Here is a 57671-nt window from a genome sequence, read left to right as displayed (position 1 = left end):
AGGCCACCATGCGCCGCGGTGCGGTCAGCGCGAACGCCCGCTGGGGCAACAGCGTCGCGATCCTCGCCGGCGACTTCCTGTTCGCGCGCGCATCGCGTCTGGTGTCGATGCTGGGGCCGGACTCGGTGCTGATCATCGCCGACACGTTCGCCGAACTCGTCACCGGTCAGATGCGCGAGACCATCGGCAGCACGCCCGACAAGAGCGCCGTCGACCACTACCTCACCGTCGTGTGGGAGAAGACGGCCGTCCTCATCTCCGCCGCCGGACGGTTCGGTGCCATGACATCGGGTGCCGACGACGACACCGTCGAACGGTTGGCGCGCCTCGGCGGGATCGTCGGGACGGCGTTCCAGGTGTCCGACGACATCATCGACATCAGCTCCGCGTCGGGGGAGTCGGGCAAGACCCCCGGCACCGATCTGCGCGAGGGCGTGCACACGCTGCCCGTGCTCTATGCGCTCGACGAGCCGGGAGCCGAGGGCACGCGACTGCGGGAACTGCTGCTGACGCCGACGGGGGAGCGCCGGGCGCTCACCGACGACGCGGAGGTCGACGAGGCCTTGTCTTTGCTGACGTCGTCGACGGGGATGGGCCGCGCCCACGCGACCCTCGCCGACTACGCCGAGCGGGCACGTACCGAACTCGACGCGCTGCCCGACAACGACGCGAAGGGCGCGTTCAGTTCGCTGGTGCGCTACACCGTCGAACGCGTCGGCTGACCCGCGGGAACCGGCGACAGCGGCGATCCGTTGACCGGGTGACCGGAGACCCCGGCCCCGTTCGATCCCAGGAGTCCACGCCATGCACGGCCACGCCAACGGACTGAAGACCGTTCTGCTGCTCGGCGTCATGTCGGCGATCATCGTCGCCATCGGTGCCGCCTTCCGGAGCCCCGCGATCCTGTTCATCGCGGTGCTCTTCGCGGTCGGCATGAACGCCTACGTCTACTTCAACAGCGCCAAGATGGCGCTGCGGGCGATGCACGCGCAGCCGGTCACCGAGGTGCAGGCGCCGGTGATGTACCGGATCGTCCGGGAACTCGCGACCACCGCACGCCAGCCGATGCCGGCGCTGTACATCAGCCCCACCGACGCGCCGAACGCGTTCGCCACCGGTCGCAACCCGAAGAACGCGGCGGTCTGCTGCACGCAGGGGATCCTGGGCCTGCTCGACGAGCGGGAGCTGCGGGCGGTGCTGGGCCACGAGCTGAGCCACGTCTACAACCGCGACATCCTCATCTCGTCGATCGCCGGTGCACTCGCCGCCGTCGTCTCCGGCCTCGCCAACTTCGCGATGTTCGCCGGGATGTTCGGCGGCAACCGCGAGGGCGGGACGAACCCGTTCGCGTTGATCCTCATCGCGCTGCTCGGGCCGATCGCCGCGACCGTCGTGAAGCTCGCGGTGTCGCGGTCGCGGGAGTACCAGGCCGACGCCTCCGGCGCGGAGCTGACCGGCGACCCGCTGGCGCTCGCGTCGGCGCTGCGCAAGATCTCCGGCGGGGTGCAGGCCGCCCCGCTGCCGCCCCAGCCCGATCTGGCCGCGCAGAGCCACCTGATGATCGCCAACCCGTTCCGCAACGGCGAGCGCATCGGTCAGTTGTTCTCGACGCACCCGCCGATGGAGCAGCGCATCGCGCGCCTGGAGGAGATGGCGCGCGGCGGCTACCGGTAGTTCACGAACTGCAGGGCGATCTCGAAGTCCTTGCCCTTCAGCAGTGAGATGACGGCCTGCAGGTCGTCGCGCTTCTTGCTCGACACCCGCAGCTCGTCGCCCTGGACCTGCGCCTTCACGCCCTTCGGGCCCTCGTCGCGGATGGCCTTGGTGATCTTCTTGGCCTTCTCGGTGTCGATGCCCTGCTTGATGGTGCCGGTGATCTTGAAGCCCTTGCCCGACGACTGCGGGTCACCGGCCTCGAACGCCTTGAGGGAGATGTCGCGGCGGATCAACTTCTCCCGGAACACCTCGAGCCCGGCCTGCGTGCGCTCCTCGGAGTCGGAGGAGATGACGATGCTCTCCTCCCCGGACCACTCGATCCCGGTGTTGGTCCCGCGGAAGTCGTACCGCTGCGAGAGCTCCTTCGCCGCCTGGTTCAGGGCGTTGTCGACCTCCTGACGATCGACCTTGCTCACCACGTCGAACGATGAATCAGCCATTGCGCCACCCTATCGACGTCCCACCCCGGGTCTCGACGCAGTTCGCATCGGGCAACCCCGTTTCGCCCGCGTTCTGTCCGCTTCGCCTCGCGCTGCAGGGTTCGCCCGACCGATTCCGCGGGCGAGCCGGGGTCGCGCGGGCGAACCGGGTTGTCCCCAGATGTCGCTCAGACGCCTCACCTGTGCACAACCCGGGAGGATCCGTTCCGGCCGGTCGGTCCGGTCGGTGATGGTTCGAGCGTGAGCATCGATCTCGTCGCCCTCCCCACTGCCGTCCGTCGTGCGCGGCTCCTCGAACTCGGGTCGAGTCCGGCCGACATCGCAGCCGCCGTCGCGCAGCGGCAGCTGGCAGCTCTCGGCGGCGGGTACTACGCACCACGTCGACTGCTGAACGGGTTCCCCGAGGAGCGCCACCTCGTCCTCGCTCGCGCGGTGGCCCGCGATGCGGTGGTCGGGGTCGGCCTGGCGAACGTCACCGCGGCCGCGCACCACGGCCTGCCGATACCCGACGCGGACCTCTCGCGGGTCCATCTGGGGCGGCCTGGCGTCGGCGCGTCGGGCACCCGCGCAAGCGGGGTGCAGATCCTGCACCGCAATGTCGACGCCGACGACCTCGTCTTCGCCGACGGAGTGCTCGTGACCTCCGTCGCACGCACGATCGCCGACCTCGCGCGCACAGCGCCGATCCTCACCGCGGTCGCGGCGGGCGACGCGGCCCTGAAGCGCGGCTTGTGCACGGCCGACGACATCGGCGACCAACTGCGTCGTGGGAGGCACGGCTCGCGCCGAGGGTCGATTCTCCTGGCTCGGATGGATCCCGCGTGCGAGAGTCCGGCCGAGACGAGGAGCCGACTCCTCGTGGTCGACGCCGGCCTTCCCGTGCCGCTGACGCAGCAGGACATCTGCGACCGCGCCGGCGTCTTCCTCGGTCGGTGTGACTTCCTGTTCGGCGACGATCTGATCGGGGAGTGCGACGGGGAGGGGAAGTACTTCGGCCGATACTCCGACCGCACCGTCGAGGAGGTGCTCGAGGACGAGAAGTACCGACAGCAGCGTTTCCTGGACGAGGGGCTCCGGCTCGTCCGATGGAGCGCACGGGAGGCACGTGACCGCCCCCGCACCGTGGTCGAGCGGATCGCTCGGGCGATGGGGTGGTGAGGTCTCGCCACCGGGCGCGCGTCTCGCCCGCCGAATTCGGCGGGCGAATCGCACCGTGGGTGGCGAACCGACGACGTCGCGGGCGAGCCGCACGATCCCCGGGCGAAACCGGAGGGTGCGACCGACACCTGGGGCCGACGTGCGGTTTTCGCGACGCCGGGGTCGACGTTGTACTGTTTCTCCTCGTCGCGCGGAGAGTGTCGCGCGGCGCACGGCACGTTGCCCGAGCGGCCAAAGGGAGCGGACTGTAAATCCGTCGCGCAAGCTACGAAGGTTCGAATCCTTCACGTGCCACAGCCGAGGTCACAGCGATTTGGTCACCCATCGCAGCGGTGTGTAACCTCGACACGGCTCTCAGGGCGGTTCGCTGCCCGGAGAACCGGCCCCCTTAGCTCAGTCGGTAGAGCGTTTCCATGGTAAGGAAAAGGTCAACGGTTCGATTCCGTTAGGGGGCTCGCTGGACTCCCGGGACCAACCCCCCGGGGTGCCATGGCGGTGTAGCTCAGTTGGTTAGAGCGAACGACTCATAATCGTTAGGTCGCCGGTTCGAGTCCGGCCATCGCTACCCCCGAGACATTCACCCGAAAGGCGAGAGACTATGGCCTCCTCGACCGATGTGCGGCCGAAGATCACCTTGGCCTGCGAGGTGTGCAAGCACCGCAACTACATCACCAAGAAGAACCGTCGCAACGATCCCGATCGACTCGAGATCAAGAAGTTCTGCCCCAACTGCGGCAAGCACCAGGGGCACAAGGAATCGCGCTGACGCTTCCCTCCACGTGACCATCGCCGTACGCGGCGGTGGTCACTTCGGGTAGAAGGAGTCGGCGAGAGACAGGGATTCGGGTGACCAACGTGAGCGATACGTCCATCAACTCCGTCGAGGACCGGCTGGCCATCATGGCCAACCAGACGAGTCTGTCGCCGGCGGAGATCGCGGAGCGGACCGCCGCCCAGGTCGGTTTCCACTACACGGTCGAGGACTACTACGAGGTCGGCCGCGAGAAGGTCCGCGAGTACGCCCGCGCCGTGCAGGACGGCAACCCCGTCCACTGGAACGAGGCCGCGGCCAACGCGAACGGCCACCCCACCCTGATCGCCCCGCTGTCGTTCGTCGCCATCCCGGGCATGATCGCCCAGCGCCGTCTCTTCGAGGAGATGGTGGAGGGCTGGGACCTGTGGAAGATGATGCAGACCGATCAGCGTCTGGTCTTCCACAAGCCCGTCGAGGTCGGCGATCGTCTCATCTGCGTCGTGTCGCTCGACTCGTACCGCCAGATGGGCGGCGCGGACATCATGGTGACGAAGAACCAGATCCACAACCAGCACGACGTCCCGGTCATGACGACCTGGACCACGCTGGTCGCCCGCGCCGGTGAGGCCCCCGACCCGTCGTTCATGAAGACCGTCTCGAACACCATGCTGGTGGAGGGCGCCTTCTACGACCACGGACGCACGGTCCCCGACCACAGCGGCTTCTTCACCGAGCCCGACCCCGTGGTCGACCCCAAGCCGTACGGCGCGATCAGCTTCGACGACGTCCACGTCGGCCAGGAGCTCGAACCGCGGACCGTGAAGCTCACCCGCGGCAACCTCATCAACTACGCCGGTGTCGCCGGGGACCCCAACCCCATCCACTTCAGTGACGAGATCGCCCACATCGTCGGGCTCGACACCGCCGTCGCGCACGGCATGCAGACGATGGGCATCGGCGCCGGCTACCTGACGGCGTTCGTCGGCGATCCGGGTGCGGTCTACGAGTACAACGTGCGGTTCACCAGTCCGGTCTACGTCCCGGCCGACGGGCAGGGCCAGATGGACCTCACGGCGAAGATCAAGTCGCTCGATCCCGAGACCCGTCGCGGACAGATCGCGATGGTCGCCAAGTCGAACGGCAAGAAGATCTTCGGTCGCGCGTTCGCCAACGTGCAGTTCGGCTGATCGGGACCGATCGGCCGACGGGCCCCGACAGACCCCGTCCACCCCTGCTGACATGGGCGGATTGGAGTTGGACGGAGCGCGTGTCGTACACTGCAGTGTCTGTGGTCCTCACGCTGCGCGCTGCCATCGAGGCGGCGCGTTGATCGTGTCGGGGCACGATAGAGGGGCGTAGCTCAACTGGCAGAGCAGCGGTCTCCAAAACCGCAGGTTGCAGGTTCAAGTCCTGTCGCCCCTGCATCCGGTCGGCGAAGGTCCGGCCGTCACGCCAGACGACGGAGAGGATCACGGTGAGCAAGCGCGATAGAGCTGCCCGCGCCAAGGGGGCCGCCGATGCCGACGCCACCGACGTCGACGCTCCCGAGGCCGGCACCGACGCCGCCGACGACGCAGGCGAACTGCGTCCGTCGGGCAAGCGGTCGTCCACCCCGCGCGGCAAGCGTGGGGCGGCGACGGCCGTGGCAGACACCTCCGACGACACCGTCGGCGGGGGAGTCGCCCTCAAGGAACGTCCCGGCGACGCCCCCGAGAAGGAGCGTCGTCGCAACCCGTTCGCGCGACTGTGGGTGTTCCTCACCCAGGTGGTCGCCGAGATGCGGAAGGTCATCTGGCCGTCGCGTCAGGAGATGATCAACTACACGATCATCGTGCTGATCTTCGTGATCGTCATGACCGCGTTCATCTCGGGGATCGACATCGGGTTCGCCCGGCTCGTCCTGTGGTTGTTCGGCTGACCGCGCACGGCGCCGAGACCGGAACGACACGCGAGCACGACAGAAACGAAAGGGAGCGTGGGCTGCAGTGAGCACCCCCGAGAACGACACCGCCGGTGAGGTCGAGACCGTCACGGACACCGAGGCGATCCAGGACGCCGACCGCGAGATCGTCGAGTCCGGCGAGGACGTCACCGACGCCCCGGTCGACGCCGAGGCGACCGCCGAGCTGACCGACGCCGTCGCCGGGTCCATCACCGAGCCCGTCGAGTCCGACGAGACCGGGACCGACGAGTCCGGCGCGACCGGGGACGACGAGCCGGCCGAGGAGGTCGACCCCGTCGAGGAGCTCAAGAAGGAACTCCGCCGCGCACCCGGCGACTGGTACGTCATCCACTCCTACGCGGGGTACGAGAACAAGGTGAAGGCCAACCTCGAGACCCGCGTGCAGAACCTCGACGTCGGCGACTACATCTTCCAGGTCGAGGTCCCGACCGAAGAGGTCACCGAGATCAAGAACGGCCAGCAGAAGAAGGTCAACCGCAAGGTGCTGCCGGGCTACATCCTGGTGCGCATGGAGCTCAACGACGAGTCGTGGGGCGCCGTGCGGAACACCCCGGGTGTCACCGGGTTCGTCAGCCAGGTCGGCAACAAGCCGTCGCCGCTGTCGCTCAAGGAGGTCCTGAAGTTCCTCCTGCCGCGCGTCGAGGCGAAGAAGTCGACCGCGGGCAAGTCGGGCGCCGGTGCCGACGGTGTCGAGGCCGCCGCGGCCGCGTCGACCATCGAGGTCGACTTCCAGGTCGGCGAGAGCGTCACCGTCATGGACGGGCCCTTCGCCACGCTCCCGGCGTCGATCAGCGAGGTCAACGCCGAGCAGCGCAAGGTGAAGGTGCTGGTCTCGATCTTCGGTCGCGAGACGCCCGTCGAACTCGGCTTCGGTCAGGTCGAGAAGATCTGACCAGGCCTCCCACACTTCGCGTCTCCAGCGGACGCGGACGTCCGTGCGTCACCCGGTGCGATCGGGTGGGTGACACGGGCACACACGAGGACAACCAAAGGTAAGAGAGATGCCCCCCAAGAAGAAGAAGCTCGCCGGGATCATCAAGCTCCAGATCCAGGCCGGCGCGGCGAACCCCGCCCCGCCGGTGGGTCCGGCGCTGGGTCAGCACGGCGTGAACATCATGGAGTTCTGCAAGGCCTACAACGCCGCGACCGAGTCGCAGCGCGGGTCGGTCATCCCGGTCGAGATCTCCGTCTACGAGGACCGGTCGTTCGACTTCAAGCTGAAGACGCCGCCCGCGTCGAAGCTGCTGCTGAAGGCCGCCGGCCTGCAGAAGGGTTCGGGAGAGCCGCACAGCACGAAGGTCGGGAAGGTCACCATGGACCAGATCCGCGAGATCGCCCAGACCAAGCAGGAAGACCTCAACGCCAACGACGTCGAGCAGGCCGCGAAGATCATCGCCGGCACCGCCCGGTCGATGGGCATCACGGTCGACGGCTGACACCGTCGGCGAGTCCGTCGACACCAAGACATCCCGTGGGAGGGCCGGCTCGGCCCGTCAACCACCGATCCGCGTGAGCTGCGGAGAAGGACATGAGCACATGAGCAAGAAGAGCAAGGCATACCAGGCGGCCGCCGAGAAGGTGGATCGCGACAAGCTGTACAGCCCGCTGGAGGCTGCAGCGCTGGCGAAGGAGACGGCGTCGGCGAACTACGACGCCACCGTCGAGGTCGCGGTCCGTCTCGGTGTGGACCCCCGCAAGGCCGACCAGATGGTCCGCGGCACGGTGAACCTGCCGCACGGCACGGGCAAGACCGCCCGCGTCATCGTGTTCGCCGTCGGTGACAAGGCCGCCGAGGCCACCGCCGCCGGCGCCGACGAGGTCGGTGCCGAGGACCTGATCGAGAAGATCCAGGGCGGCTGGCTCGAGTTCGACGCGGCGATCGCCACGCCGGACCAGATGGCCAAGGTCGGACGCATCGCACGCGTCCTGGGCCCGCGTGGTCTGATGCCGAACCCGAAGACCGGCACGGTCACCCCGGACGTCACCAAGGCTGTCAACGACATCAAGGGCGGAAAGATCAACTTCCGCGTCGACAAGGCCGCCAACCTGCACTTCGTCATCGGCAAGGCCTCGTTCGACCAGACCAAGCTGGCCGAGAACTACGGCGCCGCGCTCGACGAGATCCTGCGCGCGAAGCCGTCGGCGGCGAAGGGCCGGTACCTGAAGAAGGTCACCGTCTCGACGACGTCCGGCCCGGGCATCCCGGTCGACCCGTCGATCAACCGCAACTACGCGGTGCCCGCGGAGGCCTGAGACACCCGGGGCCACGGGCCCCGCGTCACGACACGCGACAGCCGCGCCGGATCGGATGATCCGACGCGGCTGTCGTCGTCTGCGCGACGATGGAACCGATGGGCGTCTGCGAGAGTCGAATGAACATGCGAGACGACAAGAACCTCACCCGCATCGCGAACCTGCTGCGGCAGGCCGAGGGCACCGACAACGAACACGAGGCCGCGACCTTCCTGCAGGCCGCACAGCGGCTCGCGACCGCCGCCTCCATCGACATCGCGGTGGCCCGCGCGCACGACCCGTCGGCCGCGCGCTCGGCGCCGACGGTCCGCCAGATCGCGATCGGTACCGCCGGGAAACGCGGACTGCGGACCTACGTCGCCCTGTTCGTGGCGATCGGTCATGCCAACGACCTCAAGGTCGACGTGGCACACAACTCGACGTTCGTGATGGCCTACGGGTTCTCCGGTGACATCGATGCGACGGAGACGCTCTACAGCTCGCTGGTGGTGCAGATGGTCGCCGCGAGCGACGCCTATCTGAAATCCGGTGCCTACAAGGAGGAGACGGCGGCGCGGGTCGTCACCGACCGCGACGGGTGGCGGACCCGTCGCCGGGTGCAGTACACCCCGTTGTCGCCGATCACCGCCCGCCTGAACTTCCAGTCCGCCTTCGCCGAACGCATCGGCACCCGGCTGCGCGAGGCGCGCGACCAGGCCCGCGCCGAAGCCGAATCCGCCGACGTCGGTGGGTCGCACTCCACCCAGATCGCGCTGCGAGACAAGGAGATCGAGGTGGTCGACTACCACCGTGCCGAGTCCACCGCGCGCGGCACCTGGCGGGGGTCGAGCGCGTCGGCAGGCTACTCCGAGGGTGCACGTCGCGCCGGTGACCGGGCGGGTCGTCGCGCCCGTATCGGCGAGCAGGAGCGTCTCGGCGGGTCGCGGGCCGCGCTGGAGGAGGGCTGATGTCGCGGTGACCGGCGGCGATCGGGACTCGGGACGGTCAGCGCTCTACGCCGCGGAACGCATGGCGCACCTCGTGTTCGAGGCGGCGGGCGGCACCGCGCAGGTCGGCGGCGTAACCGTCACCGTCCCGCCCGAGGCGCGGTTCGCCTCCGTGGCCTCGGTGGCCGACCACGTCGAGCGGGTCCTCGCGCGGCCGTCGGTACGGGAACGGTTCCCCCGTGCGACGGAGCCGGTCGCGGTGCGGGTGCGCCGGGGCCCGGTCAGCGCCCACTACGAGGCGGGGCCGCCCGCGGTGATCGCGGTACCGGAGGACGGCGACGGCAGGTGGGCGCTGCGCGAACTCGTCGTGCTCCACGAAGTGGCACATCACCTCGACGACAGCGGGGGAGCAGCGCACGGTTCGGGTTTCGCGGCGACGCTGATCGACCTCGTCACCGACGTCGTCGGTCCGGAGGCGGGCTGGATCTACCGGATCCTGTTCACCGAGAGCGACGTGCCCATCGGGTAGTGCCCGCTCACCGAGCGCTTTCGGCACGGTCGGCGGAGGGTTGTGGCACGGTCGGCGGAGGGTTGTGGCCCGGTCGGCGGGGTGGCGCGAGTGTCACCCCGCGCCTGTCACCAGCCGGGTGCGCCGATCGCCAGGAACGACAGGTAGCTCGGGTGCTTGGCGTCGAGGACCAGCGACTGGCGCCGGCCGCGGGCGCGGATCAGGTCCGGCACCACGGTCAGGTACCGCGGGAAGCTCGACGCGTAGACGTCGACGCGCATACGGTGACCGATCTCGAGCACCGCATCGGTCGGGACCAGGTCGATGTCGATCGGGACGGGCACGTCCGCGGGTACCGGCAGCTTCCGCCGATGGCTGAGGTAGTGGTACGGCGACAACAGGGTGCCGTCGGCGGCGTACTCCGACCGCTCCTTGTCGTAGGCGCGGTTCGACACCGTCAGCGCACCGTTGGTGAGCACGGTCGACGTCCCGTCGGGTGCGACGTCGTTGACGGTCACCGCCCAGGTCCCCTCGTTGCCCGAGGTCGACACGTAGAGGTGGAGGTTCATCGAACCGGAGATCTGGGTGCGTTCCGCGACCGGCCCGGTGGTGAACGTGAGGCCGCCGGCCTCCTGCTCGCGTGCGTCGACGGTGTAGTCGCGGCCGAGCATCGCGGTGATGCCGGCTGTCACCTGCGTCATGTCCCGCGACCGCAGCCCGCGGGCGTCCGGCCGCACGCCGATCGCGCGGCGACCGCGCGGCCGATCGGTGCCGAGGGCGCCGTCGAACACGGCGTGGTCGGCGGTGGACGAGCACGCGTCGGTGAGGTCGAGGCGACGAAGCGTGGCCTCGGGCCGCGGGAAACTCGCACCGGCCGTCCACGACCCACCCTGCTGCTGCAGGGTGACCGGTCCGTAGTGCTCGACGCCGTTGTCGATGTCCTTGAGCCAGCGGTCGAACCAGGCGCGCTCGAGGACGTCGACCCGCGGCGGGTTCCCCGCGCCGCCGAATCCCGCGCCGGCGTCGATGTGATACCCGTCGGCGACGACGAGCTGCTTGCGGCCGGGGGCCATCCGGAGATGGGAGTAGACCGACGTCGCGCTGCGGCCGAAGAGGTCGTGCCAGGCGCCGAACAGGAAGGTGGGCACGTCGATCCGCTCCACCTCGGGGTCCCGCTCGTCGAAGTAGGGGTCGTCGTACATGCGGTCGTCGCGGCCGGTGAGGAAACCCCATGCGAGGGAACCGACCTCGGTGGCCGGGGAGGCCAGTCGGTGCCGCAGCCACCGCAGCGTGTTGCCGTCGACGAGATCCTTGGCCGCGGTCGCCGGGTTCGGCATCCACTTGAGGGCGTTGACGACCCCGAGCCAGATCGGGATGAACAGCGACGGCATGCCGCCGGTGATGTAGATGTCGCGGACGATGTCCTCGCAGCCCTCGACCGCGAACACGGCCTTGAGGCCGGCGGGCCGCTTGTCGGCGGCCTGCAGCGAGTTGATCGCGGAGTAGGACCAGCCGGCGAGGCCGAATGTGCCGTCGCACCAGGGCTGATCGGCGACCCACTCGCAGATCTCCACCGAGTCCTGCTGCTCCCGGGCGCCGAGGATCTGCCACTTGCCGTGTGAGGACCCGGTGCCGCGCACGTCGACGATGACCTGGGTGTAGCCGCTGCGGACAAGGCTGCGGTTGATGCCGAACACCTCGAGTGCGCCGCCCGACAGGGTCTGGGTGACCCCGGTGACCCCGGCGAACGGTGTCCCGGCCAGATCCACAGCGCCCGCGAGTCCCCGCAGTCCGCGGCCGAACACCGGGTTGTGCAGCGCGGTGTCGATCGCGTCGAGGACCGCACGGTTGTAGGGGTTGATGCTGATGACGGCGGGGTGGGTCGTCGTGACCGCGCGGCGCATCGCATCGGCGGGGCGGATCACCGTGGCGCGCAGCACGATCCCGTCGGACATACGGATCTCGACGTCGCGGTCGATCAGCACGTCGGGGTATCGCTGCGGGCCGTCGACCAGCTGCTTCCAGCGGAGTGCGTCCGCGCCGCCGGTGGGGTCGCCGAGGGGGAGGGTCGGGATCGGGGCGGTGGCCCGGCGCGGCGTGTGGATCGGACGTGGCGCGGCAGGGGACGCCGGCCGGATGGCCGGCATGTCGCCGCGGTCTGCAGACACTGTCATCGCACACACCTTCGCTGTGGCGGGCCGAGCACGTGTCTGCGTCACCGGACCGCGTCGTGCGCGATGCTGGTCGCAGCGGACACGTCCTCGGGTCCACTCCGTGGTCGGTCGGCCTGCTCCCCAGTGAATGTGGCGCAGGTCACGACCCCTTCATCCCGAATGTAACCCAACCTATTGCCGGGCGACGAGGGGGTCGCACGCTTCGTGACAACAGTGCGACCGCGTGCGGCGTCCGTTATGGAATCGTCACCGTTCGTACGCCGAGACAAGCACCCCCGGTCCGGCCGACGGCCACGATTTGGAGCGGTGCCGCACGACCCGTACGCTGGGAGACCAGTGCGTTCGTCGCCTCGGCGACGCGTTCTGACCGTTCAACCAGAGACCGTCGGTCGATCTCCCGTCACGGGGGTTCCGAAGGCCCGGTGTTCCACGCCGGCGACCCACGCAGGTGGACGAGGTGTGACCGTGCTAGCCGACGATGTCGGCCTGCCTCTCTCGCGCCCCGGACTCCCGCGTCCGGGGCGTTCGTCGTCTCCGGGCTCGACGACCCGCCACACCGGGCTCGTCCGGCACGACACGTAGGAGAGGAGGCGAGACATGGCCAAGTCCGAGAAGGTCGCCGCAGTCGCGGAGATCGCAGAGCAGTTCCGGGGTTCCACGGCGACCGTGATCACGGAGTACCGCGGTCTGTCGGTCAAGCAGATCACCGATCTGCGTCGTTCCCTCGGCGAGGGCGCGACCTACTCCGTCGCCAAGAACACGCTCGTCAAGCGTGCCGCTTCGGAGGCGGGTGTGGAGGGTCTCGACGATCTGTTCGTCGGTCCCACCGCCATCGCCTTCATCGAGGGTGAGCCCGTCGTCGCGGCGAAGGCGATCAAGAACTTCGCCAAGGACAACAAGTCGCTCGTCGTCAAGGGCGGCTACATGGACGGCCGCGCGCTGTCCGTGGCCGAGATCGAGCAGATCGCCGATCTGGAGACCCGTGAGGTCCTGCTGGCCAAGCTGGCCGGCGCCATGAAGGGCAACCTCAGCAAGGCCGCCGGGCTGTTCACCCAGCCCGCATCGCAGGTCGCGCGGCTCGCCGCAGCCCTGCAGGAGAAGCAGTCGGGAGCCGCGGAGTAGTTCTCCGCGACACCCACCCACCCGGCGGCACCCGCCGCCACCACAGAAAACGTCCCCGCGGGGATCGACACCCCACCGGGGTCTGACAGGAAGGACGCCATCATGGCGAAGCTCAGCGCCGACGAGCTCATCGATCAGTTCAAGGAACTGACCCTGCTGGAGCTCAGCGATTTCGTGAAGAAGTTCGAAGAGGTCTTCGAGGTCACCGCAGCGGCTCCGGTCGCCGTCGCGGCCGCGGGTGCGCCCGCCGCCGGCGGTGCCGCCGAGGCCGCCGCCGAGCAGGACGAGTTCGACGTCGTCCTCGAGGGCGCCGGCGACAAGAAGATCCAGGTCATCAAGGTCGTCCGCGAGGTCGTCTCGGGCCTGGGCCTCAAGGAGGCCAAGGACCTCGTCGAGTCCGCCCCCAAGGCGATCCTCGAGAAGGTCGACAAGGAGGCCGCCGACGCGGCCAAGGCCAAGCTCGAAGAGGCCGGCGCGTCCGTCTCGGTCAAGTGACACCTGCGTAGCCGGGCTACGCAGAACAGGCGAGGCCACCCCGCTCCGGCGGGGTGGCCTCGTCGTCGTCTCCACGTCCGGACGTGTCATTTCCCCAGTTCAGGCCCCTATTCCCGTCAAGGGTCACGAAATGGGGCGTTGATGTTCGGCGATCACGAACAGTGGGTTACAGTGACTCGAACCACAAGCGGGCGGGGACAGCAGAGGAGTTCGAACGTGGGTGTCGAGGTCAGTGTCGAAGGGCTCACGAAGTCCTTCGGTTCGCAGAACATCTGGCGTGACGTCACCCTGACGCTCCCCGAGGGAGAGGTCAGCGCGCTGCTGGGGCCGTCGGGTACCGGCAAGTCGGTGTTCCTCAAGGCGCTCATCGGTCTGCTCCACCCCGAACAGGGCTCGGTCATCGTCGACGGCACCGACATCACCAAGTGCTCCTCGCGTGAGCTCTACGAGATCCGCAAGCTCTTCGGCGTGCTGTTCCAGGACGGTGCGCTGTTCGGCTCGATGAGCCTCTTCGACAACACCGCCTTCCCGTTGCGCGAGCACACCAAGAAGGGCGAGAGCGAGATCCGCGACATCGTCATGGAGAAGCTCGACCTCGTCGGTCTGGCCGACGCGGGGGAGAAGCTTCCCGGCGAGATCTCGGGCGGTATGCGCAAGCGCGCCGGACTGGCCCGCGCGCTGGTTCTCGACCCGCAGATCATCCTGTGCGACGAGCCCGACTCCGGTCTGGACCCGGTCCGCACCGCCTACATCTCGCAGCTGCTGATCGACATCAACTCCCAGATCGACGCGACGATCCTGATCGTCACGCACAACATCAACATCGCGCGGACCATCCCCGACAACATCGGCATGCTGTTCCGCAAGGAACTCGTCATGTTCGGGCCCCGCGAGGTGCTGCTCACCTCCGACGAGCCCGCGGTCAAGCAGTTCCTCTCCGGTGACCGATTCGGTCCCATCGGCATGTCCGAGGAGAAGGACGACGCGACCGCCGCTCAGGAGGCGCAGCTGGCCGAGGCCGGCGTCTCCGGTGGCGGCACGAAAGACGACTTCTCCGAGATCATCCCGCAGGTGCAGCCGAATCCCGGTATGCCCGAGCGGAAGGCGGCCACCCGACACCGCCAGCGTGTGGAGGACATGCTGCACACCCTCCCGGAGAACGCCCAGCAGGCGATCCGCGAGAGCATGCAGGCCGAGGACGAGATCCGCGAGGAACGCCGCCGGGTCGACGCCGACAACGGGAACGGCAACGGCTCCCGTTCGGGCGATCGCGACGAGCAGTTCGCGGGTTCCGAGGCCAACACCGAGCAGTTCCCGGCCTACCGGGCCGGCAACGCGTGATCGCCGCGCAGACCGCGGCGACGACCTCTGACAGCACGACGACAAGGGCATCTCGATGAGCTCAGCCACCACGCGTGGCGTCGAACGGGTGAACCAGGCCGGAAGTGCGGCGCTGACGCAGACGGGCAACATCGTCCAGCTCTTCGCCGACGTCATCCGGAACATCTTCGTCCGTCCGTTCCAGCTGCGTGAGTTCGTCGAGCAGGCGTGGTTCATCGCCAGCGTGACGATCCTGCCGACGGCGTTGATCGCCATCCCGTTCGGCGCGGTCGTCTCCCTGCAGACGAGTTCACTGATCCGTCAGCTCGGCGCCGAGTCGTTCACCGGTGCCACCAGCGTGCTGGTGGTGGTGCAGCAGGCTGCGCCGGTCATCACCACGCTCCTCGTGGCGGGCGCCGCCGGGTCGGCCGTCGCCGCCGACCTCGGTTCGCGCACCATCCGCGAGGAGATCGACGCCATGCGGGTGCTGGGCATCAACCCGGTGCAGCGCCTCGTCGTGCCGCGTGTCATCGGCATGGTGCTCGTCGCCATCCTGCTCAACGGCCTCGTGTGCGTCGTCGGCATCGGCGGTGGCTACTTCTTCAACGTGATCGTCCAGGGCGGTACGCCCGGCGCCTATCTGGCGTCGTTCTCCACGCTCGCCCAACTCCCGGACCTCTACATCGCCGAGGTGAAGGCGGCCATCTTCGGTCTCCTCGCCGGCGTGGTCGCGGCCTACAAGGGTCTGAACCCGAAGTCCGGTCCGAAGGGTGTCGGTGAGGCGGTCAACCAGAGCGTCGTCATCACCTTCCTGCTGCTGTTCTTCGCGAACCTGATCCTCACCGCCGTGTACCTGCAGATCGTCCCTCCTCGGGGCTCATAGGGGGTATCGACGATGACAGTTGCCAAGAGCAGGGCAGACCAGCTCAACTACCGACTCCGCCAGGGCGTCAACGCACCGCTGAAGGTGCTCGACGGCGCGGGCGAACAGATGTCCTTCTACGGCCGCGCCGTCGGCTGGGCACCCCGGACCGTCACCCACTACCCGAAGGAGATGCTGCGGCTGCTCGCCGAGGTCGCCTTCGGTGCGGGTGGTCTCGCCGTGATCGGCGGCACCGTCGGCGTGATGGTGCTGCTCACGGGTTTCACCGGCGTCGTCGTCGGCCTGCAGGGGTACGCCGCACTCGACCAGCTGGGATCGCAGGCCCTCACCGGCTTCCTCTCGGCCTACGTCAACACCCGTGAGGTCGCGCCGCTCGTCGCCGGTCTCGCGCTGTCGGCGACGGTCGGGTGTGGGTTCACCGCCCAGCTCGGTGCCATGCGCATCTCCGAGGAGATCGACGCCCTCGAGGTCATGGCGGTCCCGTCGGTGCCGTTCCTGGTGACCACACGTGTGGTCGCCGGCTTCATCGCCGTCATCCCGCTGTACGTGCTGGGCCTGTTGGCGTCGTATCTGGCCACGCGCACGGTGACGACGGTGTTCAACGGTCAGTCGACCGGCTCGTACGACCACTACTTCAACCTGTTCCTGCCACCGGTGGACGTGTTGTGGTCGTTCGGCAAGGTGTTGATATTCGCCTTCGTGATCATCCTCGTGCACTGCTACTACGGCTACTACGCCTCCGGCGGTCCGGCCGGCGTGGGTGTGGCGGTCGGACGTGCCGTTCGTGCGGCGCTCGTCCTGCTGGCCGTGCTCGACTTCTTCCTGGGACTCGCGATCTGGGGAACCAGCACGTCGGTCAGGGTGGCGGGCTGACATGGGCAAGACGCGTATCCGGCTCCTGGGTCTGGTGTTCTTCGTGGTGGTCGCGCTGTTCGTCGGCGGGACGATCCTGAAGTTCAACCAGGCGTTCACCACCTTCACCGACGTCGATCTCGCCACCGACTCGGCGGGCAACAACCTCCCGCCGAACGCCGACGTGAAGGTCCGCGGACTCATCATCGGTGAGGTCCGCGACGTCAAGGCCGCCGACAACGGTCGTGTCACCGTCACCCTCGGGCTCCAGCCCGACAAGGCGAAGATGCTGCCGGCGAACGTGACCGCGCGGATCCTGCCGAAGACCCTGTTCGGCGAGCGGTACGTCGCCCTGCAGATCCCGCAGAACGCCGAGGACAAGACGCTCGAGAACGGCGACACCATCGCCACCGACAAGAGCGGCAACGCACTCGAACTGCAGACCCTGTTCGACAAGCTGCTCCCCGTGCTCGACGCGATCCCCCCGCAGGACCTCTCGGTCACGCTCGGCTCGCTGTCGAAGGCGTTGCAGGGCAACGGCGATCGGCTCGGCACCTCGTTCGAGGAGCTGAACAACATCTTCAGCCAGGTCAACGCGAACATGCCGCAGCTGCAGGGGACCCTGCGCGGGTTGGCGACGTTCTCGCAGACCTACTCGCAGGCACTGCCCGACGTGATCGATGCGCTCGACACGCTGCGCACCACCTCGAACACCCTGGTGGAGAAGCAGGGCGACCTGCGGGCCTTCATCTCGACGGTGCAGAAGGCGACGGTGGAGACCACCGACTTCCTGTCCACCAACCGTCGGGACCTGTTGGACCTGTCCATCGAGTCCGAGCCGCTGCTGACCGCACTGGCCACCCAGTCCCCGGCCTTCGGGTGCACGTTCAAGAACTTCGCCGGTCTCATCCCGGAGGTGAACAACATCGTCGGCAAGGGCACCAAGAACCCCGGCGTGCGCGTCACCCTGACCTTCTCGAACCCGAGAGGTCGGTACCTGCCGAACCAGGACGAGCCGCGCCTGCTCGACGACCGCGGACCCCGGTGCTACCCGAAGCACTACCAGGAGGGTCGACCCTTCCCGCAGTACCCGGGTGGCTCCATCAACGACGGCTCGTACCAGCCGCCGTCGCGTAACCCCGGTCCGCGGAACGTGACGCAGCTGCCGATCCCCGACTTCTCGACCACCCCCGTCGGGACCATCCAGCCGAGCGTCTACAACGACCCCCAGAACAAGATGGCCCTCAAGGCGATCATGGCGGCCGAGGCCGGCACCGATCCCTCCGACGTCCCCGGATGGATCGCGCAGATCGTCGCCCCGGGGCTGCAGGGAGCGCAGGTGACGATCAAGTGAGGAACGGCTTCCTGGGGCCGCTGATCCGGCTCGTGATCTTCGCTGTGGTCACCGTGCTCGCGACCGGCGCGCTCGGTCTGATCATCGCGAACTCCGGTACCTCCGGCGACAACAAGTTCTCGGCGATCTTCACCGATGCGTCGTTGCTCAACCCGGGCGACGACGTCCGCATCGCGGGTGTCCGTGTCGGACAGGTGCAGTCGGTCGAGGTGCACGACCACAACCTCGCCAAGGTCGACTTCTCGATCAACCGGGGACAGCTGCCGGAGGGCGTGCAGGCCTACATCCGGTTCCGCACCCTCACCGGCATCCGCTACCTCGCGCTGGAGAAGGGCCCCGGCGACCAGGGGCAGACCATCGGCGCCGGCACGACGATCGGGCAGGCGAACACCCACCCGGCGGTCAACCTCACCGACCTGTTCAACGGCTTCCGCCCGCTCTTCCAGGAGCTCACCGCGGACGACGTGAACAAGCTGTCGAACGAGATCATCCGCGTGTTCCAGGGCGAGGGCGGCACCATCACCGACCTCGTCGCCGACACCGCGGACCTGACCAACACCATCGCCGACAAGGACCAGGTCATCGGTGACCTCATCACCAACCTCACCAAGGTCCTCGACACGGTCAACCGCAACGACGACCAGCTGACCGACCTGCTGACCACGACCGAGAAGTTCGTGACCGGCCTGGCGGCACAGCGCGACTCGGTGGGCTCGGCCATCACCTCGGTGTCGAACCTGACCGCGGTGACGAGTTCGATCCTGACGCCGACACGGCCGTCGATCCAGGGCAGCATCGCGTCGATCAACGACCTGTCGAAGGTGATCACCGACCGTCGCGCCGAGGTCGAGAAGACGCTCGAGACGCTGCCGATCAAGGCGCAGAAGATCGGCCGGGCCGCGACGTTCGGGTCCTGGTTCCAGTTCTATCTGTGCGGCATCGACATCGTCGCCGGCAACGGCAAGAGCACGCTGCTCAGTCAGCCGCTCATCCCGCTGCCCGACATCAACCACGTCCTGTACACCAACGCCGCCACGCGGTGCTGGACCGACGACAAGCCGCCGAGCTAGGGAAGGAGGCAGACATGGCACCCAAGAACGAGAACCGTCGTCCCGACGCCCCTCGTCGCAGTCCGATCACCGTCGGTGGTCTGGGATTGTTGTTGCTCATCATGGTGACGCTGTCGGCGTTCTTCCTGGGCAGCCTGCCGTTGGTCGGTGCGGGCACGGTCTACAAGGCCGACTTCACCGAGGGGGCGGGCATCAAGGCCAACGCCGAGGTGCGGGTGGCCGGCGTGAAGGTCGGTCAGGTCCAGTCGGTGAAGATCCACGGTGACCGCGTCCGGATCGCATTCCAGGTGAACAACACCTGGGTCGGTGACCAGACGACGGCGTCGATCCAGATCAAGACGATCCTGGGTCAGAAGTTCCTGCAGATCGATCCGCGCGGGGACAAGCTGGCCGACCCGGACAAGGTGATCACCCAGACGACGTCGCCGTACGACGTGATCGAGGCCTTCCAGGACGCGTCGCGGCAGATCCAGAACGTCGACACCGATCAGTTGGCGACGAGCTTCCGGACCCTGTCGGCGGCGTTCGCGGGCACCCCGAGCGAGATCGGCAACTCCCTCGACGGGTTGAGCCGGTTGTCGCAGACGATCGCCAGCCGCGATCAGGAGGTCCGCCGGTTGCTCGAGGCGACCAAGGGGACCAGCCAGATCCTGGCCGACCGCAACCGTGAGTTCACGCGGTTGATCGCCGGGGCGGGTGACCTGCTCGACGAGTTGAACAACCGTCAGCGCGACATCACCCGTCTGTTGCAGTCGACGACGACCTTGTCGGTGACGTTGACCGGCATCGTGCGGGACAACGAGAAGCAGATCGGCCCGGCGCTCGAACAGCTCAAGGGTGTCACCGACATCCTGCAGCGTCAGGACAAGAACCTGCGTGACTCGATCACCTATCTCGCGCCGTTCTACCGGCTCTACGCCAACGTGCTCGGCAACGGCCGCTGGTTCGACTTGGTGATCACGAACATCCTGCCGCCCGGCCTGCCGGCGCAGAACACGACACGCCCGCCGAACAAGTACCGGCAGCTCAACAACGGTGGATCGGAGGCGACCGGATGATGTCCGACAATTCCGCCCGGCACGACCTCCAGGACACCTCCGGTCCCGGTCGGTGGTTCACGCCGCGGCACATCGCGATCCTCGTGACCACGGTCATCGTCGCGTTGATCGCGGCGGGTGTCCTGTGGTGGGTGTTCACGTCCATCTCGAAGACACACGTCACCGCGTATTTCAAGAGCAGCGTCGGCATCTACGAGGGGTCCGACGTCCGCATCATGGGTGTCAAGGCCGGCTCGGTGGACTCCGTGGAGCCGCAGGGCGACAAGGTGAAGATCGAGTTCAGCGTCGACTCCGGGTACAACCTGCCCGCCGACGTCCGCGCCGTGCAGATCACGCCGTCGGTCGTCGCCGACCGGTACATCCAGCTGACGCCCGTCTACCACAAGGGTGATCGCAAGGCGGGCAAGGACATCACGCTCAGCCTGCAGGAGACGATGGTCCCGGTGGAGGTCGACGCCCTCTACGCCAGCGTCGAGAAGCTGTCGAAGTCGCTCGGTCCGCAGGGCGCCAACCGCAACGGCGCACTGAGCCAGGTGATCACCACCGGCGCGGAGAACCTGCGCGGCAACGGCGAGAAGCTGGGGGAGACCATCCAGCGGCTGTCTGCGGCGACGCAGACCCTCTCGAACTCCCGGGGGAACCTCGTCGACACGGTCAAGAACCTCGACGTCTTCGTCGGCGCACTGGCCGACAACGACACCCAGGTGCGGCAGTTCAACACCCAGTTGTCGTCGTTCTCCCAGTACCTCGCCGGGGAACGGCAGCAGCTCGGGCAGGCCCTGAACAAGCTGTCGCTCGCCCTCGGTGACGTGGCGACGTTCGTCCAGGACAACCGCGACGCGATCGGTGACCGGGTGCGCGAGCTCCTGCCCACCACCCGCACCCTCGCGGACACGACGAACTTCCAGAAGGAGATCCTCACCGTTCTCCCCGTCACGCTGAGCAACCTGGTGAACGCCTACAACGCCGAGTCGGGCACGCTCGACCTGCGCGTGGTGATCCCCGAGCTGCAGAGCCTGGCCGGGACGAGCTGCAAGCTGCTCGACCTCGGTTCGCTCAAGCCCGGCGACCCCACCTTCGTCCAGTTCAGCAAGACGCTCCGGCCGATCCTCGACCAGTGCAAGAACATCACCGACCAGATCGACCAGGGCATCAAGACGCCGACGCTGAACCTGCCGTTCGGCATCCTGAGCACCGACAACCAGCAGCGCCGCGGCGCGGTGCCGGGCACCGTCCCGGGCACGCCGTCGCCGCAACTCTCGGGAGGTCCGCGATGAGCCGCCGACTGCTGCGGGGTCGCATCGGGGCCGTCGCCATGGGCGCGGCGGGTCTCGTCGCCGCGCTGGTCATGACCGGGTGCTCCGGTGGCATCTACTCGGTGCCGCTGCCCGGTGGTGCGGACACGGGTGACAACCCGCGGACGTACAAGATCCAGTTCGCCGACGTGCTCGACCTCGTCCCGCAGTCGGCGGTCAAGCTCGACGGCGTGACGGTCGGCAAGGTGACGAAGATCGAGATCGCACCCGACCAGTGGTCGGCGCAGGTCGTGGTCCAGGTCAAGAACAAGATCGACCTGTCCGACAAGGCGCAGGCGAACGTGGCGCAGACGAACCTGCTCGGTGAGAAGTTCGTGTCGCTGATCGATCCCGCCTCGAACGCCGGCGCACCGCGCCAGCCCGAGAACGTGGCGATCCCGACCGATCGGACGCGGACCGCCACCGACATCGAACAGGTCCTCGGTGCGCTGTCGCTGCTGCTGAACGGCGGCGGCATCGCGCAGATCAAGCCGATCGTCGACGAGCTGAACAAGGCGTTGGGCGGTCGCGAGGGGACGGTCAAGTCGCTGCTCAACCAGACGCAGCGCCTGATCCGCTCGCTCGACCAGCAGAAGAACGACATCACCACCGCCATCGACGGTCTGGCCACCCTGTCCGACCGGACGGCGCAGCAGACGCAGCAGATCGACCGCATCCTCAAGCAGCTGCCCGCAGGTGTGAAGGTGCTCGAGGACCAGCGTCCGCAGTTCGTGACCCTGCTGCAGAAGCTCGACGGGCTCGGACAGGTCGGCGTCGACATCCTCGGCCGCGCACGCGAGGAGATCATCACCGATCTGCGTGCGCTGCGGCCGACGCTGTCGGCGCTGGCGGGAGCTGCTCCCGACCTGATCACGGCCGCTCCGCTGCTGTTCACCTACCCGTTCCCCGACGACCTGCTGCCGGGTGTCCGCGGCGACTCGACCAACCTGTTCCTCTCGGTCGACCTGCGGCTGCTCAACAGCCTCGAGGCGCTCGGTGTCGGTCAGGGTGAGCCGCGGTATCAGCCGGTCGGCAGTGGTCCGCCGCCGAAGATCGACCCGCGCAACCCGTACTACAACGGCAACGGCCCGCGTCTGGGGTACCCGACCATCACGCTGCTGCCGCTGTTGAACGCCCGGCCGGGTCCCAACACCCCGCCGTCGGGTGGGCAGTACAGCCTGTTGCCCGCGCCGCGACAGGGACAGACCGCGCTGACCGCGCCGACCGCGATGCTGGCACCCGGCGCGACAGGGGGCGGCAAGTGATCCCGAAGCTCGCGAAGTGGCAGCTCATCGTGTTCGCGGTGATAGCCATCGTGGCCGTCGCCTATGTCGGTGCCACCTATGCCCGTCTCGACAAGCTGTTCGGGATCGGGATCTACACGGTGCACGCCGACTTCCCGGACTCGGGCGGCATCTTCACCAACGCCGAGGTGACCTATCTCGGCACCCCGATCGGGCGCGTCGGCTCGCTGCAGCTGCGCCCCGACGGTGTGCGGGTGAACCTGGAGATGAACTCGGGCGACGTCAAGGTGCCCGCGTCGGCGCAGGCGGTGGTGGCGAACCGGTCGGCGATCGGTGAGCAGTACGTGGACCTGCGTCCGTCGACGATGGGTGGGCCGTACCTGAAGGACGGGTCGGTCATCACCAACACCTCGATCCCGGTGCCGGTCCAGGACGTGATCTCCTCAGCGGTCGACTTCACCCAGTCGGTGCCGCTGGACGATCTGCACACGGTCGTCACCGAGCTCGGCAAGGCGTTCGACAACAACGGCGAGAACCTGCGGACGTTGATCGACTCGCTGGCGAACCTGTCGAAGTCGGGCAACGACAACCTGCCGCAGACGATCTCGCTGATCCGCAACTCCGACACCGTGCTGACCACGCAGGCCGCCCAGTCCGACGAGATCCTGAACTGGTCGAAGAACCTGGGTCTCATCACCGCGCAGCTCGCGTCGAGTGACCCGGACATCCGTCGGTTGCTGACGACAGGTCAGACCTCGGCGACTCAGCTGTCGGCGCTGCTCGAACGCAGCGGTGGTGACATCACGACCGCACTGCACGATCTGGCGACGGATGTGCGGAACGTGAAGGGCACCTACGCGGGTGTGTCGCCGGCCCTGGCGTTGCTGTCGGCCGTCTCGGCGGCGAGCTACACGCCCGCACCGGGCGACGGCACCATCCACTTCGGCGCCACGCTGGAGACGAACAACCCGCCGTCGTGCACGTTCGGCTACGAGAAGACGCAGCAGATCATCGCCGAGGAGAAGCGGAAGAACCCGAACTTCGACGTGAACTACGACGACTTCCCGTTCAACACCGACGCCCGGTGTTCGCTCCCGCAGGGCAGTCCGACCGACGTCCGCGGGGCCCAGAACGCCGTCTACGCCGACCCGTACATCTCGCAACCCTGGGACAACAACCCCAAGAAGGATCCCGACAAGCTGAACCTGAACCCCATCGCGACCCAGCTGTCGTACCTGCTCGGGGTGTTCCCGCGCTGACCCGACCCGCCGCGCACCGAGACCTCTCGGTGCGCGGCTGTCGTGTGCGCGGCCACGCTGCGCGCTCCGATGTGGGGGAGCTCTCAGGGACCATGACTACAGTGACGAGGCGATGAACACTCCCGACCCGACGGATCCCTCGAAGGAGCCCGACACGTCCGACGATCGGACCCCCGAGGACCCGTCCCCCGAGACCACCGACGCCGACGCCGGCCCCGCAACGGGTTCGGAGACCACCGACACCGCCACACCGGTCGAGTCGACGACCGCAGAAGAGTCGACGAAGGACGAGTCGGCGAAGGACGAGTCGGCGAAGGTCGAGACAGCGAAGGACGAGACGGGGCGATCCGCGTCGGGACGGACCGCCCGGCTCCGCCGTCTGGCGTCGTCCGCCGCGCTCCCCGTGTCCGCCCTCGTCGTGGTCGCCGGACTGGTCGCGGCGATCGTGTTCGCCGGCATCTACGGATACCGGTGGTACGACGACGCCGAGAACAAGGTGCCCGTGCAGACCGCCCGCGACGACGCACTCGGCGGCGCCGAGCAGGCGATGCTGAACATCCTCAACATCGATCTCAAGGACAGCGACGCCTACGAGAAGCGCCTGCAGGGATCGGTGACGGGCAACGCCCGGACACAGCTGCTCGGCAGCACCGGGCTCGGTCAGCTGAAGAAGGAGGCGGGCGACCCCGCGAACGCCGCCACCCTCACCGCGAAGCTGCAACGCAGCGCCGTGGTCTCGCTCGACGACGACCGCAGCAACGCCACCACCCTCGTGTTCCTCAACGTGACCTCGTCGCGCCCCAACCAGGCGTCGTCGTCGCAGACGATGGGATTCCAGGTGGCCGTGACCAAGGACGGCGGCATCTGGAAGGCCTCCAACATCCAACCTCTGGACTCCGTCGCCATCGACTCGACCGACGCAGGACAGGCGGCCGGTGCCGCACCGTCGCCGAGTCCTGCCGCCCCGGCCCCGGGAGGCAACTGATGACCACGCCCCGCGGACCCCGCGGCAACCGCCGCCCCCGCGTCGCCGGACGTCCCGCGACCCGACCGACCGGACCCGACAGGCCCACCTCGCGGCCCGCCGGCGAGGACGCACAGCAGGCGTCGGGGGACAGTGCCACCACCCCCGTCGAGCCGTCACCGCCGAAGGCCCCGCGCCGGCCGAAGAAGCGGACACCGGCGACCCCCGAGCCGGCCGAGAGCACGACCTCGGCCGAGACCGGCACCGACACCGCGTCCACCGACACCGCGTCCACCGACAGCGAGACCGCCGCCGACAGCGCGACGACACCCGCGGACACGACGACGGCCGCCGAGACGTCACAGCCTGTCGACACGACCAAGCGCGTCGACACGACGAAGCCCCCCGTCGGCCCCCGGGGGAAGTCGAGGCCGGCGGTCAAGGTGTCGACGATCAAGCCGCAGGCGACCCGGCCCGCACCGCGGACCAGCCCCGCCGGGACGGCACCCACGTCGACGTCGACCACGCGTCGTCGACGCTTCGGGTGGCGAGCGGTCGGCGTGATCGCCGCGATCGCCGCCCTCGTCGGCATCGTCGCCGGTGTGGCCGCAGCCCGACCGGGCGTGTCCCTCTCGAACAACGAGGCCTTCGTCGACCCGGCGGTCACCAGCCAGGTCACCGCACAGGCCAAGTCCCGTATCTGCAGCGTGTTCGCCGTCAACTACGCCAAACTCGACGACTGGGAGCGGACGGCGAAGGCCAACGTCACCGGCGAGGCGTCGAACCGGTTCACGCAGTACGCGGGGGCCGTGCGCGACGCACTGGGGCAGACGGGTCTCACCCAGGGTGGTGTCGACTGCCGTGTGGACACCGTCGGCGTCCGGTCCATCACCGGCGACACCGCGACGCTGGTCGTCAACCTCATCCTCAGTCAGACCGAGGGGGAGCAGGCGAACGGCAGCGGGACCAAGCGGTACCAGGTGACGATGCAACGGGTGGACGGTCAGTGGCTGATCTCCAACTTCAGCGACTTCTGAGCGATTCCGTACGAAATTTCGACGTATCGACCTGCGCGTTCCTCTTGACTCGCGGGGTCCGTGGTTGCACGCTTGTCACCAGCGACGGACACCGGCAGCCACTGGTGGTCGCACCCAGCGCGGAGGCTCTCTGACGGCCTCTCGTCGATGTTGACATCGGCACCCTTTTTTCTGATACAGTTGGACGTTGCGCTGGCTGCCTTCTGTCCACATCACGATCTCCCACCCGGGCCACTCCTGTGTCCGGCGGCGGTGATCGCCGAGAACGACCTCGAGGGAAGTCTCAGCGCCGCCGACAACAACGCCCACGGTGTCACCCGTCTTCCGACGACGTGACGCTCCTCGTCGGGCACACAGAGATCCGTGTTGGAAGGACGCATCTTGGCAGTCACCCGCCAGTCCACCTCAACAACCGACGGCGCACCGCGCCGGACCATCCCGGGAGCGCCGCACCGCGCCTCCTTCGCCAAACTCACCGATCCGCTCGACGTACCCGGTCTGCTCGACGTGCAGCTGGAGTCCTTCGAGTGGCTGATCGGCTCGCCCGAGTGGCGTGAGCGTGCGATCGCCCGTGGCGAGGAGAACCCGAGCGGTGGTCTCGACGACATCCTCGCCGAGCTGTCGCCGATCGAGGACTTCTCCGGGTCGATGTCCCTGTCCTTCTCCGACCCTCGCTTCGACGAGGTGAAGGCCTCCGTCGAGGAGTGCAAGGACAAGGACATGACCTACGCGGCGCCGCTGTTCGTCACCGCGGAGTTCATCAACAACAACACCGGTGAGATCAAGTCGCAGACCGTCTTCATGGGCGACTTCCCGATCATGACCGACAAGGGCAGCTTCATCATCAACGGCACCGAGCGTGTCGTCGTGAGCCAGCTCGTCCGCAGCCCCGGCGTCTACTTCGACGCCACCATCGACAAGGCCACCGAGAAGACGCTGCACAGCGTCAAGGTGATCCCGGGTCGTGGCGCGTGGCTCGAGTTCGACATCGACAAGCGCGACACCGTCGGCGTCCGCATCGACCGCAAGCGTCGCCAGTCGGTCACCGTGCTGCTCAAGGCGCTCGGATGGACCACCGAGCAGATCACGGAGCGCTTCGGCTTCTCCGAGATCATGATGTCGACGCTGGAGAAGGACAACACCGCCGGCACCGACGAGGCCCTGCTCGAGGTCTACCGCAAGCTGCGTCCGGGCGAGCCCCCGACGCGTGAGTCGGCGCAGACCCTGCTCGAGAACCTCTTCTTCAAGGAGAAGCGGTACGACCTCGCGCGCGTCGGTCGCTACAAGTTCAACAAGAAGCTCGGTCTCACCGACAACCCGATGACCGGCGCCTCGGTGCTCACCGAGGACGACATCGTCGCCACCGTCGAGTACCTCGTGCGCCTGCACGACGCGGAGCAGAACGTCGCGACCACCATGACCGTCCCCGGCGGCGTGGAGGTCCCGGTCGAGGTCGACGACATCGACCACTTCGGCAACCGTCGTCTGCGCACCGTGGGCGAGCTGATCCAGAACCAGATCCGCGTGGGCCTGTCCCGCATGGAGCGTGTCGTGCGCGAGCGCATGACGACCCAGGACGTCGAGGCGATCACCCCGCAGACCCTGATCAACATCCGTCCCGTCGTGGCGGCGATCAAGGAGTTCTTCGGGACCAGCCAGCTCTCGCAGTTCATGGACCAGAACAACCCGCTGTCGGGTCTGACCCACAAGCGTCGCCTGTCGGCGCTGGGCCCCGGTGGTCTGTCCCGTGAGCGCGCCGGACTCGAGGTCCGCGACGTGCACCCGTCGCACTACGGCCGCATGTGCCCGATCGAGACCCCCGAGGGTCCGAACATCGGTCTCATCGGGTCGCTGTCGGTGTACGCACGGGTCAACCCGTTCGGCTTCATCGAGACGCCCTACCGCAGGGTCGTCGACGGCCAGGTGACCGACCAGATCGACTACCTGACCGCCGACGAGGAGGAGCGCTTCGTCAAGGCCCAGGCCAACGCCGAGCTCGACGCCGACCTGCGCTTCGCCGAGGACCGCATCCTCTGCCGCCGCAAGGGTGGCGAGGTCGAGTTCGTCGGTCCGGACGCGATCGACTACATGGACGTCTCGCCGCGACAGATGGTCTCCGTCGCGACCGCGATGATCCCGTTCCTCGAGCACGACGACGCCAACCGCGCCCTGATGGGTGCGAACATGCAGCGTCAGGCGGTGCCGCTGGTCCGCAGCGAGGCGCCGCTGGTCGGCACCGGCATGGAGCTGCGTGCCGCGGTCGACGCCGGCGACGTCATCATCTCGGCCAAGGCCGGCGTGGTGGAGGAGGTCTCCGCCGACTACGTCACCGTCATGGCCGACGACGGCACCCGGGACACGTTCCGGATGCGCAAGTTCGCCCGGTCGAACCACGGCACCTGCGCCAACCAGCGTCCGATCGTGGACGAGGGGCAGCGTGTCGAGGCCGGCCAGGTCCTGGCCGACGGCCCCTGCACCGACACCGGTGAGATGGCCCTGGGCAAGAACCTGCTCGTGGCGATCATGCCGTGGGAGGGCCACAACTACGAGGACGCGATCATCCTGTCGCAGCGCCTCGTGGAGGAGGACGTCCTCACCTCGATCCACATCGAGGAGCACGAGATCGACGCCCGCGACACCAAGCTCGGTGCCGAGGAGATCACCCGGGACATCCCGAACGTCTCCGACGAGGTCCTCGCCGACCTCGACGAGCGCGGCATCATCCGCATCGGTGCCGAGGTCCGTGACGGCGACATCCTCGTCGGCAAGGTCACGCCCAAGGGTGAGACCGAGCTGACCCCCGAGGAGCGCCTGCTGCGCGCCATCTTCGGTGAGAAGGCGCGGGAGGTCCGCGACACCTCGCTGAAGGTGCCGCACGGTGAGACCGGCAAGGTGATCGGCATCCGCGTGTTCAGCCGTGACGACGATGACGACCTGCCCCCGGGTGTCAACGAACTCGTCCGCGTCTACGTCGCGCAGAAGCGCAAGATCCAGGACGGCGACAAGCTGGCCGGTCGTCACGGCAACAAGGGCGTCATCGGCAAGATCCTCCCCGCCGAGGACATGCCGTTCATGCCCGACGGCACCCCCGTCGACATCATCCTGAACACCCACGGCGTGCCGCGTCGTATGAACATCGGCCAGATCCTGGAGACCCACCTCGGGTGGATCGCCAAGACCGGGTGGAACATCGACGTCGCGGGTGGGACCCCGGAGTGGGCATCGCGGTTGGACGAGAGCATGCTCTCGGCCGGCCCGGACACCCGCACCGCCACCCCCGTGTTCGACGGCGCGCGCGAGGAGGAGCTGACCGGACTGCTGTCCTCGACGCTGCCCAACCGCGACGGCGAGGTGATGGTCAACGGAGACGGCAAGGCGACGCTGTACGACGGTCGTTCCGGCGAGCCGTTCCCGTACCCGGTGTCGGTCGGCTACATGTACATCATCAAGCTGCACCACCTCGTGGACGACAAGATCCACGCGCGGTCGACGGGTCCGTACTCGATGATCACGCAGCAGCCGCTGGGCGGTAAGGCGCAGTTCGGTGGCCAGCGCTTCGGTGAGATGGAGTGCTGGGCGATGCAGGCCTACGGCGCGGCGTACACGCTGCAGGAGCTGCTGACCATCAAGTCCGACGACGTCGTCGGACGCGTGAAGGTGTACGAGGCGATCGTCAAGGGCGAGAACATCCCCGAGCCCGGCATCCCCGAGTCGTTCAAGGTGCTGCTGAAGGAACTGCAGTCGCTGTGCCTGAACGTCGAGGTGCTGAGCTCCGACGGTGCCGCGATCGAGATGCGCGACGGCGACGACGAGGACCTGGAGCGTGCCGCGGCCAACCTCGGCATCAACCTGTCCCGCAACGAGTCCGCCACCGTCGACGACCTCGCGAACTGATGAGCGTCGGTGCGCCCGAGCCGGGCGCACCGACCTCCACCAGCCCTCATCGACCCAGAGCAACACGAGAGGCAACACGTGCTCGACGTCAACTTTTTCGACGAACTGAAGATCGGTCTCGCGACCGCCGACGACATCCACCGGTGGAGCTACGGCGAGGTCAAGAAGCCGGAGACCATCAACTACCGCACCCTCAAGCCGGAGAAGGACGGGCTCTTCTGCGAGAAGATCTTCGGCCCCACCCGGGACTGGGAGTGCTACTGCGGCAAGTACAAGCGCGTCCGGTTCAAGGGCATCATCTGTGAGCGCTGCGGCGTCGAGGTGACCCGCGCGAAGGTGCGTCGTGAGCGGATGGGCCACATCGAGCTGGCCGCACCCGTCACCCACATCTGGTACTTCAAGGGCGTCCCGTCGCGCCTGGGCTACCTGCTGGACCTGGCGCCGAAGGATCTCGAGAAGATCATCTACTTCGCCGCCTACGTCATCACCTCGGTCGACGACGAGCTCCGCCACAACGAGCTGTCGACGCTGCAGGCCGAGATGGAGGTCGAGAAGAAGGGTGTCGCCGACACCCGTGACTCCGACCTCGAGGAGCGCGCCAAGAAGCTCGAGGAGGACCTCGCCGAGCTCGAGCGCGAGGGTGCCAAGGCCGACGCGCGTCGCAAGGTGAAGGACGGCGGCGAGCGCGAGATGCGCAAGATCCGCGACACCGCGCAGCGTGCGCTCGACGAGCTCGACGAGATCTGGGACAAGTTCACCAAGCTCGCCCCGAAGGACATGATCATCGACGAGCGGCTCTACCGGGAGCTGCAGGACCGCTACGGCGAGTACTTCACCGGCGCGATGGGTGCCGAGGCGATCAAGAAGCTCCTCGAGACCTTCGACATCGACGCCGAGGCCGACATCCTGCGGGACACCATCCGCAACGGCAAGGGCCAGAAGAAGCTGCGCGCGCTCAAGCGACTCAAGGTCGTCGCGGCGTTCCAGATGTCGGGCAACTCCCCGCTCGGGATGGTCCTCGACGCGGTGCCGGTGATCCCGCCGGAGCTGCGTCCGATGGTCCAGCTCGACGGTGGTCGCTTCGCCACCTCGGACCTCAACGACCTGTACCGCCGCGTCATCAACCGCAACAACCGCCTCAAGCGACTGATCGACCTCGGCGCGCCCGAGATCATCGTCAACAACGAGAAGCGGATGCTGCAGGAGTCGGTCGACGCCCTGTTCGACAACGGTCGTCGCGGCCGCCCGGTCACCGGACCGGGCAACCGCCCGCTGAAGTCGCTGAGCGATCTGCTCAAGGGCAAGCAGGGTCGTTTCCGTCAGAACCTGCTCGGCAAGCGCGTCGACTACTCGGGCCGTTCGGTCATCGTCGTCGGCCCGCAGCTCAAGCTGCACCAGTGCGGTCTGCCGAAGCTGATGGCGCTCGAGCTGTTCAAGCCGTTCGTGATGAAGCGTCTCGTCGACCTGAACCAGGCGCAGAACATCAAGTCGGCCAAGCGCATGGTGGAGCGTCAGCGCCCCGCCGTGTGGGACGTCCTCGAAGAGGTCATCGCCGAGCACCCGGTCCTGCTGAACCGCGCGCCGACGCTGCACCGTCTGGGCATCCAGGCGTTCGAGCCGCAGCTCGTCGAGGGCAAGGCGATCCAGCTGCACCCGCTGGTGTGTGAGGCCTTCAACGCCGACTTCGACGGTGACCAGATGGCCGTGCACCTCCCGCTGTCGGCGGAGGCGCAGGCCGAGGCCCGCATCCTGATGCTGTCGTCGAACAACATCCTGTCGCCGGCGTCGGGTCGTCCGCTCGCCATGCCGCGTCTGGACATGGTCACGGGTCTGTACTTCCTGACCACCCAGAAGGACGGGGCGATCGGCGAGTACACCGCGTCGTCCGACGACGACGTCGAGCGCGGCGTCTACTCGACCCCGTCCGAGGCCATCATGGCCATGGACCGCGGCGTGCTGTCGGTGCAGGCGAAGATCAAGGTGCGGCTGACCGATCAGCGTCCGCCGGCCGACGTCGAGGCCGAGCACTTCCCGGACGGGTGGACCCTCGGGCAGGCGTGGACGATCGAGACCACCCTGGGCCGCGTGCTCTTCAACGAGCTGCTGCCGCGGGAGTACCCGTTCGTCAACGAGCAGATGCCGAAGAAGCGTCAGGCCGTGATCATCAACGACCTCGCCGAGCGGTACCCGATGATCGTGGTCGCGCAGACCGTCGACAAGCTCAAGGACGTCGGCTTCTACTGGGCCACCCGCTCGGGTGTCACCGTGTCGATGGCCGACGTGCTCGTGCCGCCGACCAAGGGCGCGATCCTCGACAAGTACGAGGAGCGGGCCGACGGTCTGGAGCGCAAGTTCCAGCGCGGTGCGCTCACGTCGGAGGAGCGTCGTGACGCCCTCGTCGAGATCTGGAAGCAGGCCACCGAAGAGGTCGGCGCCGCGATGGAGGCGTACTACCCCGAGGACAACCCGATCGCGATGATCCCGAAGTCGGGTGCGACGGGCAACATGACCCAGGTCCGCAACCTGTCGGGCATGAAGGGTCTGGTGACCAACCCGAAGGGTGAGTTCATCCCGCGTCCCATCAAGTCCTCGTTCCGCGAGGGCCTGACGGTTGCGGAGTACTTCATCAACACCCACGGCGCCCGCAAGGGCCTGGCGGACACGGCTCTGCGTACCGCCGACTCGGGCTACCTGACCCGTCGACTCGTCGACGTCAGCCAGGACGTCATCGTGCGCGAGACCGACTGTGGCACCGAGCGCGGCATCGTCGTCACGCTCGCCGAGAAGCAGGCCGACGGCACGCTGATCCGCGACCCGCACGTCGAGACGTCCGCCTACGCGCGGACCCTCGCGTCGGACGCACTCGACGCCGACGGCAACGTCGTCGTCGAGCGTGGCCACGACCTGGGCGACCCGGCCATCGAGGCACTCCTCGCGGCCGGTATCACCGAGGTCAAGGTGCGGTCGGTGCTGACCTGCACGACGGGCACCGGCGTGTGCGCGATGTGCTACGGCCGTTCGATGGCGACCGGCAAGCTCGTCGACATCGGCGAGGCGGTCGGCATCATCGCCGCCCAGTCGATCGGTGAGCCCGGTACCCAGCTCACGATGCGCACGTTCCACCAGGGTGGCGTCGGCGACGACATCACCGGTGGTCTGCCGCGTGTCCAGGAGCTGTTCGAGGCCCGTGTCCCCAAGGGCAAGGCCCCGATCGCCGAGGTCGCCGGCCGGATCCGTCTCGAGGACGACGATCGGTTCTACAAGATCACGATCATCCCCGACGACGGTTCGGAAGAGGTCGTCTACGACAAGATCTCGAAGCGTCAGCGTCTGCGCGTGTTCCGTCACGACGACGGCTCCGAGCGTCTGCTGGCCGACGGTGACCACGTCGACGTCGGACAGCAGCTCATGGAGGGCGCAGCGGATCCGCACGAGGTCCTGCGCGTCATGGGCCCGCGTCAGGTGCAGGTGCACCTCGTGAACGAGGTGCAGGAGGTGTACCGGAGCCAGGGTGTGTCGATCCACGACAAGCACATCGAGACGATCGTCCGTCAGATGCTGCGTCGCGTGACGATCATCGACTCCGGCGCCACCGAGTTCCTGCCCGGTTCGCTCACCGAGCGTGCCGAGTTCGAGGCGGCCAACCGTCGCGTCGTCGGCGAGGGCGGCGAGCCCGCAGCCGGACGTCCGGTGCTCATGGGCATCACGAAGGCCTCGCTGGCCACCGAGTCGTGGCTGTCGGCGGCGTCGTTCCAGGAGACCACGCGTGTCCTGACCGACGCGGCGATCAACAGCCGCAGCGACAAGCTGGTGGGTCTGAAGGAGAACGTGATCATCGGCAAGCTGATCCCGGCCGGCACCGGCATCAACCGGTACCGGAACATCCAGGTGCAGCCGACCGAGGAGGCGCGTGCCGCCGCGTACGCGGTGCCGTCCTACGACGACACCTACTACAGCCCGGACGGCACCTTCGGTGCCCCGTCGGGTGCTGCGGTCCCGCTGGACGACTACGGCTTCTCGTCCGACTACCGGTAAGAACTGAGTCACGGAACGGCCCCCACCTCCGGGTGGGGGCCGTTCTGCGTCTCCACCCCGCCGACCGGGCCGAAAACCGCCGCCGACCGGGCACAAACTCCCCGCCGACCGGGCCGAAACTCCCCGCCGAGCGGGCGCGTCGTACCTCTCAGGCGCTGCGACGGCGCGGCGCGCGGGTCTCGAGGAGGTCCCGGAGGGTGGCGAGGAACCCGATCGGGTCCTCCGACAGCTGTCGGCTGTTGCGGCGCTCGGTGTGCCAGCCGAGTCGCGCGGTCTCACGGTCGCGGGCTGCGTCGGCGGCACGCTGCTCCGCGCTGTAGTGGAACTCGAACCCGTCGAACTCGACGCCGATCTTCTCCTCGCGATAGGCGTGGTCGAATCGGGCGACAATCCGGCCGGTCGCGTCGAAGACGTTGACCTGGGTCTCGGGCCTGGGCAGACCGTCGGCGAGGATCAGATGACGTGTCCAGCTCTCGCCCGACGACTCCGCGCCGGGGTCGATCCACGGGATCAGACCGCGGATCTGCCTGATCCCGCGAACTCCCGGGTGATCCACGACGAACCGCCACAGCTCGGCGAGGTCGAGATCGGTTGCGCGGGTGAGGTCGTCGAGATGCGCGAGGGCAAGCCAACCGGGTGTCCGGCGACCCAGGTCGTAGGCGGTGCGCACCGGCGACGTCGTCGGCATGCCGTCGACGACCACGACGTCCACGGGGTCGAGGTCGGCTCGGATGATGCGCACGTTCCGTGACCGTCGCCCCTGGCCGTTCGGGTGGCGGAGCAGCTCGACGTGGTCGCCGTGGTCGAAGAACGTCGCGCCGTGGAGCACAGCGGCGCTGACCCCGCCCACCACGGTGTCGGGACCCGCGCGGAGCCATGCCGCGCGGATCGTCTCCACCGAGCTCAGCGGCACGCCGGGCTCGGCATACACGCCACGGTGGAGACGGAGGTAGTCCCGCGCGACGACGCGCGGTGTCATGCCGGCGGGCAGGCCCTGCGCGGTGACGAGGAACGGACGGATGGGATCGCTCATACACATTGGACGCACCACCGAGCGCGTCGGATCCCTCGATCGGGTGACCGATCGCGTCGGCCCGCTCGGCGAGGGGTTCTGGCCCGTTCGGTGATCGGTTCTGGCCCGATCGGCGGGGGGTTTCGGCCCGTTCGGCGGTGGGTTCTGGCACGCTCGGCAGTGGGTTTCGGCCCGGTGGGCGGGGTGAGCAGGGTGAGCATCTGACGATGCGTGGGTTCGACCCAGAGCGGGTACCCCTGCCACATGGACACCGCACTGCTCGTCGTCGGCACCGGACCCGCGGGGGTGGCCGCAGCACAGGCCTACCGCGAGAACGGTGGCCGCGGCCGCGTCGTGATCACCACGCCCGAACCGCACGCACCCTACTGGCGGCCTCCCCTGAGCAAGGACTTCCTGCGTGGCGAGTCCGACCTCGAGGCCATCGCTCTGCAGCCGGCGTCGTTCTATCGCGACAACGACATCGAACTCCGCACCGAGTCCGCGATCACCGGCCTCGACCCGGATCGTCACGAGGCGCGGACCGACGACGACGTCATCGCCTACGACCGTGCGGTCATCGCGACCGGGGCCGCACCGGTTCCGCTCCCCGCCGCCGGTGGGGAGCGAGTGCCCACGGTCCGATCGGTCGTCGACGCCGACGCGCTCCGCGGATGGGCGGCGCGTTCGTCGTCGGCGCTCGTGATCGGGGGCGGCTTCATCGGGTGCGAGGCGGCGGCGTCACTCGCGGCACGTGGGGTGACGACCACGGTGGTCGGCCCCGACGACGTCCCGCAGCGACGACGCCTCGGTGTCGACGCGGGCACACGGCTGGCGAGAATCCTCGACGACGCCGGGGTGCGGTACGTCGGCGGCGCACACGTCCGGTCGGTGTTGGGGATGCCGGGGGACGGCATGGCCGCCGTGCTCGACTCGGGTGTGACCGTCGACGTCGACCTGATCGTCGCGGCCACCGGTGTCACCCCACGGACCGATCTGGCGGTGGGTGCGGGCCTGGCGATGCGGTCGGAGCGGATCGCGGTGGACGCGTCGATGAGGACCTCGGCGCGTGACGTGTATGCCGCGGGCGATGTCGCGTCGGCGATCAACGCGACCGCCGGCAGGCCCATACCCACCGAACACTGGCAGGACGCCGAGGACCAGGGGCGGGTGGCGGGTGCCGCCGCGGCCGGGGCGGACGCACAGTGGGACGCGGTTCCCGGTTTCTGGACCGAGATCGGCGACGAGACGGTGAAGTACAGCTCGTGGGGTGACGGGTACGCCGAGGCGATCGCCGTCGACCACGCCGACGGAGGGCTGACCGTCTGGTACGTCGACGCCTCGGGCGTGGCCGTCGGGGTGCTCACACATCACTGCGACGACGACTACGAGCGCGGCGGCGATCTCATCGCGCGGGGCGCGCCGGCACCGGTGTCGTCCCGGCGCTGACCGGGGATCGGCACACTCGGCAGGAAGTTTCGGCCCGGTCGGCGGGCAGTTGTGCCCGCTCGGGGGTGGGTTGTGGCCCACTCGGGGAGGTCGCTGACGGGGCGGTGCGCCGGTGGGTGACGCCGGGGGACCGCGGTCAGAGGCCGTAGACGCGGCGGGCGTTGCCGTGTGCGATCAGGTCGGCGACGCCGATCGCGTCGTCCACCGACCACTCGTCGGCGTCGACGAATCCCGACAGCACCTCCGCCAGCCCGTCACGCCACAGGGCCGCGCCGAGGTGGTGGAACTCGGCGGGTCCGCATCCGTCGGAGGAGTAGAGCAGCTTGGTGAACGGGGCCATCTCGAGCAGACGCCCGATGAACGACCCCGACCGCGACCCGAGGTGGTGGATCGCCAACCCGCCGTCGAGGTGTACGGATCCGAACGCCTGCGCCAGGTAGCCGGCCTGCCGCTCGAACGGGTAGCAGTGCAACAGCATGATCGGCACATCGCCTGCGCCCCGGAGGAACTCGTCGAGCAGCAGCGGATCGGTCGCCGCCAGACGTGCGTCGCGGTCACCGAAACCGACGTGGAACTGCAGCGGCAACCCGACATCGAGCGCACGGTGCAGTCCGAACCGCAGCAGCACCCGATCGGTCAGGCGCACACCGCCCTCGGCCCGCCACCGTTCCGCTGCCGGCTCGACGAGCCGCGCCGGTGGATCCGACAGGTCGCCGCCGAACCCGCCGCGGTAGGCGATCACCGACTTCGTCGCGACGGCGGAGGCGGTTCGGCGACGGAGGATCTCGACGAACTCGTCGGCGTAGGCGCCGGGGGACGCCGCGGCCTGCTCGGCGACCTCCTCGAGCCGGACCACCTCGTGCGCGACGCCACCGCCGAGGCGTGCGAGATCATCGGGGTCGGCCAGGCCGGCATCGACACCGGTGTCCACCAGCCACGTCGACACCCCCGTGGCCGACAGGAACCGGCGCGACACCTCGTCCTCGCCGAGCTCGGCCCGACGGGCGCAGTAGTCCACCGGGGTGGCGTGTCGCGGCAGATCCAGCAGGGGCGCGCAGCGGGCGCGCACGGCGAAGCCGAGTTGCGTGTGCCACCCGGACGCGGCCGCCGTGACGGGGTCGGTGTCCGCCTCGTTGAGTGCTGCGGCCAGACGTGCGGCGTCGCCGTCGGCCGCCCATCGTCCGTGGACGTGGTGATCGATCAGTTCGACGCGGGAGACGTGCTCCCGCACGGCGTCGACGGGCACGTGCTCAGACGCTCCACGCCATCCGGAACTCCTCGGCCAGCTCGGCGGGGGAGCGGTCGCCGTAGATCGACGCCTCGTACCGCCGCACCGCGAGCGTCGCCTCGACGACCTCGTCGCCGAGCACCTCCCGGGCGAGCGACGACGCCTCGAGGGCGTCGAGCATCGCCGACTGGTCGCCGGTCAGCAGCACCGTTCCCGCGGCGTCGCGCTCGGCGTCGGACTGCGCCGCCGGGTCGACGGTGGTCTCCGGAGGCAGGGCGACGCCACGGTCGATCCCGTCGGCGGCCAGACCGAGGATCGCCGCGGACGCGAGATAGGTGTTGGCCGAGGGATCGACGATCTTCACCTCGACGTTGGCGCCGAGCGGGTTCGCCGGACGGCCCTCGATGAACCGGACCGAGGCCTCACGGTTCTCGGTGCCCCAGCAGGCGTACGCGCCGGCCCAGAACCCGGGCAGCACACGCAGACCCGAGAGGATGGACCCGCACAGGACCGACTGCACCTCCGGCAGGCCCGCGACCACACCGCCGATCGCGGAGCCGCCCCGGCCGGTCAGTCCGTGCGGCCCGTCGCCCCCGGAGAAGAGGGGACCGTCGGCGTCGGCCAGCGAGAAGTGCTGGTGCGCACCGTTGCCGACGCCGTCGTGGAACGGCTTCGGCGAGAAGCAGGCGCGCATGCCGTGGCGCCGCGCCGCGCGGCCGATCACCATCCGGGCCGCCACCACCTGATCGGCCGCGGCGACCGGCGACAGCGGTGCCAGCGACACCTCGAACTGGTTGCTGCCGTACTCGGGATGCATCTGCGCCAGTTCGACACCCGCCCGTCGCGCCGAGGCCACGACGTCGCGCACGAACGCCTCGTGTTCGAGGACCCCGGCGAGCCCGTACTGCGCCCACATCGTGGCCGGCATCGCGGCGGCCGCCTCGTCGAGCAGGGTGAACTCCAGTTCGTGCCCGACGAGCGCGCTCAGCCCCGCCGCCGACAGCCGCTCCTCGACACGACGCAGCGTGGTGCGCGCGCACGCAGCGACCGGGGCGAACGACTGGTCGACGAATTCGGCCGGTGCCCACGCGACGTGGTCGCCGATGATGCGGACGGCGTCGAGGTCGACGCGGATGCGCTGATCGCCGACGGCGCCGAAGCGGTCGGTGTAGGCGATCCCGGTCCTGTCGATGGTGAAGACGTGCCAGACCGGACTGACCCCGAGCCCCGCGTCGGCGAAGGCGGGGACCCGGGCGACGTCGACGACCTTGGCGTGGGTCAGTCCGGCGGGGTTGACGACGGTGCCCACGAGCATCTCGACGCCCGCGCTCTGCAGGTGCCCGAGGACGTCGGTGCGGATGGTGGCCATGGGGACACAGTCTGCCCCAGGCCGGGCGGGTCAGGCGTGCCGATAGGGCAGGTACTGCACCGACCACTCGTTGCCGTCCGGATCGGCGAAGTACACGAAGTGGCCCCACGGCTGGACGTCGACCTCGCTGACCTCGACGCCGGCGTCGGCGAGATGTGTTCGCGCCGCCTCGATGTCGGTCACGCAGATCATCAGGCCCTTCACCGAACCGGGCTCACCGCCCACGAGGCCGTCCCCGAACGCGATGGAGCAGTTCGAGCCGTTCGGGGTCATCTGGACGAAGCGGACCGGGGTGTCGCCGGGGTTGCCCGGCGCACCCGGCGGCACGACGTGGTCGTGGTCGGGGTTGAAGCCGACGCGGGTGTAGAACTCCTTGGCCCGGTCGGCGTCGCTCACCGGCAGCATGACGACCTCGAGGGTCCACGGACCCCCGGGGACCGTGGTGGATGCGGCTGCGGCGGGTTCTGTGCTGGTCATCGCTTCGTTCCTCTCGTCTCAGGTGGTGACGCGGAGGACGATGTCACCCGACGCGGACAACGACGGTCCGCGTTCGTGGCTCAGCCGTTGCGGAACCAGCCGGCCTGGTCGATGCGCCAGATCTCGGCCTGCCAGAACTGCCAGGCGTGGATGCCGACGGGCCAGAAGCTCGACCGCACGTTCGCACCCGCGGCGCGGGCCGCCAGGGCGAAGGTCTGGGACTGCTCCTGCGAGACCACCTCGAGCGCCGAGCCCGACAAGCCGGTGCCGAACGTCGCGATGTTGGTCGGCGGGCCGTTCCAGATGCCTGCGGCGGCGTAGATCCAGAAGTGACGGCCGCGCATCGCGCCCAGGTTCAACCACGGGTCGTTCTGGAAGGCCTTGATGTTGGGGAAGATGCCCCACATGTCGTTCAGGTCGTAGCGGCCGGAGTCGAACGCCGCGGCGCGCAGCATGGTCTGCATGCCGGGCGCGGTCGGATGCGGGAAGCCCGACATGGAGACCGCGCGGGTGTAGAGGTCGGGGCGGTTGGTGGCCAGCATGATGGCCGGGGCCGCCGACATCGACAGGCCCACCAGGGTGCGGTTGCGCGAGAACCCGAGGCGGTTCAGGTAGTCGGGCAGGCTGCCCGTCAGCACACTGTTCCAGCGGTAGGGGCGCGTCTGGCCGGCCGACGGACTCGGGGCGTCCCAGTCGGCGTAGAAGCTGGACTGCCCGCCGACGGGCATGACCACGTTGTAACCGTGCTGGCACAGGAACGCGACGTTGGTCTCCTTCTCCCAGCCGTTCACGTCGTTGGTGGCGCGCAGGCCGTCGAGGAAGATCACCGTCGGCGCCTGGGCCGGGTTGGTCGTCGTCGACGCCCAGGTGCGGATGACCGGGTTCGGCATCCCGTAGCCGTTGATCGTGGCCGACTTGAACGTCGGCGCGGGGCGGGGGCCCCAGGCGCTGGCCGTGCCGGTACCTACCGTGACCAGCCCGAACGCCGCGATCAACGCGACGATCAAAGCGGACAGGACTGGTCGTACGCGGCGCGCGCGTCGGCTCGCGAAGGTCATGCGACTACCACTTCGTCTCGGGCCCGGGCGGGCAACTCATCGTGCCGGTGGACCACACGGCACGTCTGAGCAGCGCAGACACGCAAATCCGTACGTCCCCCGACGTCGTGTGTCTGTGCGGCACCCGACACGATCCCACACGCGGGACAATGGCTCAATGGCGGCGAGGGCACGCGAGGGTCACGTCACAACAACCGATGCCGACAATCCGCGCGAGTCGGTACGGCACCGATGGATCCTGCATGTCGACCTCGATCAGTTCCAGGTCTCCGTCGAGCGGCAGCGCGCCCCCGAGCTCGTCGGCGTCCCGGTCGTCGTCGGCGGCACCGGCGATCCACTGGCCCCTCGGACGGTGGTCACCTGCGCGTCGTACGAGGCGCGCGACGTCGGGATCCGCGCCGGGATGCCGCTGCGCGCCGCGCACCGCAAGCTCCCCGACGCGGTCTACCTGCCCACCGACCACGAGGCCTACGACATCGCCTCCGACGAGGTGATGTCGGTGCTGCGGGGGCTGGGCGTGCCCGTCGAGGTGTGGGGCTGGGACGAGGCGTACGTCGGCGCCGACGTCGACGACCCGCATGCGCTCGCCGCGTCGATCCAGCGCCGCATCCGGGAGGAGACCGGTCTGACGTGCGCCGTCGGCATCAGCGACAACAAGCAGCGGGCGAAGATGGCCACGAACTTCGCCAAGACCCAGCCCCTCGGTACCGATCGCGTCGACATCCTGACAACCGCCACCTGGATGGAACGGATGGGTCATCGGCCCTGCCGGGAGCTGTGGAGTGTCGGCCCGAAGACCGCGCAGAAGCTCACCGCGATGCAGGTCGACACCGTCGCCGATCTCGTCGCGACGCCCCGCGAGGCGCTCGTCGACCGGTTCGGCAACCACCAGGGAACCTGGCTGTACGTGCTGGCGCGCGGCGGTGGCGACTCGACGATCACCGAGGAACCGCATGTGGCGCGGTCGCACTCGAAGGTGCAGACGTTCCCGACCGACATCACCGACGTCGACGAGTTGCACCGCCGGGCGTCGGAGTTGACCGCCGATGTCCTCGCGCTGGTGCGCGCTGAGGGGCGCACCGTCTTCCGGGTGGCGGTCACCGTCCGCACAGCGACCTTCTTCACCCGCACGAAATCACGCAAACTGCCCACGCCGACAACCCATCCGGCCGACATCGAGCCGTCGGTGCACACTCTTCTCGACCGCTTCGAGTTCGACCGGCCCGTTCGGCTGCTCGGGGTGCGGCTGGATCTGGTGCTCGGCGACTGACGCGTCGGGCCCGTCGACGAGAGGATGTCCGTGAGTTCGCTGACCTACACCCAGTCGGTGGTGATGGGCCTGCTGCAGGGGGTCACCGAGCTGTTCCCGGTGTCGAGCCTCGGCCATTCGCTGCTCGTGCCCGCGTGGATCGGCGGCAACTGGGAGACGCTGGTGACGCAGTCGAACAGCAAGGGACACACACCGTTCCTCGCGTTCCTCGTGGCCCTGCACGTCGCGACCGCACTCGCGTTGGTCGTCTGGTACCGCCGCGACTGGGTGGCCATCGTCCGAGGGTTCGTCGGCAGCGTCGTGCGCCGCCGCATCGACACCCCCGACGCGCGGCTCGCCTGGTTGCTCATCGTGGGCACGGTGCTCGTCGGGATCGTCGGACTCGTCGCCGAGAAGCCTCTGCGGCAGGTGTTCGCGACACCGCTGGCGTCCGCGGTGTTCCTCGTCGCGAACGGGTTCGTGCTCCTGGCCGCCGAGGTGCTGCGACGTCGGGTCGCGACGGGTGCGCACGCCGCCACGGTCGACGCCGAGGCCGACCCCGACGCCGAGATCGACTCCCTGCGCTACCGCGACGCCTTCACGATCGGCGCGGCGCAGGTCCTCGCGCTGCTGCCGGGCATCTCCCGCTCGGGGGCGACGATCTCGGCGGGCCTCCTGCGCGGTCTGGACCACGAGGCGGCGGCGAAGTTCGCGTTCCTGCTGGCCACCCCCGTCATCCTCGCGGCCGGCGTGCTGAAGATCCCGGAGCTGTTCGGCCCCGCGGGGGACGGCATCGGCGGACAGGTGATCGTCGGGGCGGTGTGCGCCTTCGTCGCGGCGCTCGTGGCGGTGGCGTTCCTGGAGCGGTTCTTCCGCACCCGGACGATGTACCCGTTCGTCGTCTACTGCCTCGTCGCGGGCGTGATCAGCGTCGTCGCCTTCGCCTGACCCGCGCCGCCCCGTCCCCGGACGTCGAGTGGGCGGTAACCGACGTCGAGTGGGCGGTCAGGTCTCGAGCAGACCGCCGTCGAGGACCCCGTCGAGCAGTCGGGCGCAGCGTGCGGCCAGGGGCGTGTGGTCGGTCTCGATGCGCGCGGCGAGGTCGTCGACGTCGATGCCGAAGTCGGCCTGCACCTGCTTCTCGGAGTCGCGCGTCCAGCCCTGACGCCACGCCGCGAACGATGCGGCGGTGATCTCGGGGTGGAACTGGGTCCCGACGACCCGTCCGCGGACGAACGCCTGCAGGCCGGCGTCGTTGTGCGCGAGGCGCCGGGCGGCGGGTGGGAGCGTGAAGTGGTCGAAATGCCACTGCATCCACGGCCCGTCGTCGATCCACGGCGCGGCGCCGGCGTCGGGGGTCAGACCCACGAACCCGACCTCGGGTCGCGGTGACCGCGCGACGACCCCGCCCAGGACGCGGCTGAGGACCTGCCCGCCGAAGCAGACACCGAGCGTCGGGGTGCCGGCCTCGACGACGCGGGCGAGGTAGGCGCGTTCGGGGCCCAGCCACGGCAGCGTGTCGTCGTAGGCGGAGTCGACGGACCCCAGCACGACGACCGCCTCGACCGTCGCGGGGTCGGGGAGGTCGTCGGACGGGTGGAGGACGCTCGGTGTGAGTCCGCGGCCGCGGAGGGCGTCGGCGAGCGACCCGGCCTCGACACGACCGCGGTCGCGGTCGTCCTCGTGTGCCAGGACGAGGGCGGTTCCGGGAGGTGGGCGCATCATCACCGGCGAGGGTAGATCCGACGACGACCCGTGGCAGATCGAACCCTGTACTGGTCGACGCGACTGTGGTGGAGGACACTGTTCGCATGGCCGACACCCATTCCGTGTTCAATCAGGTCCCGCCCTTCGTCGGGCACAACGCCGCCGACCACCCCGCGCTCGGTGAGGCTCTCGTCCGCGAGGGTGGCGAGTGGGGCCTCGGCGAGGTGCAGGCGCTCGGCGCGCTCGCCGGCACCGAGGAGGCGATGCGCTGGGGCGAACTCGCCGACCGCAACCGCCCCGTGCTGCACACCCACGACAAGTTCGGGCACCGCATCGACGAGGTCGAGTACGACCCCGCGTACCACCGGCTGATGGCCACGGCGACCGAACACGGGCTGCACTCGGGTCCGTGGACCGATCACCGACCCGGCGCGCACGCGGTGCGGTCGGCGAAGCTGGCCGTGTGGAACGTCGAGGCGGGCCACCTGTGTCCCATCTCGATGACCTATGCGGTGGTGCCGGCGCTGCGACACGCGCCGGACCTCGCGGAGATCTACGAACCGCTGCTCACCGTGCGCGACTACGACCCGGTCCTCGCCGTCCCGACGAGCAAGCGCGCGCTGACCGCCGGCATGTCGATGACCGAGAAGCAGGGCGGCTCCGACGTCCGCGCCAACCAGACGTCGGCGACGCCCACCGGCGACGGCACGTACACGATCGTCGGGCACAAGTGGTTCACCTCCGCACCGATGAGTGACTTCTTCCTGACCCTCGCGCAGGCACCCGGCGGCCTGTCGTGCTTCTTCGTCCCGCGCGTGCTGCCCGACGGCACCCGCAACCGGCTGCGGTTGCAGCGGTTGAAGGACAAGCTCGGCAATCACGGCAACGCCTCGTCGGAGATCGAATACGACGACGCCACAGGCTGGTTGATGGGCGAGGAGGGTCGCGGGGTGCGGACCATCATCGAGATGGTCAGCCTCACCCGTCTCGACTGCGCGGTCGCGAGCGCGTCGGTGATGATGACCGGTCTCTCGCGGGCGATGCACCACGCCCAGCACCGCAGCGCGTTCGGCGACTACCTGATCGACCAGCCGCTGATGCGCAATGTTCTCGCCGATCTCGCGATCGAGGCCGAGGCCGCCATCGCGGTGTCGATGCGCATGGCCGGCGCGACCGACGCCGCCGAGCGCGGCGACGAGCGCGAGGGACTCATCCGACGGATCGGATTGCCCGCCACCAAGTACTGGACGTGCAAGCGTGCGCCGGTGTTCGCCGCCGAGGCCATGGAATGCCTCGGGGGCAACGGGTACATCGAGGACTTCGGGATGGCGCGGCTGTTCCGGGAGTCGCCGCTCGCCGGGATCTGGGAGGGCAGCGGCAACGTCAGTGCGCTGGACATGCTGCGCGCCATGGCGACCGCGCCGAAGTCGGTCGAGGCGATCACCGACGAACTCGACTCGGCGCTCGGTCTCGACGAGCGGTACGACGCGCACGTCGCGTCGATCAAGTCGCAGCTCGGCGACCTCGAGCACGTCGTCATCGGGGCACGTCGCCTGGCCGAGTCGCTGTGCGTCGGACTGCAGGGGGCGCTGCTGCTGCGCCACGGTCACCCCGCGGTGGCCGAGGCGTTCGCCGCCACCCGCCTCGCCCGCAACTGGGGCAGCGCGTTCGGCACCCTGCCGCCGGGTCTCGACCTGTCGCCGATCCTCGAACGCGCGTTGGTGAAGTAACCACCCGTCTGTTGGGCGGCAGGAACCGTTCATTGGGCGGCAGGAACCGTTCGTTGGGCACCCGGGGCCGTTCGTCGGGCGGCAGGAACCGTTCGTCGGGCCGCTTCGGCGTCGGCCGGATGCCATGGGCACGCGGTTACCGTGTGACATGAGCAGCGCAGAGGTGACCGTCGTCGGGGCCGGGATGTCGGGGGCGGCCTGCGCTGTGGAACTCGTCCGCGCGGGAGTCGAGGTGCGCCTCGTCGACCGAGGGCGGGCGCCCGGCGGGCGTATGGCGTCGCCGACGCTGCACGACCGCCGCGTCGACATCGGTGCCGGCTACTTCACGGTGCGGGACAACGGATTCCAGGACGTCGTCGACGACTGGCGGGAGCGCGGTCTCACACGTCCGTGGACGGACACGTTCGGCGTGCTCGCGCCCGGCGAGTCCCCGTCGACGTCGTCCGGCCCGATGCGCTGGGCGACCGACGGGGGTCTGCGGTCCCTGGTCCGTGACGTCCTCGGTGACGTCGCCGTCGAGACCGCCGATCTGGCGACCCTGCCCGACGGTCACGTGGTCGTCGCCATGCCGGACCCGCAGGCCGTGCGCCTCGTCGAGGTGCCGGACGCCGTCGAGTACGAGCCGGTGATCGCCGTCGTCGTCGGCTTCGACGACCCGCTCGACCTGCCGTTCGCGGACGCCGCCTTCGTCAACGACCATGCCGACGTCGCGTTCCTCGCCGACGACGGGTCGCGGCGCGGCGACGGCGCACCGGTGCTCGTCGCGCACACCACGCCGGATCGGGCGCGGGCGCACCTCGACGATCCCGACGCGGCGGTCGCGCCTGTCGTCGACGCTCTGCGGGACCTGCTCGGGGTGGGGACGCCGGTGTGGGCGCATGCGCACCGGTGGACGTTCGCGAAACCCGCCGCGCAGCATGGTCTCTCGTGTCATATCGCCGTCGACGGCGATCGGCTCGTCGGACTCGCGGGCGACCAGTGGTGCCCCGAGGGCGCGCCGCGCGTCGAGAGCGCGTGGCGATCGGGCGTCGACCTCGCCGCGGCTCTGCTCCCGCGCCTCTGAGCGTCCACCCGACTGTTCCCACCGCCCACCGAACGGTTCCTGCCGCCCACCGAACGGTTCCTGCCGCCCAACGGACGGTTCCTGCCGCCCAACGAACGGCGGTCAGCGGGGGACGAACAGACCGCGGAAGGTCGCGGTGTCGTCGGCGGAACACCCGAGCCGATCCCACGGTGCCGACACCGACAGCACCGCGTAGGCCGACGTGACGAAGTGGTCGACCTCGGCGGCCGGGTCGAGTGTGCGGGCGGTCATCGGCATGCCGGGCTCGTGCCCGACGACCAGCACCGTCGACGCGTCGGCCGGGACGTGCACACGGATGGCCTCGAGCACGTCCTCGGGCCAGCCGCCGTAGACGTCCTCGACGAAGGTCACCGACGGCGCCTCGATGCCGGTCCGCTCGAGGGTCTGCCGGGTGCGCACCGCCGTCGAACACACCACCGCGTCGGCGGCGAGCCCGTCGCGCCGCATCCACTCACCGGCGAGCGCTGCCTCGCGACGGCCGCGGTCGGCGAGGGGGCGGTCGCGATCGGCGACACCGTCGGGGTAGCCGGACTTGCCGTGCCGCATCAGCACGAGGGTGCGGGTCATGCGCTGCGACGCCACGCGTCCTGCGTCCGACCGGCCCGTCGCAGCGTGGTCGCCGTGGCCCGCCAGGCCGACGCCTCCTGCTCGAGGTGGCACGCGGTCTCGTCGTCGCCGGCGTCGCGAGCGTGATCGGCCTCACGGCGGAGTTCGACGTCCTCGTCGAGGGCGAACCCGACCAACTCTGCACGGGCGGCGATGTCGTCGACGGCTGTACGGATCTGCGACTGCGACAGCGTCGCGAGCAGTTCCAGCTCGCGGATCAGGGCACCGTCGTCGCGCATGTCACACACGGTAGGACGCCGGTCCGACACGGGGGAAACACCTGGCCCGGCGCGGCGCGAACTGCTGCGTCTGAGAGTTGGGTGAGGATTCCCCAGCGCTGTCGCCGCCGGCTGCCGACCACCCCTCTCGGCCAGTACCGTTGCCGGATGCACCTGATCCTGCCCGCGGCCCTCGCCGTGGCGTCGGCGCTGCTGGTGGCCACCGGCACGCTGGTCCGGCAGCGATCCTCCACACCCTCGGGTGGCATCACCCGCCGCTGGTGGCTCGGTGTCGCCATCGCAGCCGGTGGATTCGTGCTGCAGGCCGCTGCGCTGTCGCTCGGGACGCTGCTGCTCGTCCAACCGCTCATCGTGTTGTCGGTGCTCTTCGCGCTGCCGATGGAGGCGCACCTGGACCACCGCCGACTGAGCTTCCCGGAGTGGAAGTGGGGCATCGTCCTCACCCTGTGCATCGCGGCGTTCGTGTTGATCACCATGCCGACACCGGCCCATCGCCGCCTCGACGCGGGTGTGCTGGCCGGCACGATCGTCACGGTCGTCGTGGTGCTCGCGGGCCTGGTGATCGCCGCCCGGATGGTCACCCTGCACCACCGTGCGCTGCTGTACGGATCCGCGTCGGGGCTGCTCACCGGTGTGCAGTCTTTCCTGGTGAAGTCGGTGATGACGCAGTTCGGCGACGGCCTTGCGCGGCCCTTCACGCATCCGGAGCTCTACCTGATCCTGGTGGTCGCCTCCGCCTCGGTGGTCACCCAGCAGCTCGCGTTCGCCGCGCACGACCTGCAGACGTCGTTCCCCGCAATGACGGTGATGGAACCCGCCGTCGCGATGGCGCTGGGCGTGTTGCTGCTCGGTGAGCGGGCGAACGTCGACGTCGTCGAGGGTGTCGTGGTGGGGATCGTGCTGCTGATCATGGGGTACGCCGTCGTCGTGTTGGCGAAGTTCGCGGCCGACCGCGAGACCGAGTTCGAGTCCCACCCCGACCACGACCTGCCGACACCGTCGTTGAGTTCGGCCGCCCGCCCGCCGGGCCGTTAGCCTCGGAACAGTGCACACGTGGATCCCCGCCGTCCTCGCGATCGGCGCCGCCGCGCTGATCGCGCTGGGCACGGTGCTCCGTCAACGAGCGTCCTGTGCCGGCGGCGCCATCACCGTCATGTGGAGCATCGGTGCGGCGGTCGCGCTCCTCGGATTCGGCCTGCAGGCCGGTGCCCTCGGTCTCGGGTCGATCCTGCTGGTGCAGCCGATCGTCGTCCTCGCAGTGCTGTTCGCGCTGCCCATGGAGGCCGTCCTCGACCACCGACGCCCCACCTGGACCGAGTGGGGGTGGGGCGGCGTGTTGGTCGTCTGCGTCGGGCTGTTCCTGCTCCTGGCCGACCCGCAGGAGGTCGAGCGTCGCCCCGATCATCTGCTCATCGCGGGCACGGTCCTGGCGGCCATCGCGCTGCTCGTGGGGCTCGTGGTCGTCGCGGAGAAGGCCGACGACCACCATCGCGCCCTCTGCTACGGCCTCGTCGCCGGCACCCTGTTCGGCATCGGTGCGCTGCTCATCAAGGCCGTCGTCTACCAGGTCCTGCACGACCCGCTGCATCTCTGGTCGCGGCCGGAGGCCTACCTGTTCGCGGTGGTGGCTGTCGGCGGGATCGTCGCCCAGCAACGCAGCTTCGTCGCCGGCGAACTGCAGACGTCGTTCCCGGCGATGACGGTCATGGAACCGGCGGTCTCGATGGCGCTCGGTGTGACACTGCTCGGCGAGTCGGTCCGCGTCGGCTGGTGGCAGAACGGGCTGATGGTCGTCGCGCTCGCCGTCATGGTGGTCGCCGTGGTCGTCCTCGCGCGTATCTCCGCGATCCGGGGCACCGGTGACGCGACGACATCCGCGGGGCCGGTGACAAGTTCGGGAATCCATAGCACTGTGGGGTCGTGAGCTCACCGGACATGACCGACACCTACGACGTGATCGTGCTCGGCGGCGGGGCCGTCGGCGAGGTCGCCGCACAGTTCGCCGTCGCGAACTCCGATCGCACCGCCGCGATCGTCGAGAACCAACTGCTGGGTGGTGAGTGTTCGTACTGGGCGTGCATGCCCAGCAAGGCGCTGCTGCGGCCGGTGGAGATCGCGGCCACCGCCCGCCACCTCGACGGGGTCACCGTCGCGGCCGGGATCGACGCGTCGGCGCTGATGTCCCGCCGCGACACCTGGGTCAGCCACTACTCCGACTCCTCGCAACGCAAGTGGGCACGTGACACCGGCATCGACGTCGTCACCGGAACCGGGAAACTCGTCGCCGAGAAGACCGTCGAGGTGACGGGCGGCGACGGGCCCCGCACGCTGACGGCGCGCCACGCGGTGATCGTCGCGACCGGCAGCACCGCCTCGGTGCCGAAGCAATTCGCCGACGTCGCCCCCTGGACGTCGCGCGACGCCACCGGCGTCCGCGAGGTACCCGAGTCGTTGATCATCGTCGGGGGCGGTGTCGTCGCGTGTGAGGCCGCGACGTGGATGAGTGCGATGGGCAGCACCGTCACGATGCTGGTCCGCAGCACCCTGCTCGGCTCGCTCGACGACTTCGCCGGCGAGGCGGTCAATGAGGCGCTGCGCGACGCAGGTGTGGACATCCGCCTCGGCGTCGACATCACGGCAGCACGTCGTGAGTCCGTCGCCGACGCCGGCGGTGCGACCGGTGTGCCGCACGGCGGTCCGGTCACCGTCACCGTCGACGGGCAGGAGATCACCGCGGCCGAGATCCTCGTCGCGGCGGGGCGCCATCGCACTGTCGACGACATCGGGCTCGACGCCGTCGGCGTCACCGACCCGTCGAAGGTGTCCGCGCCCGAGGGGTACGACGGTGTCGACTGGTTGTACTCGGTGGGCGACGCCTCGTTCGGACCGATGCTCACCCACTGGGGGAAGTATCAGTCGCGCATCGTCGGTCAACGCATCGCCGCCCTCGCCGAGGGCCGGACCCCGCCGCCGGTGCCGGCGCATCCGCCGGTCCCGCAGGTGGTCTTCACCGATCCGCAGGTCGCATCGTCGGGGCTGTCGGAGGCACAGGCTCGTGAGCGCTACGACGAGGTCACGGTGATCACGAAGCCGATCACCGCCGCCGCCGGGATCGGGCTGCTCCGCGACGACGCCACGGGCACAGCACGGATCGTCGTCGACGACGCCACCCGCACCATCGTGGGGGCGACGTTCGTCGGCCCGGAGGCGGGCGAGTTGATCCACGCGATGACCGTCGCGATCGTCGGCAGGGTGACCGTCGACGACCTGTGGCACGCGGTGCCGAGCTACCCGACGGCCGCCGAGATCCACCTGCGACTGCTCGAGGGCTACTTCGGGTACTGACCCGCCGCGCGCCGAGCGGTGTCAGTCACCCAGGCGGAAGCCGAGTTTCAGCGTCACCTGGAAGTGTGCGACCCGCCCGTCCTCGACGTGACCGCGGGTCTCGGTGACCTCGAACCACTCGATGTTGCGCAGGGTCTCGCTCGCACGGGCGATCGCGGTGTGGATCGCCTCGTCGGTGCTGGTGGTCGAGGACCCGACGACCTCGGTGACCCGGTACACGTGATCGCTCATGGCATCTCCTGACTCGCGGTGTGGCCTGCCCGTCCGACGCTATGCGCCGGCACCGACGGGGGTCGCCGATTGCTCCGACGTGATCGGATCGGGACGCGCGGTCACCGCTCCGCTTCCAGGGTTCTCGCTCGACGCCTTGGGGTTCCCGCTCCACTTGCTCAAGGACGCTCCGACTGCAGGCGGAGCGTCCTCGAACAAGTGGAGCGCTTTCACTGGAAGTGGAGCGTGTGCCCTGGAGGTGGAGCGGCGACCCTGGAGGTGGAGCGTCTACACCGGAAGTGGAGCGGGCGCCGACGGGTCAGAACATCGCACCCGGGTTGAGGATGCCGTCGGGGTCGAGGGCGGCCTTCACCTTCCGGGAGATGTCCATGACGTCCTCGCCGACCTGGTTCGGCAGCCAGGCCTTCTTCATGCGGCCGGTGCCGTGTTCGCCGGTGATGGTGCCGCCCAACGCGATCGCCAGGTCCATGATCTCGCCGAAGGCGACGTCGCCGCGGGCGCGCTGCTCGGGGTCGTCGGGGTCGACGACGATCAGCGGGTGGGTGTTGCCGTCGCCGGCATGGGCGATCACGGAGATCATCACCTGACGGTTCTCCGCGATGGCGGCGATCCCGTCGACCAGGGCGGGCAGGCTCGGCAGCGGGACGCCGACGTCCTCGAGCAGCAGCGTGCCCTTCTTCTCCACGGCCGGGATGGCCATCCGCCGGGCGACGGTGAAGGCCTCGCCCTCCTCGGGGTCGTCGGTGGAGAACACCTCGGAGGCGCCGTGCCGCTCGAACGCCTCGACGATGACCGCGATCTCCTCGGCGGCGGCCGCCCCGGGGGCGTCGCTCTGGGCGACCAGCAGGGCGCCCGCGTCCCGGTCGAGGCCCATCGTCAGCTGGTCCTCGACGGCGTTGATGGCGACGGCGTCCATGAACTCGAGCATCGCCGGACGGATCCTGTTCGTGATCGCGAGAACAGCCTCGGTCGCGTCGTGGACCGAGGCGAAGCTGCCGACGACGGTGCACGCGGGGGGCTGCGGGGGCAGCAGTCGCAGGGTCAGCTCGGTGATGATCCCGAGAGTCCCCTCGCTCCCGACGAACAGCTTCACCAACGACAGGCCCGCGGAGTCCTTGAGGCGCGGGCCGCCCAACCGCACGACGCGCCCGTCGGCGAGGACCACCTCCATGCCGAGGACGTAGTCGGTGGTGACGCCGTACTTCACGCAGCACAGCCCGCCGGCGTTGGTGGCCGCGTTGCCGCCGATGGAGCAGATCTCGAATGACGACGGGTCCGGCGGGTACCAGAGGCCGTGCTCGGCGACGGCCGCCTTCACCTCGGCGTTGAGCAGACCGGGCTGCACGGTGGCCGTGCGCATCACCGGGTCGACGTGGATGTCGCGCATCTTCTCGGTGGTCAGCACGATCGCGCCGTCGACGGCGCTCGAACCACCGGAGAGCCCGGTGCCGGCGCCGCGCGGCACCACCGCCACACGGTTCGCCGCGCACCATCGGACCGCGGCGGCGACGTCGTCGGTGCTCGTCGCGCGGATCACCGCGAGCGGGGTGCCGGCATGCGGATCGAGCGCCCGGTCCTGGCGGTAGCCGGCGACGACGTCGGGGTCGGTGACCACCGCGCCGCCGGGCAGCGCCGCGATCAGGTCGTCGAGTGCGATGGTGGCCGTCATCACCCCAGGCTAGCTCCGGCCGGGGGCCGGAGCGGCCGGTCGGACATCCTCCTCGCGGTACTCGGTGACCTCGCCGGCGTTCTCCGCGGCGCGCAGTTCGACGCGGCGGATCTTGCCGCTGATCGTCTTCGGCAGTTCCCCGAAGGTGATGCGACGGATGCGTTTGTACCCGGCGAGGTGGTCGCGGCTGTGGGCGAAGATCGCGGCGGCGGTGGTGGCGTCGGGCTCCCATCCGGCGGCCAGGACGATGTAGGCCTTCGGGACCGACAGGCGCAGTTCGTCGGGTGCCGGGACGACGGCGGCCTCCGCGACCGCATCGTGTTCGAGCAGAACGGATTCCAGCTCGAAGGGGCTGATGCGGTAGTCGCTGGACTTGAAGACGTCGTCGGTGCGGCCGACGTAGGTGATGTAGCCCTCGGCGTCGCGGCTGCCGACGTCGCCGGTGTGGTACCGGCCGCCGGCCATCGCGGTGGCGGTGCGGTCGGGGTCGCCGTGGTATCCCACCATCAACCCGAGTGGACGCTGCGCGAGGCTCACGCAGATCTCACCCTCGTCGACGCCCGCCTCGCCCGTCGCCGGGTCGACGAGATCGATGACGTAGCCGGGGCACGGTCGTCCCATCGACCCGTCCTTGATCGGCTGGCCGGGTGTGTTGGCGATCTGCACCGTGGTCTCCGTCTGACCGAAGCCGTCGCGGATGGTGACACCCCACGCGTCGCGGACGCGGTCGATCACCTCGGGGTTCAGCGGTTCCCCGGCGCCGACGGCCAGTCGCGGCGGGGTGCTCAGGCGGCTCAGGTCGCTCTGGATGAGCATGCGCCACACCGTCGGTGGGGCGCAGAACGTCGTCACCCCGCACCGCTGCATCTGTGCCATCAGCGCGCCCGCGTCGAAGCGGGTGTAGTTGTACAGGAACACGCACGCCCCGGCGTTCCACGGCGCGAACACGTTCGACCAGGCGTGCTTGGCCCAGCCGGGGGACGAGACGTTCAGGTGCACGTCGCCGGGTTGCAGGCCGATCCAGTACATCGTCGACAGGTGTCCGACGGGATAGGACGCGTGCGTGTGCTCGACGAGCTTCGGACGTGACGTGGTCCCGGAGGTGAAGTACAGCAGCAGGGTGTGGTCGGCACGGGTCTCGGCGGCGACGAACCCCTGCGGATCGTCCAGCGCGCCCGCGTCGGGGTAGTCGAGCCAGCCCGGATCGCCGGCGCCGACGGCGATCCGGGTGGGGGAGCGGCCGTCGTCGAGCGAGGCGAGCGCCTCGTCGATGGTCGACGACAACTCACCGCGCACGATCACGTGGTCCACGCCGCCACGGGTGAGGCGGTCGGCGGCGTCGGCCCGCGAGAGCTGAGTGGTCGCCGGGATGACGACCGCGCCCAGGCGGATCGCGGCCAGCATCACCTCCCACAGCTCGACCTGGTTGGCCAGCATCAGCAGGATCCGCTCGCCGGGTGCGACGCCCTGCTCGCGCAGCCAGGCCGCGATGCGCACCGACCGGTCCCGCATCTGGGGGAACGAGAAGCGTGCCTCGCCGCCGTCCTCCTCCACCAGCCACAACGCAGGACGGTCGTCACCGGCGGCCTCGCGGTCGGCGGCGAGCACGTCGAACCAGTCGGTCGCCCAGTTCCAGCGGTCCAGTTCCGGCCAGGCGAACGCCGCTCGGGCTGCGTCGAGGTCCTCGGCGTTGTCGAGGAGCGCGGCGCGGGCCACGCGGAACCGCTCGGTGGGACTGGTCGCGCGCATCGGCATCCTCCGGCTCGTGTCGATCGGCCGGCGTCCGGTCGTCGATCGTTTACTAGGAGTTCCTAGTGTACGGTGATCCACGCGACAGTCCCGCTGTTCGCCCACATCCACTTCGCTCGCGAGAAGGGCCGCTCATGGTCGCCGAGATCTCCCACTTCCTCGACGGTGTGCGTCGTTCCGGTACGTCCGGTCGGACCGCCGACGTGATGAACCCGAGCACCGGCGAGGTGCAGGCGCAGGTGCCGTTGGCATCGGTCGACGAGGTGGGCGCCGCTGTCGCGTCCGCGGTCACCGCGCAGAAGGTCTGGGCGTCGTGGAACCCGCAGCGCCGCGCACGGGTGATGATGCGGTTCGTCGACCTGGTGAACCAGAACGCCGACGAGCTCGCCGAACTGCTGTCGATCGAACACGGCAAGACCATCGCCGACGCGCACGGCGACATCCAGCGTGGTGTCGAGGTCATCGAGTTCGCCATCGGCATCCCGCACCTGCTGAAGGGCGAGTTCACCGAGGGCGCCGGCACCGGCATCGACGTGCACTCGGTGCGTCAGCCGCTCGGTGTGGTCGCCGGGATCACCCCGTTCAACTTCCCGGCGATGATCCCGCTGTGGAAGGCCGGCCCGGCGTTGGCATGCGGCAACGCCTTCATCCTCAAGCCCAGCGAGCGCGACCCGTCGGTGCCGCTGCGCCTCGCCGAGCTGTTCGCAGAGGCCGGTCTGCCCGCGGGGGTCTTCCAGGTGGTCCACGGCGACAAGGTCGCGGTCGACGCGATCCTCACCCACCCCGACGTCCAGGCCGTCGGGTTCGTCGGGAGTTCCGACATCGCCCAGTACATCTACTCCACGGCCGCGGCGCACGGGAAGCGCTCGCAGTGCTTCGGTGGCGCCAAGAACCACATGATCGTGCTGCCCGACGCCGACATCGACCAGGCCGTCGACGCGCTCATCGGGGCCGGGTACGGCAGTGCCGGGGAACGGTGCATGGCGATCAGTGTCGCCGTCCCGGTCGGGGAGGAGACCGCGAACCGGTTGCGCGAGAGGTTGATCGAGCGGGTGACCGCGTTGCGTGTCGGACACTCCCACGACCAGAAGGCCGATTACGGGCCGCTGGTGAGCGGTGCCGCACTCGACCGCGTGCGCGACTACATCGGCCAGGGTGTCTCCGCCGGAGCCGAACTCGTCGTCGACGGACGCGAGCGGGCCAGCGACGACGTCACGTTCGGCGACGCGCAGCTCGAGGGCGGCTACTTCATCGGGCCCTCGCTGTTCGACCACGTCACCAAGGACATGACCATCTACACCGACGAGATCTTCGGGCCCGTCCTGTGCATGGTCCGCGCCGCGGACTACGAGGAGGCGCTCGCGTTGGCCTCGGATCACCAGTACGGCAACGGCGTCGCGATCTTCACCCGCGACGGTGACGCCGCCCGGGACTTCTGCGACCGGGTGCAGGTCGGCATGGTCGGTGTCAACGTCCCGATCCCGGTTCCGGTGGCCTACCACACCTTCGGGGGCTGGAAGAGGTCCGGATTCGGCGATCTCAACCAGCACGGGCCCGCCTCGATCCAGTTCTACACCAAGGTCAAGACCATCACGACGCGCTGGCCGTCGGGTATCAAGGACGGCGCCGAGTTCGTCATCCCGACGATGGGCTGAGGACGACGATGAGCACCGACACCACCACACGGGTCGACGACGAAGACATCGGCGCGGCGGTCGCCGAGACCGCGGCGGCCTTCGCGGCCAAGCACATCGCCCCGTTCGCCATGGACTGGGAGGAGCGCCTGCACTTCCCGGTCGCCGAGCTGAAGGAGGCCGCCGGACTCGGGATGGCCGCCATCTACTGCCGTGAGGAGTTCGGCGGCAGCGGGCTCAGCCGTCTCGACGGCGTGCGCATCTTCACCGAGCTGTCCGCGGCCGACCCGACGACGGCGGCGTTCCTGTCGATCCACAACATGGTGGCGTGGATGGTCGACACCTACGGCACCGATGCGCAACGCGCGCAGTGGGTCCCGGCCCTCGCGCGGATGGATCTCGTCGCCAGCTACTGCCTGACCGAGCCGTCGGCCGGCTCGGACGCCGCTGCCCTGCGCACCCGGGCCGTCGCCGACGGTGACGGTTACCGCCTGACCGGGGTCAAGCAGTTCATCTCCGGTGCCGGTGCGTCCGACGTGTACCTCGTCATGGCGCGGACGGGTGCCGACGGCCCGCGCGGGATCTCCAGCTTCCTCGTCACCAAGGACATGCCGGGGGTGTCGTTCGGCGCCCAGGAGAAGAAGATGGGCTGGCATGCGCAGCCCACCGCACAGGTCGTCCTCGACGACGTGTTCGTCCCGGCGGAGAATCTCCTCGGCGGTGAGGCGGGCGAGGGCAACGGATTCCGTGTCGCCATGAACGGACTCAACGGTGGCCGCATCAACATCGCCGCGTGCTCGCTCGGCGGCGCCCGGTCGGCGATGGAGCGCGTCACCGCCCACGTCCGCGACCGCGAGGCGTTCGGTGGTCGACTGCTCGACGAGCCGACCGTGCGATTCGCGTTGGCGGAGATGGCGACCGACCTCGAGGCGTCGCGCCTCATGCTGTGGCGAGCGGCGGAGGCTCTCGACGCCGACGCACCCGACAAGGTGACCGCCTGTGCGATGGCCAAGCTGTTCGTCACCGACCACTGTCACGAGATCGCCGACCGCGCACTGCAACTGCACGGCGGTTACGGATACCTGAAGGACTACGGGGTGGAGAAGATCGTCCGCGATCTGCGCGTGAACCGGATACTCGAGGGAGCCAACGAGGTGATGAAGGTCGTCATCGGACGTGCCGTCGCGACGGAGGTGGACGGCCGATGACCACCGTGGCCTTCCTGGGTCTGGGCAACATGGGTGGCCCGATGGCCGCCAACCTCGTGGCCGCCGGCCACACGGTGCGCGGATACGACCCGGTCGCCGAGGCGGCCGACCGTGCACGGGACGCCGGGATCGCGGTCGAGGCGTCGGTCACCGAGGCGGTCCGCGGCGCGGACGTCGTCGTCACGATGCTGCCCAGCGGCGCGCTGGTGTCGTCGTGTTACGACGAGATCCTCGGCGTCGCCGCGCCGTCCACCCTGCTCATCGACAGCTCGACGATCTCCGTCGACGACGCGCGCGCGGTGCACGCGCGGGCCACCGAGGCGGGGATGCTGCAGGTCGACGCCCCGGTGTCCGGCGGTGTGAAGGGTGCGACGGCCGGGACCCTGGCGTTCATGGTCGGCGGGTCCGACGAGGCGTTCGCGGCCGCCCAGCCGGTGTTGGATCCGATGGCCGGGAAGGTGATCCACTGCGGTGGTACCGGCAGCGGCCAGGCGGCGAAGGTCTGCAACAACATGGTGCTGGCCGCGCAGCAGATCGTGATCGGGGAGGCGTTCGTGCTCGCCGAGAAGCTCGGGCTGTCGGCGCAGTCGCTGTTCGACGTCATCACCGGCGCCACCGGCAACTGCTGGGCCGTGCACACCAACTGCCCGGTTCCGGGGCCGGTCCCGGGGTCGCCGTCGACGAACGACTTCCGGCCCGGATTCGCGACCGCCCTGATGAACAAGGACCTCGGTCTGGCGATGGCCGCGGTGGAGTCCACCGACGCCCACGCGCCGATCGGGACCCACGCGGCCGAGATCTACGCCGAGTTCGCCCGCGAGAACGGCCACCTCGACTTCAGCGCGATCATCGAGAC

At 69.1% G+C, this 57671-nt stretch carries 50 protein-coding genes and 4 tRNA genes (2 of these 54 only partly in view); 41 read left to right on the top strand and 13 right to left on the bottom strand.

What is annotated here, in order from left to right; translation table 11 throughout:
• Both ACXVUM_RS03345 and htpX read left to right on the top strand, forming a co-directional pair.
• Window positions 1–722 carry the 3' portion of a polyprenyl synthetase family protein gene (locus ACXVUM_RS03345; protein ID WP_458520450.1) on the top strand. It extends 295 nt beyond the left edge of the window, so only the last 722 of its 1017 coding nucleotides appear in the window; the start codon falls outside the window, past its left edge; its stop codon occupies window positions 720–722.
• An 82-nt stretch (window positions 723–804) separates the two neighbouring features.
• The gene (gene htpX / locus ACXVUM_RS03340) at window positions 805–1674 is read left to right on the top strand and encodes a zinc metalloprotease HtpX (protein WP_458520449.1); all 870 of its coding nucleotides are present in this window, start codon (window positions 805–807) and stop codon (window positions 1672–1674) included.
• Here the strand turns inward: htpX and ACXVUM_RS03335 are convergent.
• Window positions 1665–2156, bottom strand: coding sequence for a YajQ family cyclic di-GMP-binding protein (locus ACXVUM_RS03335; RefSeq protein WP_458520448.1), 492 nt, complete (start codon window positions 2154–2156; stop codon window positions 1665–1667). The two genes, htpX and ACXVUM_RS03335, sit on opposite strands and share 10 nt — an antisense overlap.
• Before the next feature lie 240 nt (window positions 2157–2396).
• Between ACXVUM_RS03335 and ACXVUM_RS03330 the strand changes: the two genes are divergently transcribed.
• The 13 genes from ACXVUM_RS03330 to ACXVUM_RS03270 all read left to right on the top strand — a co-directional run bounded on the left by ACXVUM_RS03330 (window position 2397) and on the right by ACXVUM_RS03270 (window position 9739).
• Window positions 2397–3314, top strand: a complete 918-nt coding sequence (locus ACXVUM_RS03330; protein WP_458520447.1) for a hypothetical protein — start codon at window positions 2397–2399, stop codon at window positions 3312–3314.
• Between the two features lie 213 nt (window positions 3315–3527).
• Window positions 3528–3608 (top strand) — tRNA-Tyr (locus ACXVUM_RS03325).
• Between the two features lie 88 nt (window positions 3609–3696).
• A tRNA-Thr gene (locus ACXVUM_RS03320) sits at window positions 3697–3769 on the top strand.
• Window positions 3770–3805: 36 nt separating this feature from the next.
• Window positions 3806–3879 (top strand) — tRNA-Met (locus tag ACXVUM_RS03315).
• Between the two features lie 33 nt (window positions 3880–3912).
• Window positions 3913–4080, top strand: coding sequence for a 50S ribosomal protein L33 (rpmG, locus tag ACXVUM_RS03310; protein WP_045823858.1), 168 nt, complete (start codon window positions 3913–3915; stop codon window positions 4078–4080).
• An 89-nt stretch (window positions 4081–4169) separates the two neighbouring features.
• Window positions 4170–5255, top strand: a complete 1086-nt coding sequence (locus ACXVUM_RS03305; protein ID WP_458520446.1) for a fused (3R)-hydroxyacyl-ACP dehydratase subunits HadA/HadB — start codon at window positions 4170–4172, stop codon at window positions 5253–5255.
• Between the two features lie 162 nt (window positions 5256–5417).
• Window positions 5418–5490, top strand: a tRNA-Trp gene (locus ACXVUM_RS03300).
• A gap of 52 nt (window positions 5491–5542) precedes the next feature.
• Window positions 5543–5986: a preprotein translocase subunit SecE gene (gene secE / locus ACXVUM_RS03295; RefSeq protein WP_458520445.1), complete on the top strand. Its 444-nt coding sequence runs from the start codon at window positions 5543–5545 to the stop codon at window positions 5984–5986.
• Between the two features lie 67 nt (window positions 5987–6053).
• Window positions 6054–6923: a transcription termination/antitermination protein NusG gene (gene nusG, locus ACXVUM_RS03290; RefSeq protein ID WP_458520444.1), complete on the top strand. Its 870-nt coding sequence runs from the start codon at window positions 6054–6056 to the stop codon at window positions 6921–6923.
• 109 nt (window positions 6924–7032) lie between these two features.
• Entirely contained in the window at window positions 7033–7467 is a 435-nt protein-coding gene (gene rplK / locus ACXVUM_RS03285) for a 50S ribosomal protein L11 (RefSeq protein ID WP_458520443.1), read from the top strand.
• A 100-nt stretch (window positions 7468–7567) separates the two neighbouring features.
• Entirely contained in the window at window positions 7568–8284 is a 717-nt protein-coding gene (rplA, locus tag ACXVUM_RS03280; RefSeq protein WP_458520442.1) for a 50S ribosomal protein L1, read from the top strand.
• A 125-nt stretch (window positions 8285–8409) separates the two neighbouring features.
• A complete protein-coding gene (locus ACXVUM_RS03275) occupies window positions 8410–9231 on the top strand; it encodes a DUF2786 domain-containing protein (RefSeq protein WP_458522766.1) in 822 nt (273 codons plus the stop codon).
• 7 nt (window positions 9232–9238) lie between these two features.
• Window positions 9239–9739, top strand: coding sequence for a TIGR04338 family metallohydrolase (locus tag ACXVUM_RS03270; RefSeq protein WP_458520441.1), 501 nt, complete (start codon window positions 9239–9241; stop codon window positions 9737–9739).
• Between the two features lie 107 nt (window positions 9740–9846).
• Here the strand turns inward: ACXVUM_RS03270 and ACXVUM_RS03265 are convergent, their stop codons facing one another.
• The gene (locus tag ACXVUM_RS03265) at window positions 9847–11892 is read right to left on the bottom strand and encodes a CocE/NonD family hydrolase (RefSeq protein WP_458520440.1); all 2046 of its coding nucleotides are present in this window, start codon (window positions 11890–11892) and stop codon (window positions 9847–9849) included.
• 597 nt (window positions 11893–12489) lie between these two features.
• On the opposite strand from ACXVUM_RS03265, the gene rplJ reads away from it, so the two are divergent.
• The 15 genes from rplJ (at window position 12490) to ACXVUM_RS03190 (ending at window position 33774) form a co-directional block, all read left to right on the top strand.
• Window positions 12490–13014, top strand: coding sequence for a 50S ribosomal protein L10 (gene rplJ / locus ACXVUM_RS03260; RefSeq protein ID WP_458520439.1), 525 nt, complete (start codon window positions 12490–12492; stop codon window positions 13012–13014).
• 102 nt (window positions 13015–13116) lie between these two features.
• A complete protein-coding gene (gene rplL / locus ACXVUM_RS03255) occupies window positions 13117–13509 on the top strand; it encodes a 50S ribosomal protein L7/L12 (protein WP_458520438.1) in 393 nt (130 codons plus the stop codon).
• Window positions 13510–13725: 216 nt separating this feature from the next.
• Entirely contained in the window at window positions 13726–14850 is a 1125-nt protein-coding gene (locus ACXVUM_RS03250) for an ABC transporter ATP-binding protein (RefSeq protein ID WP_458520437.1), read from the top strand.
• Window positions 14851–14905: 55 nt separating this feature from the next.
• Complete coding sequence (locus tag ACXVUM_RS03245; RefSeq protein WP_458520436.1) at window positions 14906–15712, top strand: MlaE family ABC transporter permease; 807 nt, start codon at window positions 14906–14908, stop codon at window positions 15710–15712.
• A gap of 12 nt (window positions 15713–15724) precedes the next feature.
• Window positions 15725–16585, top strand: a complete 861-nt coding sequence (locus ACXVUM_RS03240) for an MlaE family ABC transporter permease (protein WP_458520435.1) — start codon at window positions 15725–15727, stop codon at window positions 16583–16585.
• A gap of 1 nt (window position 16586) precedes the next feature.
• Window positions 16587–17918 (top strand): MCE family protein, encoded by a 1332-nt coding sequence (locus ACXVUM_RS03235; protein ID WP_458520434.1) that lies wholly within the window; start codon window positions 16587–16589, stop codon window positions 17916–17918.
• Entirely contained in the window at window positions 17915–18988 is a 1074-nt protein-coding gene (locus ACXVUM_RS03230) for an MCE family protein (protein ID WP_458520433.1), read from the top strand. Before ACXVUM_RS03235 ends, ACXVUM_RS03230 begins: the two co-directional genes overlap by 4 nt.
• A 14-nt stretch (window positions 18989–19002) precedes the next feature.
• The gene (locus ACXVUM_RS03225) at window positions 19003–20046 is read left to right on the top strand and encodes an MCE family protein (protein WP_458520432.1); all 1044 of its coding nucleotides are present in this window, start codon (window positions 19003–19005) and stop codon (window positions 20044–20046) included.
• Entirely contained in the window at window positions 20043–21323 is a 1281-nt protein-coding gene (locus ACXVUM_RS03220; protein ID WP_458520431.1) for an MCE family protein, read from the top strand. The genes ACXVUM_RS03225 and ACXVUM_RS03220 overlap by 4 nt, the downstream gene beginning before the upstream one ends.
• A complete protein-coding gene (locus tag ACXVUM_RS03215; protein WP_458520430.1) occupies window positions 21320–22606 on the top strand; it encodes an MCE family protein in 1287 nt (428 codons plus the stop codon). The genes ACXVUM_RS03220 and ACXVUM_RS03215 overlap by 4 nt, the downstream gene beginning before the upstream one ends.
• Window positions 22603–23844 carry an MCE family protein gene (locus ACXVUM_RS03210; RefSeq protein WP_458520429.1) on the top strand — a complete coding sequence of 414 codons (1242 nt, stop codon included), beginning with the start codon at window positions 22603–22605 and terminating at the stop codon, window positions 23842–23844. Before ACXVUM_RS03215 ends, ACXVUM_RS03210 begins: the two co-directional genes overlap by 4 nt.
• 112 nt (window positions 23845–23956) lie before the next feature.
• A complete protein-coding gene (locus ACXVUM_RS03205) occupies window positions 23957–24829 on the top strand; it encodes a hypothetical protein (RefSeq protein WP_458520428.1) in 873 nt (290 codons plus the stop codon).
• Window positions 24829–25845, top strand: a complete 1017-nt coding sequence (locus tag ACXVUM_RS03200; protein WP_458520427.1) for a hypothetical protein — start codon at window positions 24829–24831, stop codon at window positions 25843–25845. The genes ACXVUM_RS03205 and ACXVUM_RS03200 overlap by 1 nt, the downstream gene beginning before the upstream one ends.
• A 381-nt stretch (window positions 25846–26226) precedes the next feature.
• Complete coding sequence (gene rpoB, locus ACXVUM_RS03195; protein ID WP_458520426.1) at window positions 26227–29739, top strand: DNA-directed RNA polymerase subunit beta; 3513 nt, start codon at window positions 26227–26229, stop codon at window positions 29737–29739.
• 78 nt (window positions 29740–29817) lie between these two features.
• Window positions 29818–33774: a DNA-directed RNA polymerase subunit beta' gene (locus ACXVUM_RS03190; protein WP_458520425.1), complete on the top strand. Its 3957-nt coding sequence runs from the start codon at window positions 29818–29820 to the stop codon at window positions 33772–33774.
• 148 nt (window positions 33775–33922) lie between these two features.
• On the opposite strand, the gene ACXVUM_RS03185 is transcribed toward ACXVUM_RS03190, so the two are convergent.
• Window positions 33923–34807 carry a type IV toxin-antitoxin system AbiEi family antitoxin gene (locus tag ACXVUM_RS03185; protein WP_458520424.1) on the bottom strand — a complete coding sequence of 295 codons (885 nt, stop codon included), beginning with the start codon at window positions 34805–34807 and terminating at the stop codon, window positions 33923–33925.
• A 243-nt stretch (window positions 34808–35050) separates the two neighbouring features.
• On the opposite strand from ACXVUM_RS03185, the gene ACXVUM_RS03180 reads away from it, so the two are divergent.
• Window positions 35051–36232, top strand: coding sequence for an NAD(P)/FAD-dependent oxidoreductase (locus ACXVUM_RS03180; RefSeq protein WP_458520423.1), 1182 nt, complete (start codon window positions 35051–35053; stop codon window positions 36230–36232).
• Between the two features lie 136 nt (window positions 36233–36368).
• Here the strand turns inward: ACXVUM_RS03180 and ACXVUM_RS03175 are convergent, their stop codons facing one another.
• From ACXVUM_RS03175 to ACXVUM_RS03160, 4 genes are all read right to left on the bottom strand, one after another.
• Window positions 36369–37478 (bottom strand): amidohydrolase family protein, encoded by a 1110-nt coding sequence (locus ACXVUM_RS03175; RefSeq protein WP_458520422.1) that lies wholly within the window; start codon window positions 37476–37478, stop codon window positions 36369–36371.
• A gap of 4 nt (window positions 37479–37482) precedes the next feature.
• The gene (locus tag ACXVUM_RS03170; RefSeq protein WP_458520421.1) at window positions 37483–38829 is read right to left on the bottom strand and encodes a glutamine synthetase family protein; all 1347 of its coding nucleotides are present in this window, start codon (window positions 38827–38829) and stop codon (window positions 37483–37485) included.
• Window positions 38830–38859: 30 nt separating this feature from the next.
• Window positions 38860–39306, bottom strand: coding sequence for a VOC family protein (locus ACXVUM_RS03165; RefSeq protein WP_458520420.1), 447 nt, complete (start codon window positions 39304–39306; stop codon window positions 38860–38862).
• Between the two features lie 80 nt (window positions 39307–39386).
• The gene (locus ACXVUM_RS03160) at window positions 39387–40364 is read right to left on the bottom strand and encodes an alpha/beta hydrolase-fold protein (RefSeq protein ID WP_458520419.1); all 978 of its coding nucleotides are present in this window, start codon (window positions 40362–40364) and stop codon (window positions 39387–39389) included.
• A gap of 157 nt (window positions 40365–40521) precedes the next feature.
• Between ACXVUM_RS03160 and ACXVUM_RS03155 the strand changes: the two genes are divergently transcribed.
• Together ACXVUM_RS03155 and ACXVUM_RS03150 are read left to right on the top strand one after the other, a co-directional pair.
• A complete protein-coding gene (locus ACXVUM_RS03155) occupies window positions 40522–41634 on the top strand; it encodes a DNA polymerase IV (RefSeq protein WP_458520418.1) in 1113 nt (370 codons plus the stop codon).
• Window positions 41635–41664: 30 nt separating this feature from the next.
• Complete coding sequence (locus ACXVUM_RS03150; protein WP_458520417.1) at window positions 41665–42561, top strand: undecaprenyl-diphosphate phosphatase; 897 nt, start codon at window positions 41665–41667, stop codon at window positions 42559–42561.
• 57 nt (window positions 42562–42618) lie between these two features.
• On the opposite strand, the gene ACXVUM_RS03145 is transcribed toward ACXVUM_RS03150, so the two are convergent.
• Entirely contained in the window at window positions 42619–43338 is a 720-nt protein-coding gene (locus ACXVUM_RS03145; protein ID WP_458520416.1) for a type 1 glutamine amidotransferase, read from the bottom strand.
• Between the two features lie 86 nt (window positions 43339–43424).
• Here ACXVUM_RS03145 and ACXVUM_RS03140 point away from each other — a divergent pair, with 86 nt between their 5' ends.
• Window positions 43425–45050 (top strand): acyl-CoA dehydrogenase family protein, encoded by a 1626-nt coding sequence (locus ACXVUM_RS03140; RefSeq protein WP_458520415.1) that lies wholly within the window; start codon window positions 43425–43427, stop codon window positions 45048–45050.
• A gap of 148 nt (window positions 45051–45198) precedes the next feature.
• Window positions 45199–46113, top strand: a complete 915-nt coding sequence (locus ACXVUM_RS03135; RefSeq protein WP_458520414.1) for an NAD(P)/FAD-dependent oxidoreductase — start codon at window positions 45199–45201, stop codon at window positions 46111–46113.
• Between the two features lie 102 nt (window positions 46114–46215).
• Here the strand turns inward: ACXVUM_RS03135 and ACXVUM_RS03130 are convergent, their stop codons facing one another.
• Entirely contained in the window at window positions 46216–46701 is a 486-nt protein-coding gene (locus ACXVUM_RS03130; protein WP_458520413.1) for a SixA phosphatase family protein, read from the bottom strand.
• Window positions 46698–46979 carry a hypothetical protein gene (locus ACXVUM_RS03125; protein ID WP_458520412.1) on the bottom strand — a complete coding sequence of 94 codons (282 nt, stop codon included), beginning with the start codon at window positions 46977–46979 and terminating at the stop codon, window positions 46698–46700. The genes ACXVUM_RS03130 and ACXVUM_RS03125 overlap by 4 nt, the downstream gene beginning before the upstream one ends.
• A 147-nt stretch (window positions 46980–47126) precedes the next feature.
• Here ACXVUM_RS03125 and ACXVUM_RS03120 point away from each other — a divergent pair, with 147 nt between their 5' ends.
• From ACXVUM_RS03120 to ACXVUM_RS03110, 3 genes are read left to right on the top strand one after another with little or no spacing between them, the layout of a single operon-like run.
• The gene (locus tag ACXVUM_RS03120; RefSeq protein ID WP_458520411.1) at window positions 47127–48014 is read left to right on the top strand and encodes a DMT family transporter; all 888 of its coding nucleotides are present in this window, start codon (window positions 47127–47129) and stop codon (window positions 48012–48014) included.
• A gap of 10 nt (window positions 48015–48024) precedes the next feature.
• A complete protein-coding gene (locus ACXVUM_RS03115) occupies window positions 48025–48903 on the top strand; it encodes a DMT family transporter (RefSeq protein ID WP_458520410.1) in 879 nt (292 codons plus the stop codon).
• Window positions 48900–50324, top strand: a complete 1425-nt coding sequence (locus ACXVUM_RS03110; protein ID WP_458520409.1) for a dihydrolipoyl dehydrogenase family protein — start codon at window positions 48900–48902, stop codon at window positions 50322–50324. The genes ACXVUM_RS03115 and ACXVUM_RS03110 overlap by 4 nt, the downstream gene beginning before the upstream one ends.
• A 21-nt stretch (window positions 50325–50345) precedes the next feature.
• Here the strand turns inward: ACXVUM_RS03110 and ACXVUM_RS03105 are convergent, their stop codons facing one another.
• The 3 genes from ACXVUM_RS03105 to ACXVUM_RS03095 form a co-directional block, all read right to left on the bottom strand.
• Window positions 50346–50555, bottom strand: a complete 210-nt coding sequence (locus ACXVUM_RS03105) for a dodecin (RefSeq protein ID WP_458520408.1) — start codon at window positions 50553–50555, stop codon at window positions 50346–50348.
• A gap of 298 nt (window positions 50556–50853) precedes the next feature.
• Window positions 50854–52224 (bottom strand): FAD-binding oxidoreductase, encoded by a 1371-nt coding sequence (locus tag ACXVUM_RS03100; RefSeq protein WP_458520407.1) that lies wholly within the window; start codon window positions 52222–52224, stop codon window positions 50854–50856.
• 9 nt (window positions 52225–52233) lie between these two features.
• Window positions 52234–53979: an AMP-binding protein gene (locus ACXVUM_RS03095; RefSeq protein WP_458520406.1), complete on the bottom strand. Its 1746-nt coding sequence runs from the start codon at window positions 53977–53979 to the stop codon at window positions 52234–52236.
• Between the two features lie 128 nt (window positions 53980–54107).
• Between ACXVUM_RS03095 and ACXVUM_RS03090 the strand changes: the two genes are divergently transcribed.
• The 3 genes in view from ACXVUM_RS03090 to mmsB are tightly spaced (at most 8 nt apart) and all read left to right on the top strand, a layout consistent with a single transcriptional unit that may run on beyond the window.
• On the top strand, window positions 54108–55628 hold the full coding sequence (locus tag ACXVUM_RS03090) for a CoA-acylating methylmalonate-semialdehyde dehydrogenase (RefSeq protein ID WP_458520405.1): 1521 nt from the start codon (window positions 54108–54110) through the stop codon (window positions 55626–55628).
• A gap of 8 nt (window positions 55629–55636) precedes the next feature.
• On the top strand, window positions 55637–56815 hold the full coding sequence (locus ACXVUM_RS03085) for an acyl-CoA dehydrogenase family protein (RefSeq protein WP_458520404.1): 1179 nt from the start codon (window positions 55637–55639) through the stop codon (window positions 56813–56815).
• On the top strand, window positions 56812–57671 hold the 5' portion of the coding sequence (gene mmsB / locus ACXVUM_RS03080) for a 3-hydroxyisobutyrate dehydrogenase (protein WP_458520403.1). Its footprint extends 10 nt past the window's final position; the window shows 860 of its 870 coding nt (coding positions 1–860); it begins with the start codon at window positions 56812–56814; the stop codon falls past the right edge of the window. Before ACXVUM_RS03085 ends, mmsB begins: the two co-directional genes overlap by 4 nt.

This window comes from Williamsia sp. SKLECPSW1 (assembly GCF_054332755.1).
Note: the sequence above shows the minus strand (reverse complement) of the source record. Positions and strands in the feature narration are given on the sequence as shown.

Excerpts from the sequence above, each read along its gene's own strand:
- ACXVUM_RS03130 (WP_458520413.1), bottom strand. The coding sequence starts at position 46,701 with ATGACCCGCACCCTCGTGCTGATGCGGCACGGCAAGTCCGGCTACCCC.
- ACXVUM_RS03185 (WP_458520424.1), bottom strand. The coding sequence starts at position 34,807 with ATGAGCGATCCCATCCGTCCGTTCCTCGTCACCGCGCAGGGCCTGCCC.
- ACXVUM_RS03100 (WP_458520407.1), bottom strand. The coding sequence starts at position 52,224 with ATGACGGCCACCATCGCACTCGACGACCTGATCGCGGCGCTGCCCGGC.
- ACXVUM_RS03135 (WP_458520414.1), top strand. The coding sequence starts at position 45,199 with ATGAGCAGCGCAGAGGTGACCGTCGTCGGGGCCGGGATGTCGGGGGCG.
- ACXVUM_RS03220 (WP_458520431.1), top strand. The coding sequence starts at position 20,043 with ATGATGTCCGACAATTCCGCCCGGCACGACCTCCAGGACACCTCCGGT.
- ACXVUM_RS03160 (WP_458520419.1), bottom strand. The coding sequence starts at position 40,364 with ATGACCTTCGCGAGCCGACGCGCGCGCCGCGTACGACCAGTCCTGTCC.
- ACXVUM_RS03155 (WP_458520418.1), top strand. The coding sequence starts at position 40,522 with ATGGCGGCGAGGGCACGCGAGGGTCACGTCACAACAACCGATGCCGAC.
- ACXVUM_RS03265 (WP_458520440.1), bottom strand. The coding sequence starts at position 11,892 with ATGACAGTGTCTGCAGACCGCGGCGACATGCCGGCCATCCGGCCGGCG.
- rpmG (WP_045823858.1), top strand. The coding sequence starts at position 3,913 with ATGGCCTCCTCGACCGATGTGCGGCCGAAGATCACCTTGGCCTGCGAG.
- ACXVUM_RS03205 (WP_458520428.1), top strand. The coding sequence starts at position 23,957 with ATGAACACTCCCGACCCGACGGATCCCTCGAAGGAGCCCGACACGTCC.
- rplK (WP_458520443.1), top strand. The coding sequence starts at position 7,033 with ATGCCCCCCAAGAAGAAGAAGCTCGCCGGGATCATCAAGCTCCAGATC.
- ACXVUM_RS03275 (WP_458522766.1), top strand. The coding sequence starts at position 8,410 with ATGCGAGACGACAAGAACCTCACCCGCATCGCGAACCTGCTGCGGCAG.
- ACXVUM_RS03235 (WP_458520434.1), top strand. The coding sequence starts at position 16,587 with ATGGGCAAGACGCGTATCCGGCTCCTGGGTCTGGTGTTCTTCGTGGTG.
- ACXVUM_RS03105 (WP_458520408.1), bottom strand. The coding sequence starts at position 50,555 with ATGAGCGATCACGTGTACCGGGTCACCGAGGTCGTCGGGTCCTCGACC.
- ACXVUM_RS03240 (WP_458520435.1), top strand. The coding sequence starts at position 15,725 with ATGACAGTTGCCAAGAGCAGGGCAGACCAGCTCAACTACCGACTCCGC.
- ACXVUM_RS03335 (WP_458520448.1), bottom strand. The coding sequence starts at position 2,156 with ATGGCTGATTCATCGTTCGACGTGGTGAGCAAGGTCGATCGTCAGGAG.
- ACXVUM_RS03215 (WP_458520430.1), top strand. The coding sequence starts at position 21,320 with ATGAGCCGCCGACTGCTGCGGGGTCGCATCGGGGCCGTCGCCATGGGC.
- ACXVUM_RS03140 (WP_458520415.1), top strand. The coding sequence starts at position 43,425 with ATGGCCGACACCCATTCCGTGTTCAATCAGGTCCCGCCCTTCGTCGGG.
- ACXVUM_RS03245 (WP_458520436.1), top strand. The coding sequence starts at position 14,906 with ATGAGCTCAGCCACCACGCGTGGCGTCGAACGGGTGAACCAGGCCGGA.
- ACXVUM_RS03090 (WP_458520405.1), top strand. The coding sequence starts at position 54,108 with ATGGTCGCCGAGATCTCCCACTTCCTCGACGGTGTGCGTCGTTCCGGT.
- ACXVUM_RS03180 (WP_458520423.1), top strand. The coding sequence starts at position 35,051 with ATGGACACCGCACTGCTCGTCGTCGGCACCGGACCCGCGGGGGTGGCC.
- ACXVUM_RS03225 (WP_458520432.1), top strand. The coding sequence starts at position 19,003 with ATGGCACCCAAGAACGAGAACCGTCGTCCCGACGCCCCTCGTCGCAGT.
- ACXVUM_RS03145 (WP_458520416.1), bottom strand. The coding sequence starts at position 43,338 with ATGATGCGCCCACCTCCCGGAACCGCCCTCGTCCTGGCACACGAGGAC.
- ACXVUM_RS03170 (WP_458520421.1), bottom strand. The coding sequence starts at position 38,829 with ATGGCCACCATCCGCACCGACGTCCTCGGGCACCTGCAGAGCGCGGGC.
- ACXVUM_RS03125 (WP_458520412.1), bottom strand. The coding sequence starts at position 46,979 with ATGCGCGACGACGGTGCCCTGATCCGCGAGCTGGAACTGCTCGCGACG.
- ACXVUM_RS03085 (WP_458520404.1), top strand. The coding sequence starts at position 55,637 with ATGAGCACCGACACCACCACACGGGTCGACGACGAAGACATCGGCGCG.
- ACXVUM_RS03120 (WP_458520411.1), top strand. The coding sequence starts at position 47,127 with ATGCACCTGATCCTGCCCGCGGCCCTCGCCGTGGCGTCGGCGCTGCTG.
- htpX (WP_458520449.1), top strand. The coding sequence starts at position 805 with ATGCACGGCCACGCCAACGGACTGAAGACCGTTCTGCTGCTCGGCGTC.
- ACXVUM_RS03165 (WP_458520420.1), bottom strand. The coding sequence starts at position 39,306 with ATGACCAGCACAGAACCCGCCGCAGCCGCATCCACCACGGTCCCCGGG.
- ACXVUM_RS03200 (WP_458520427.1), top strand. The coding sequence starts at position 24,829 with ATGACCACGCCCCGCGGACCCCGCGGCAACCGCCGCCCCCGCGTCGCC.
- rplA (WP_458520442.1), top strand. The coding sequence starts at position 7,568 with ATGAGCAAGAAGAGCAAGGCATACCAGGCGGCCGCCGAGAAGGTGGAT.
- rplL (WP_458520438.1), top strand. The coding sequence starts at position 13,117 with ATGGCGAAGCTCAGCGCCGACGAGCTCATCGATCAGTTCAAGGAACTG.
- ACXVUM_RS03095 (WP_458520406.1), bottom strand. The coding sequence starts at position 53,979 with ATGCCGATGCGCGCGACCAGTCCCACCGAGCGGTTCCGCGTGGCCCGC.
- rplJ (WP_458520439.1), top strand. The coding sequence starts at position 12,490 with ATGGCCAAGTCCGAGAAGGTCGCCGCAGTCGCGGAGATCGCAGAGCAG.